Genomic DNA, 55,969 nt, shown 5'->3' with positions numbered 1-55,969 from the left:
CGTGCGGCTTCCAGCACCTCGGCCGGGATGGCCTGCAGGGCCGCGTAGATGATGATCATGTTGTAGCCGGCCCAGCTCCAGGTGACGATGTTGGCCACCGCCCAGAGCACCACGTCCTCGTCGAAGAAGGGGACGGCGACGCCGATCGGTTCGAGCAGCCGGTTGACGGGGCTGGACTGCGCCGAGTACATGAACGACCACACCAGTGCCGCGCTCACGCCGGGGACGGCGTACGGGACGAAGCTGGAGAGCCGGAAGAACCCCTTGCCCCGGGCGGACTTGGAGTCGATCAGCAGGGCCAGGACGAGCGCGAACCCGAGCATGACGGGCACCTGGACCAGGCCGAAGAGCGCGACCCGGCCGAGCGACGACGTGAAGGCGCCGTCCTCGAAGGCCCGCGCGTAGTTGGCGAGCGGGTCGAACACCTTGGTGGGCGGCGTGAGCCCGAGGCCGGAGCGGTGCACGGTGAAGAGGCTGCTGACCGCGGCGTACACGATCGGCGCGACGTACATGGCCGCGAACAGGATGAGGAACGGGGCGCAGAACAGCAGGGGCTTGAGCGCGCGCCGAGGAGTCTTGGGTGATGTTGTTCTCGGTCGGCTACGGGCGGGCGTCGTCGCGTCCGCCGGAGGGCGGGGACGGAGGTCCGCCGGGGCGGTGACGTGGGGCACGAGCTGTTCCTTACTGTGGCTCGGGCGGCCGGGACGGCGGCGCGGCAGCCGGGACGGCGGCGCGGCGGCCGGGCGGGCGGCGCGGCGGCCGGGCGGGCGGTGACTGCCGACGGCGGACGGGCGGTGACTGCCGACGGCGGACGGGTCGGGTAGTGCCCCGGGCCGGGACGGGGACCCCGCCCGGCGCGCTCCTCCTACTCCGCGACCTGGAGCCCCTGCTTCCGCATCTCCGCGACCGTCTTGTCCTGTGCGGTACGCAGCGCGTCGGCGATGGTGGACTTGCCGGCCCACGCCTTGCCGAGGCCGTCGTCGAGGTCGGCGGCCGTCTTGGTCATCAGCGGGCCCCAGGTCCAGTCGGAGTTGACCTGCGGAGACGCCTGGGCGAACACCTCGTAGATGTTCTGGCCGCCGAAGTACGGGTCGGCCTTCAGCTGGGGCAGATCGAGCAGCTTCGTCGCGGCCGGGTAGAGCGCGGCCTTGTCGACGAGGTCTCCGAACGCCTTGCGGTCGGTGCTCATCCAGTGGGCGAACTCCCAGGCGGCCTTGGGGTCTTCGCAGCCCTTGAGTACAGCGGTGGCGGAGCCTCCGGCGTTGCCGACCTTGGTCTCACCGGCGTTCCACTGGGGCATCGGTGCCACCGCCCACTGGCCGGCGCTCTGCTTCGCGCCGCCCTTGATGACGCCGGCCTGCCAGACGGCGCCGACGACCGTGGCGATGTCGCCGTTGCCGAGGCCCGTGTACCACGCCTGGTCGTACATCGGGGCGCTGCTGATCAGACCGTCGTCGGCCAGCCCCTGCCAGTAGTCGGCGACCTTCTTGTTGCTCTCCGAAGCCAGGCTGACCTGCCAGGCGTCGCCCTTGGTGCCGAACCAGCCGGCGTTCGCCTGCCAGGCGAGGCCCGCGTAGTCGTAGTCCAGGTACGGGGAGGAGACGTACCGGTGCGGCGAGGAGGCGTGGATCTTCTCCGCGACGGTCCGGTACTCGGCCCAGGTGGTGGGCGCCTTCAGGCCGAGCGAGTCGAAGACCTTCTTGTTGTAGAACAGGGCCATCGGGCCGCTGTCCACGGGCGCGCCGTAGACGTTCTCGCCCAGCGTGACCGACTTCCAGGCCGATTCCTGGAAGTCGCCCTTGTCGGCGGAGGCGTACTCCGCCACGTTCTCCAGGGCGCCCTGTCCGGCGAAGCTCGGCAGCGTCTCGTAGCCGACCTGGGCCAGGCACGGCGCGTTGCCGGCCTTCACCGCGTTCAGCATCTTCTGGTACCCGCCCTTGGCTCCCGGCTGCACCTCCTGGTAGGTGACCTTGATGTCCGGGTGCGAGGCATTGAACGCGTCGACGGCTGCCGCGTACCCGGGGGCCCAGCCCCAGAATGTGATCGATGCCTTGCCCGACGACGACGACTCCGCGCCGGATCCGGAACACCCGGTGGCGGCGAGCGCGACGGCAACGGCGCCGACGGCGCCCACAACACGGATGGCAGTCCGCTTCACAGCTCCTCCTTAGTACTGCGGCAGGCCGGAGGAGACACCTCCGAAGGGGGCCGCGCGAGTGGCGCGCCATGCCGGTGTCCGAACCGGTTGCGCGTCGATGGCCGGAACTATGACAGAGAATGTTATCGATGCCAATACCTTCCATCAGGGCCCCGCAGGCGCCAAGAACTCCCAGCTGAAGCGCGATGAGGCGCGATATCATCGATGTCAGGCGAGACCGAGGAGGAGTGCATGGCCAAGCAGAAGCTCGGGGACGAGGGGCGTGCGCCGGGCATGGCGGACGTGGCCCGGGTCGCCGGAGTGTCGGCGCAGACGGTGTCGCGGGCGCTCTCGGGGCACCCGAACGTGCAGGACAAGACACGCGCCAAGGTGATGGCGGCGGTGGAGCAGCTCGGCTACCGCCGGAACAACGCGGCCCGCATGCTGTCCTCGGGACGCAGCCGCACCATCGGCGTGGTGACCCTTCAGACCACGTTCTATTCGCGGGCCGCGGTCACCTCGGGCATCGAGAAGGCGGCCCAGGCGGCCGGCTACGCGGTCAGCACGGCCACGGCCATCTCCCTGGACACGTCCGCCATCGAGGCCGCGCTCCTCCGCCTCGCCGACCAGGGCGTCGAAGGAGTCATCCTGTCGCTGCCCCTCATCCACTGCAGCCCGAGGATCGAGCAGCTCACCCGGTCGACGCCCACGATCACGATCGACGGATCACGCACCGACGCGACCGAGGTCGTGGCCGTCGACCAGGCACTCGCGGCCCGCCTGGCGACCCAGCACCTGCTGGACCTCGGCCACGAGACGGTCTGGCACATCTCGGGCCCCGAGCAGTGGCTGGAAGCCGAGAGCCGGCGGGGCGGCTGGCAGGCGACACTGGAGGCGGCCGGCCGCCCCGTACCGCCACCGCTGGAAGGCGACTGGTCTCCGGCGTCGGGCTATCGGAACGGGCTCATCCTGGGCCGGATCCCCGACGTGACGGCCGTCTTCGTGGCCAGCGACGAGATGGCGTTCGGCGTGATCCGGGCGCTGCAGGAGCTGGGCCGACGGGTTCCCGAGGACATCTCCGTGGTCGGCGTCGACGACATCGACCTCGCGGAGTACTGCAGCCCTCCCCTGACCACCATCGCTCAGCCCTTCGAGCAGATGGGAGAGCTGGCGGTCGCCCACCTGCTGCGGCACATCGCCGACCCGGGCGGGGTGACGGTACCGGCACTGGTGGAACCGGAACTCGTCGTACGAGCGAGCACCACCACTCCCGGCCGGGCCGGGCAGCCCGCCACCGCCGCTCCACAAGCGGCGACCGAGACGGCAGGAGCACCCCGGGGGTAACGCTCCACCGCGCCGTTCCACCCGCCGGGAGCGTCAGATCCAGCCGCGGCGCGTGGCCCGGATGCCGAGTTGGAAGCGGGTCCGGGCGCCGAGGACTTCCTGGAGGCGGGTGATCCGGCGGGCCACGGTGCGTTCGCTGACGCCGAGTTCGCGGGCGATCGCCCCGTCGGTGCCGCAGCCGCCCGGGGTATGGGCCGTGCTCGCCGATCGGCAGGTACGGCCCCGATGAACTCCCATTCCGCACCACTCAGTTGCTCTCGCGTCACACACGAACATCTACCGGTCCAGGCCGCGCGTTTGAGGGCTGCGTGGGCGCTCCTCCAGGCGGCGTTCATGCCCAAGATCCCATGGACCGGGTGACGCCAGCGAATTCTCTGAGACGTCATCTCATTTGGGGAGCCTGTGTGACGATTCATCGGCCAGCAGGAAGCCACGAACGGGGGCGAGTATCGATGGAGTACGTCAATCTCGATGCGCAGGTCGGCGACCTGTCAGGGGTCTTGGACCCGGCTCGTTACCTGGACCACCTGCCCTCGATCTCCGGTGACCTACCGCCGGGGGCCCGGGCATTCGCCGCTGACGCGGACCACTACGACTTCCGCAGCAGGCGATGTGTGAAGGACCTGACGCTTCAGGCCGTCCGGGGCGCCGGCGGTGAGGACATGGAAGTCGAGTTGCGGCACAACTGTTGGAAGCACGACCAGGACCTGCTGATCCGCTACGTAGGCGTGTCCGGCTTCATCATCGATCCCGCCGACGAGGGCCGAGGGACGGACCTCGGGGCTGTGATTCTCGACGAGATCCTTCCGCACACGGACGGCTGCAGCCACGAGATCGCCTGCTGGGACGGCAGCCTCACCATTGTCTGCCGTGACCTCCAGGCGAACTGGACTGAGACCACCTGCTCAAGCGAGTCGTAGGCGCTACAGGTCGTGGGGATTGTTGAGCGGCTCGTGCCGGACGAACTGTGGGAGCTGTTCCAGCGGGTGGCGCCGGAGGCGCCGTCGCGGCCTCAGGGCGGTGGTCGGCGTCGGCATGAAAAGGGGGACCTGACGGGTCCGAATCCTGTGGACCGGGGCAAGTACGGCTCGGAGATCCATTTGATCACCGAGCGGACCGGTCTGCCCATTTCAGTCGGAATCTCGCGCGCGAACCCGCACAACAGCCAGGCCCTGATCCCATTGGTCAAGGGCATACCGCCGGTCCGCTCCCGCCGTGGATGCAGGCGGCGCAAGCCGGGCAAGCTCCACGCAGACAACGGCTACGACTATCTCCACCTGCGGCGATGGTTACGTGGACGCGGCATCACCCACCCCATTGCCCGCAGGGGCATCGAGACCCCCCAACGGCTGGGACGCCACCGGTAGACCATCGAACGCACCCTGGCCTGGCTCGCCGGCTGCCGCCGCCTCCACCGACGCTACGAACGCAAAGCCGACAACTTCCTCGCCTTCACCGCTATCGCCTGCACCCTCATCTGCTACCGCAGACTCACCAAATGAGATGACGTCTAAGCGTGTATTGCCGACCAAGACGATGTGAGACTAGGAAAAGGAAGGCTGGACCAGGACGCGGGGTGGAGTACACATGTGAAGAAACATGTGAGCCGACGGCTACAGCGTGACCACCGATAGGGAATCCGCAAAGAAGTTGGTCACGTACAGGCGAGTTCCATCCGGGCTCACCGCCACACCGCGCGGGCCGTCGCCGACCGAGATCGTGGAAACCACCGTTTGGCCAGGTACATCAATCACCGACACGGACCCTGTGCCTGGGAAGTGTGCCACGTAGAGACGAGTTCCATCCGGACTAACCGCCACACCATAAGGTTCGCTAGCGACCGGGATCGCAGCAAAGGCGGCCTTGTCAGAGACGTCGATCACGGACACGGACTTTGAGAAGTAATTCGTCGCATAGATACGGGAGTTGTCCTTGCTCACCACCACACCCACCGGAAAATCGATGTCCGGGATACTCATGGGGTCCTTGAGGAACCTGTCAGTCACTAGCACAGTGTCTGACAGGGCTAGCGTCACGTAGACACGTCCATCCGGGCCCGCTGCCAAGCCGTATGGCCTCTTGCTGTGGTCATCCGCAGTGAGGATGGAGCCATCTTGGACAAGGTCATCGCCAGAGATGCTGCACTGCGTCACAGTGCCTGGGCCCGTGGCGGCCACGTAAAGGTCGGTTCCCTCCGGGCTCACCGCCACACCGTACGGGCCGTCGCCGACCGGGTGAGACGCAACCACCGCCTCGCCGTAGGGGTCAACCACTGACACGGAGCTGTCACCGAAGTTGGTCACGTAGAGGCGGGTTCCATCCGGGCTCACGGCCACGCTGTGTGGGCGAACCCCGACCGGGATCCTCTTCACCTCCGGAGCAGCCTCTTGCACTGCCTCTGCCGGCGCCGAGGAAACCCGCAAGCCCTCCTCCCGTGCCTTCGCGAACAGTCGCTCCAACGACGGGTCGCCAAGAACCTGCTCTGTCTGAACTGACGCCTCTCGCCTTGGATTACCCGACGGTGGTTCTCCCACCCTCTGGGGGCCCTGGCTGCCGCCCTCGGTAGTCATCGCAGCGCCTCCTTGTCGGTAGATTCCGCGGAGCAATGCAAGCTCCCTTCTCTAAGGGTCCCGCAGAAGGCGCACAGCCGCAGCTCCTGGCGTGGCCGGTCGTCATCTGTCGCAAAGCGCCTCAAGCCGGCTTCGCAGGTTCACTCGCACCTTGCTTCGCGGCCTCCACGATCAGGCCCTCCAGCACTGGACCCATTTGTGGGCCGTGGGCATCGATATGCCCATCTCGGCCGCCACATGCGCGACGACCGAACGGCCGGAGCCGGTGTTAACAACGCTCGTGATCAGTACGCCTAGAGTGTGTCGGTAATATCGGTTGGTCGTTGCTGCGTTCGTGGTGCGACGTCATGAACTGACGGATCAGCATTGGTCCGTGATCGAGCCCTGGGGGCCCTGTCGCGGATGGGTCGTCCCGTCCGGAACCGGCGCCAGGTCCTCAACGGCATCGTGTGGAAGTTGTCTACGGGTGCGGCCTGGCGGGACCTGTGCCGGGCCCGATAAGAGGGGCCTGGCCGGGCGAGGCACTCGGCCTGTCCTGCGGCGGGCCGAGCACACAGATCCACCTCGCCTGCGACGGCCGAGGACGTTCCCTCACGTTCGCCGTCACCGGCGGGAACGTCAACGACGTGCACGCAGTTCGAGCCCGTCTTGGCCCGAATCCGCATCAAGCGGTGCGGTCCCGGACGGCCCCGGACCGGCACCATCTCTTCGGCCACCGCCACCCACTTCCAGTCCCGCAACTGCCGTACGTAGAAGTCCCGGCGTCGCCCGTCGAGCCCGTCAACCCGCTCCCAGCCCAGGAAGATGTCGCTGGTGGCCTGCATCAGCCGCTGCCCGGAGACGACCCGCTCGCCCTGCGTCGCGTAGGCGGTGGGCCCGACGTGGGGCGCCAGCACGGACTCGTCGGCCTCCTTGGCCTGGAGAAACAGTGGGTCCTGGCCGTCCCGGCCCAGCAGGAGCACGATCCAGCAGCGGGTGCCCACGCTGCCGACCCCCACGGCCTTGCGTGCCATGTCTGCCACCCGGTACTGCTCCAGCAGGAACCGCCGGTCCGACTGGAGGGTCCTGCCGTAACGCTCGATCAGCCGGGTGATCTGCTGCTCCAGCCGCCCGCGCTGAGCGTCCGGCAGCAGGTCCTCGAGAGGGGTGATGAGCGGCGGATCGGGGGAGATCCGGCGCTTGCCGTCGACGACGCGGGTGAGCTTGTCGAAGACCTGGACTGTGTCGTGCGAACGCGCCTTGGCCACGGCCTGCTCCCAGCGTTCACGGCCTCGCGCGGACAGGTCCGCCCCGAACCGGCCCCGTACCCACGCCTCGTCGAACTGGGCGTACCAGACGGCCAGGTTGCCGATGCCGGCGAAGGCCCGCATGCTCTCGCGGTAGGAGCGCACGGTGGCCCGTACGATCCTGGCCCGCTCCTTGGTGCTGAAGCCGTTCGACCGGCCGGCGATGACGAGGCTGGCGGCCAGGCGCTTGACGTCCCACTCCCAAGGGCCCGGCAGCGTCTCGTCGAAGTCGTTGATGTCGAACATGAGCCGGCGCTCGGGCGAGGCCAGCAGCCGGAAGTTCAGCATGTGGGCGTCGCCGCACAGCTGGGCCCGGAGGCCCGTCCTCGGTGTGTCCGCGAGGTCCGACGCCATGATGGCGGCGGCCCCACGGTAGAACCGGAACGGCGACTCGGACATCCTTCCGTAGCGGATCGGCACGAGCTCGGGCAACCGCGCCGCCGACTGCCGCTCGATGATCTCCAGCGGATCCGGCCGCTTGGGCCCCGGCGAGAACTCGGCGTGGCTGGAGCGGGGTACGGCGGTCCGCGCCTCCTTGCCCAGCGCGGCCCGCTCCCGTGCGGTGTGGTGCCGCAACTCGCGGCCGTCCAGGTGGTTCTCGGTCATGGCAGCGGCTCCAGGGATGGGCACGTGACTCGGCAGGGCACTCGTGACGAGCAGGGTCAGCGGGCGGCGGTACCGGACTGGGGCGAAGCCGCCGGTGCGGAGCCGCGGTCGTCCAGGAATTCGCGGATCCGAAGCCCACCAGGACGATCACCGCGGTCCACACCACGACCGCCGTCGTCGTCGGGTAGCTCCAGGTGAACAGCACGACCGCGGCGACCACCAGGATGGCCACCCCGATCCAGCGCTTGAAACGATGGACGAACCGCCCGACCGCCCCGAGACGAAGCCCTGCCGATGTCGTCACGTCGCGTAGGGCGCCGATGCTTCTGCGGCAGCCGGTGCGGGTGAGCACGGCGATCCGGGACGGGCCTGCGAAGAAGGCGCCGGCGGTGGTGAAGAGGGCGCCGGCGGTGGTGAAGAGGGCGGCCTCGGCGAGCGCCCGCACACCGGCCCGCAGGAACTTAACGAGCGCGTCGTATACGGTTCCCGCCGCGGCCTGGGAGGCCCCGGGAGGCAGATGGTCGAGATAGACGTCGCGGGCGACGGTGAGGCCGATGCCGAGAACCAGCATGGCGACGAAAACGGCCAGCGCGGCCCCGATGAGCGCGTGCCGGCGGTTGAACGCCACGTACACCCCGGCGGCCGCGACCAGCAGCGCGATGACGGGCAGCCAACCACCGAGGATCTCCAGCACTCTCACGTACGTCTTGATCTTGCCGACGTCCTCCGACGCGAACACCACGAAGTTCGTGTGGACGGCCGGGATCTTCACAGCGGGTGCGAAGCCGGCGGCGACCAGCTGATCTTCACCTGGGCGACGATCGGACCGAGGTCGATGACAACCTGGTTGTTCTCGAGCTTGACCGCGCTGTCGGACTGGCCCGTCAGCGCCTTGTCCAGCGCCGTGTGCGCCCTGCGGTTGGCGTCCACCCAGACCGTCTCGAAGGCACTGCTGGTGACCACCCGCTCCACTGTGCTGTGCACCAGTTGCTTGAAACCGTTCGCGATCGGGGTGTCCAGGTCGCCCAGCAGCTTGAACACCCGTGGCGGGGCGCCCTGCTCTGCGGCGGCATCCGTCAGCTGCTTGACCAGGGCGTCCACGTCGACCTGCGCGAGCACCGCGTCGGTGACCGGTTGGTGACCGCCTGCTGCACGTCGGGATCGCTCGCCAGGGGGCCGACGGTGGCGACGTAGCGGTCCGTGTCCTCCACGACGCTGTTCGCCCACACCGCGACGACGGACAGCAGCGACAACAGCGCGGCGAAAAGGATCAGCACGACCGAGCCGAGCGAGCGAAAACGGGTGATGCCGTGGGGGACGTGCCAGCCCGGCACCCTCCAGGGCGTTCACCCGCTGCCGCAAATCGGCCAGCTTGCTGCGCTCCGTGGCCGAGAGCTGCTCGTCACCGTTGTCTCTCATGGTCACCAGCAGATCCGTACGGCGCACGGCGCGCGACCTGGGCGGATCCAGGCGGGTGGACGGCGTACCGAGGCGCGACGGCGGCGGCCCGATGATGCAATTGACGTATCTGACGGGGTTACAGGGGGCATTGGTGATCGCCACAACGCGTCGCCCTGGCCACCCAGCCAACAGGCGGAGTTCCTGGAGACGCTCGGGTGGTTCAGCGCGCTACCTGAGTGGAAGCCGAGCCCTGCAGATCCGTCCGCAACACCTGTAGGTGCTGCGCACGCCTGTCACCGGTACGGCTCCGCGGTGTCTGCACCCCGGGCAGCCAGCCACTGTCGTGTCCGGCGGCGGAGACCTTGACTGACACGCCGTCTCAAGCACCTCGACACGGTCAGGTGTACCAATCGGCCTCCGTCGGCCACGCCTTCCGGGGAACCTCCCGGGCGACCATGGGCCTGCGTTCGCCACCCGCGAGCAGGGTGCTTGTCGGATCGCCACCGAGAGCGCCCGGGAGCGTCACCTCGACCTCGATTCCGCGAGGCGGGTCGGTCGGCAGGATCGTGGTCAGCACCGTCGTCTGGGCGTGGTGGCCATGGGCGCGGGCGGCGGTGACCTGCTTCCCGTCCACGAGGAGCTCCAGCTCCCGCTTTCCGCCCATCCGCAAGCCCACGGTGACCGAGCAGCCGGCGTACTCGCAATGAAAATGATACTCGCGGCCCATCGCCGCCTCCCTGAAGCGCCCGGCAAGGAAGCCCCTTCCCTCCATCGTGGCACCGGATGGTGGCAGCGTCAGCCCTGGATCTCGCTCCGCAGTCGCCACCGCTACGCCCCCTCTCCCATGACCGCACCACCGTCGCCGAACATCGGAGGGCTCCGGCGTCGTTCCTCTCGGACAACGACGGCCGTCGGGACCAGATCGCCGCGCCTCCCTGCTGAGCGACCCACCACACGCTTCGCCCCTGAGCACGGGATCGAGGGCGACTGTCGCCGCGCGAGCAGTACGCACCCCGTCGGCGCGATGGGCGGGCGCGGGCGACCGCAGCCAGTGACGATGAAGGGAGGAAGATCGACATCGCATGCCCGCGGAATGTCGGTGCACATGACATCGAAGTGGGAACCGGCCCTTTAAGGACGAGGTGCTGGCTACTGGCAGGAGCTGATATCAGAACGTGCGCAACGGTGCTATCCGCCCGGGATGTCTGCCCGGACACCGGCCTGGCCCGTCTGTCCTACGGCCAGGCCCGCGCGCTGCTCGACCAGCGCACTGCCCTTACGGGGCCGGGCACCGGCTGGGACCTGCACGAGTACCGCCACTCCGGTCTGACCCACCTCGGGGAGCAGGGCGCGTCCCTGCTGATGCTGATGGCCAAGTCCCGGCACAAGAAGCCCGAGAACCTTCGCCGCTACTTCAAGCCGTCCCCGGAGGCGATCGCCGAGGTGACCAGCCTGCTCGCCCCAGGTGACCGCCGTCGGTGATGGCCCTGGGCCCGACGCGGACGGCCCGGTCTTTACGGCTACCGTTCCTGGAGCCGGGGGAAGAGTTCGGCGAGCACGTGCTGCGTGAGGAGCCATCGCCACCCCCGTCGCCGAAAAGAACCCTTCAGGTGTGGGGATTTCCATGACGACTTGATTCGTTGTCATGTCAAGTATCGTCACCTTATGCGCCCCGGTCACGTAGAGATGACGACCGTCTGGTGTTACCGCTATGTCACCTCCGAGTATCCCGAAGAACGGGTTGCCGATGTCGATTTCGGCGACCACCAATCCATCCGTTGTGTCGATTACAGACACCCGGCCTCTACTGTCTCCGTCACTCGCAGGATCACACGTCGCCACGTACGCTCGACGCCCGTCTGGGCTGAAGGCTATCTGCCACGGCTCCCACTCCATGGGTATCTTGGAGAGCCCGGGGGCGTCTTCTGGAGGCATGATGTCATCTCCGAAGTGCTCTATGCGTGGTGTCCCTGGGGCTTCCCTTCCAGACTGATCCACCGACGAGGGCTCCACAAAACCCGGAGCGGGGCGGGCCACCAGCGGCAGAGCGGTCTCAGTCGCCTCCGCGGTGCACTGACGAGCGCCTCAGCCGAACCCCAGCAGCTCATGGCCGGCGTCGCCGGCATTTCCGCGCCCGGATCAGCCATCGGGGAACGGTTCGCCTTGGCCGGCTTCCTCCGCTGCCTGATCGAACAGCGGGCGCAGCGCGCACGGGACCTGTCGGACTCCACGCCCAGGTGGGCTGCCTGGCACCTGGTGGTGCTGTGACCGTGAACGTTCACCGGCCAACGACTCAGGAGCAGGAGCGAACCGCATCGTCCCAGGCGCGGGGACTGCGGTAGTGGTTCCTGTGCCCCGCGGAAAGTACGTGGCGCAGTTCGGCAAGATGCTGGGTGTTCGTGGGGAGATCCAGCCGGTCGAGGAGGGCCAGTGCGGCAACCGGTTCCAGGTCGCCGTAGACGTCGTGGAAGCTCGCCCGGAGGCCGCGGAAGACGGCTGAGTGCAGGGCGGGAAGCCGCAGGGCGGTGCGGTACGTCGGCTCCTTCACCGTCCAGCGCACCGGGCCCGAACATTCCAGAACACGACGGGCACGGCGGAGCAGGACTTCCGACCGCTCGGCCACCACTCGGTCGATGTCGTTACCGAGGACCTCGGCGAAGGCCCTCGCGGAGGTGGTGTGGTCCTCGAACCAGTCCACCCACAGCGAGTAGGTGACGGCCTCGACGTCCCGGTCCGCCTCCAGCCGCCGACGGTAGCCGTCCCACAGCACGTCGGCCGGCAGGGGACCCTCCGCACCCTCGTTCGCGAACCGGATCTCGCACGTGACCCAGTACTCGTCGAGAAGGTCCAGCAGCCCGAAGGCCAACCGGACCTGGTCAGCTGCATCCAGATCTTCGGAGAACACATCGCCGGCCCAGGAATGTGCCACCTCGTTGGCTGTGAGCAACAACTCCGGCTTCTCGTCGCTCACCCACCCGTCGCGCATCTGGCTGACGCCCTGATCAGCCAGCCAACGCCGCGCCACCTCCACGACTTGCATCTCCATTCGGGAAGTATGGCAAGCCTCGCAAGATCCGAACGAAACGCCTCAGGCCCACAAGTGGACGCGACGCCGGCGGGCCGAGGGCGTCGCGGTCTGCGGGATCGGTCGAGCCGCCCTCGCGCAACGCCGCACCGGAGGTCGCTTGCTGCCACTTGTCAGCACACATCGGCACCGCCGGAGCCCTGAGGCCCCACTGGCGGCCATCGGCTTCGGACGCGGGCCGCAGAACGAAAGTCCGCCTGCCCCTTGCGCTTTCGCGTTCCGGCAGCGAGCCGCCGGCTTCCAGGCCCGGCATGACCGTGTCCTCCCGACGAACGGATGGCCTGGGAGATGACCTCACCGGGCCCGAGGGGTGTCATGGGAGACACCGGGGGGAGATCCTCCTACCAACTCGGTCCGCTGGAACGCCGGACGGCTCGCGGGCGGCGAGCCTGCCTGCCTGCCGTGGATGCGCGAGAACGGCCTCGACGTTCAGCAGGACACGGCATCGAGCGAGGGGGTACGACGATCGTCGCTTACGGCGGGGGCTCTTCCTCGTCAGCGTCCTCTTCGCCATGGTCCACGACCGAACCGCCCACCAAACCCGCATCCCCGAGGCGACGGCTGCATGAAGCGGCCCGCAGGCGGGTCGGCTCGGGTCAGAGCCTGTCAGCGTCTGCCCATGCCGAGATATCTGTGGCGCCCTGGCGGACGGCTTCTTCCGGGTCCCGGGCGAGCTTCCCGCAGACCGCCGCCACGTCCGGCCCGCCGTCCGAGTCCACGAGCGCGTCATGCACTCCGGTCCACAGCCAGTCGGCCTGGTTGTCGTCGGCCTCGGCGACCGCGAGAGCGATGAGCCTTACGGCGGTTACCGTCCCCACCCGAGCCAGGGCCTCTGCCGTCTGTCGGGTCACCGCCGTGTCCTCGGCGTCCAGCAACAGCCCCAGCAGCGCTTCCGCAGCCTCGGGAACCCCGGCGAAGGAAGCAAGGTCACGCCCGGCGCGAGCACGTCGCGTCCACGACGGAGACGACGCCCCGGCCAAGGCCGCCTCCACCCCACTCGTCATCTCCGGCACAACCAGACGATCTCACGCCCCACAAAGAAGATCGAACCCGGACCGAAGCCGTCCCCGCGCTTGACGAAGAACGCAGAGCCTCCAGGTCAGCATCCAGGCCGTCGCGGTCAGGGAAGCTACAGCCTCCCCATTTCGCCGGTCAGAGCGGATGTGCCTGCTGATCACCAGCAGACCCAGAGGTTGTCGAGGTCTGCTGAGTCCTGGTCCAGCCTGCGTCGGTCCTGGGGCCGACTTCGTCGGCAGCCAACGCCATCCGGATCACACCTCCTACCCGCGTTTGCATATATAGCGCGTATGCAATTATTGTTAAGGCACGCAAAGAGCCCACTCAAGCAATTACGGAAGGGCTGAGCCATGCCGCTCGCACTCCTCGCCCTGGCAGTCGGGGCCTTCGGAATCGGCACGACCGAATTCGTGATCATGGGTCTGCTGCCCGAGATCGCCGCCGACTACGGCGTCACCATCCCCACCGCGGGACTGCTGGTCACCGGTTACGCACTCGGCGTCGTCGTCGGCGCACCGCTCCTGACCGTGCTCGGCACGAAGGTGAGCCGGAAGCGGATGCTCATGCTGCTCATGGGCCTGTTCGTGCTCGGCAACCTGCTGTCCGCGCTCGCCCCCAACTTCGGGATGATGCTGACCGGCCGCGTCGTCGCGTCGCTCGCCCACGGATCGTTCTTCGGCATCGGGTCCGTCGTCGCCGCCGAGCTGGTCGCACCGGAGAAGAAGGCCGGCGCCATCGCCACCATGTTCACCGGCCTGACCGTCGCCAACATCGTCGGCGTGCCCCTGGGCACGTTCATCGGGCAGGCGGTGGGCTGGCGCACCACCTTCGCGATCGTCGCCGCGCTCGGCGTGATCGGGCTGCTCGGCATCTCGAAGCTCGTCCCGGCCGTGCCCCGCCCCGAGGGCGCCCGTCTGCGCGGCGAGCTGAAGGCCTTCCGCAACCCGCAGGTGCTGCTCGCGATGGCGATGACCGTGCTCGGCTTCGGCGGTGTCTTCGCGGCCATCACCTACATCGCGCCGATGATGACGCACGCCGCCGGCTACTCCGACGGCGCCGTGACCTGGCTGCTCGTGCTCTTCGGCATCGGCATGTTCCTCGGCAACCTGCTCGGCGGGCGCTTCGCCGACCGGGCGCTGATGCCCCTGCTGTACGTCACTCTGGGCGGCCTCGCGGTCGTACTGGCGCTCTTCACCGTGACCGCGCACAACAAGATCCTCGCCGCGATCACCATCCTCCTCGTCGGTGCGCTCGGCTTCGCCACCGTGCCGCCGCTGCAGAAGCGCGTCCTCGACCAGGCGCACGGTGCGCCGACCCTGGCCTCCGCCGTGAACATCGGTGCCTTCAACCTCGGCAATGCGCTCGCCGCCTGGCTCGGCGGCATGGTCATCGCCGCCGGCTTCGGCTACACGTCCCCGAACTGGGTCGGTGCCGTCCTGGCCGCGGCCGCGCTGCTCCTCGCCTTCTGGTCGGCGGCGCTGGAGCGCCGGGCCCCCGCGAAGGACGCCGACGGTCTTACGGACGAGGCCGGTGCCGTCGAGGCCCGCACCGTCACGGCGCCCGCCGCCCCCGCCCCCGTACACCGCTGATCCCCGATCCGCCACCCCGCACTCCTCCACCCTCTCCACCCGCACCAAGTGAAGGAACACCCGCACACCATGGCACCGTCCACCACCCCCACCGTCCCCACCGTCACGCTGAACAACGGCGTCGAGATCCCGCAGCTCGGCTTCGGCGTCTTCCAGGTCGCCGACGACGCGACCACCGCCGCCGTCACCTCCGCCCTGGAGGCCGGCTACCGCAGCATCGACACCGCCGCCATCTACGGCAACGAGGCCGGCGTCGGCCGTGCCCTCGGCGCCTCCGGGCTCGCCCGCGAGGGGCTGTTCGTCACCACCAAGCTGTGGAACGCCGACCAGGGCTACGACGCCACGCTGCGCGCCTTCGACAACAGCCTGGCCAAGCTCGGCCTGGACTACGTCGACCTGTACCTGATCCACTGGCCCGCCCCGGCCCATGACCTGTACCGCGACTCCTGGCGCGCCCTGGAGCGGCTCGCCGAGGAGGGCCGGATCCGTGCCGCCGGCGTCTCCAACTTCCAGCCCGAGCACCTGCGCCGGCTGATGGACGGCGCCGCGCTGACCCCGGCCGTCAACCAGATCGAGCTGCACCCCGCGCTGCAGCAGTCCGAGCTGCGCGCCTTCCACGGCGAGCACCGGATCACCACCGAGGCGTGGAGCCCGCTGGCGCAGGGCGCGGTCCTCGACGACCCGGCGATCACCGCGATCGCCGCCGCCCACGGCAAGTCGCCCGCGCAGGTCGTCATCCGCTGGCATGTGCAGCTCGGCAACGTGGTCATCCCCAAGTCGGTGACCCCGGCCCGGATCCGCGCCAACTTCGACGTGTTCGACTTCGTCCTCACGGACGAGGAGATGGCGACGATCGCCGGTCTCGACCGCGGCCTGCGCACCGGCCCGCACCCCGACGAGCTGAACTGACCCGCGCGCCCCACCGGTCGCACCGCCTCCCCTCCCCCTCCTCTGCTGGCTCGCGCTCGTGCGCCTCGGCCCCGTTCCGGGCTCGCCGTCCGGAACGGAGCCGGCCGGGGCCCGGGCGCGGGCGTCCGGAAGGACCCACCGTGCCCACCCCCGCCTCCCCCACACCCACTCACCTCCCCGCGCTCGCCCGGCTGGCCCACGCCGCCGGACGCCTCACCATCGGTCTCGAACTGCCCCTCGACAACGACTGGGGCGTCGAGCGCGGGCGCGCCGACCGTGCGGCCGGGCGTCCCTTCGGTGTCCCCGACCTGACCGCCCACACCCGGCTCGCCCGGCTCGCCGACCGGCTCGGCTTCGCCGCGCTGTGGCTGCGCGACGTCCCCCTCTACGACCCGGCCGCCTTCGGCGACGCGGGCAGCGTCTTCGAGACCTTCACCCACCTCGGTCACCTCGCCGCCGTCACCGAGCGCGTCGTCCTCGCGACCGGCGCGATCGTGCTTCCGCTGCGCGAACCCCTCCTCGTCGCCAAGGCCGCGGCCACCGTCGACGTGCTGTCCGGCGGCCGGATGCTGCTCGGCCTCGCGAGCGGTGACCGGCCGGTGGAGTACCCGCTGTTCGGGCGGGGCTTCGACGCGCGCGGCGTGGCATTCCGCGAGGGTGTCGAGACGCTGCGCGCGGCCTGGCGCCCCGGCCCGCTGCGGCTGCCCGCGCTCGGTCTCGACGTGGACCGGCAGCTGGAGGTGCTGCCCCGGCCCGTCGCCCCCGCGGGGATTCCCCTCGCCGTCGCCGGCGGTGCCCAGCAGACTCCCGCGTGGATCGCGGAGCACGCCGACGCCTCGCTGAACTATCCGCGCGACCTGGGCGCGCTGCGACTGCGCGCGCGTGAATGGCACGAGCTGACCGGGGGCGCCAAGCCGTATCTGACCCCGATGGTCCTCAGCCTCCAGGAGGACGCCGACGCGCCGGCGCGGCCCGTCCGCCTCGGTCTGAGCACAGGCCGCGAGGCCCTGATCGAGCACCTGGGGCGGATGGCCGAGCTCGGCGTCTCGCACGTCTCCTTCAACCTGCGGCCCAATGACCGGCCGGTGGACGAACTTCTGGACGAGCTCGCCGAGTACGTGCTGCCGCATTTCCCGGCCCCGGCCCCGGACCCGGCCCTGTAGAGAGTGCGGAAGGAACCCTGGGCGGCCCCTCGTCCTGGCCCGCCTGTGCACGTACGAGATGTTCCGCGTCGTCCTGGACGATCGACCGGGTCACCACGGGACCATGCTCATGCCCTGGCCGACCCAGTCCGCGAAGGACACGGGCCGGCCGCCCAGTTTCAGCGGCAGGATCAGGTCGCACGTGGCACGGCCGTCGAACCACATCTCGCCGCGGTGCGGCCCGCTGACGACAAGGAGGGTGGAGAAGCCGCAGCCCCCTTCCTGAAGGTAGACCGCGCCCGCCGTCTTCCGCTCCTGCAGCACTCCGCACTCGGCGTCCCACATCTCCCACGCCTCCGCGTCCTCCCGCGGGGGCTCACGCTCGTCCAGCTCGTCGTCGTACGCGCTGTACGCATCGGGGTGTGGGAACGGTTCGGCGAGCAGGTCGTAGTTGGTGTCGGTGTCGCCGTACCAGCCCCAGCCCGACGAGCCGCGCCACAGCTGGTGGAATCCCTTGCCGGCGTCGCCGTACCGGAGGAGATGGTCGCGGTACTCGACCGGGAAGGCGATGCCGAGGTCGGCCTCCGCCTCCCGGACGTCCGCCTCGGTCAGCCGCCGCGCCAGTGGGCTCCCGTACTGCCGCACCGCCTCCGGGTCCAGGCGCTCGTGACGGTGGCCGCTCAGGAGGCGGCGGTACTCCGCCGTCCAGTCGATCTTCATGCTGGGAGGATAGGGGGCGTGCGTGAACCACGCTGCGGTGTCAGTCGGCTGGGCTAGTCTTCCCGCCACCGCACGCCGACCGACGGTAGGGACCACAAGAATTGACCGGCCTGTCTGCTTTCCCCTTGCCCTTTCACGCCTCCCGTTCCCTCTCGTTCGCGACACCCCGGACGCTGCGGGAAGTCGAGATGATGCGGTGCAGCGCCCACCTGCGGTCGAAGCCGGGGTGGTTCGACAAGATGGACGATGCCGACATCGTCTCCAGGTGGACGCAGGAAGCGGTCGCCCAGGGCCTCACCGAAGCGCAGATTCGTTACGTGCTCGCCGAACTCGCGCACTACGCCGCGCTGCGGGACGGACGAACCGGCGTCGAGGTGTCCGCCGTCGACGGAGTGTGGCAGTCGGACACGCTGGTCGACGACAAGCTCCGTTCCCGGCTGCGCGAGGCGGTGCGGGTTCTGGAGCAGGTCCCCGAAGCAGGGCGGGACTGGCATCCCGGATCCGACGGGCAGGTACTGGATCTCGTTCATCCCTCCCTGTTCTGTCTGGTGAAGGAGGCGAGCGGCGCGCCCGAGGAAGCTTGGCGGAACCCGACGGACCACTACTCGAAGTACGAGTTCTCGGAGAGGTTCCAGTGGCTGCCGACGGACGTCGACGTCAGTGACGACGGCGACGTCGCCTTCCGCTCGTACGTCAACAACGTCCACCCCGAGACTCATCACGAACTGGCCGCCGTCCTGCCGGACCTGTTCGCACGCTTCCTCCCCCTCCTGGAGAACGTGCTCACCGATCTGCGCCATCCGCGGCCCCTGCGGATCGACGTCGATCCTTATGGGTGGTACGACTCGGAGCCGGAGTATCCGGACAAGTCCTCCTACAGCGATGACGCGGCCTACGCGGAGGCCCGCCGTGTGTGGGAGCGGGCCCAGGACGAGTGGTGGGAGAACCGCCGCCCGGTCGTCCCGGACGCCCCGGACTTCACCCCGCCCGGGTTGCCCGACGCAGCCGCCCGGGTCGACCTGCGCGGCCGTCGTCTCCAGGTCATCGTCAAGCTCGCCACCATTCATCTCACCCCGGACAAGCCCGAGTACTCCGGCGGTTCCTGGCATGTCGAGGGGATGTTGAACGAGCGGATCGTCTCGACCGGCATCTACTACTGGGACAGCGAGAACATCACGGAGAGCCGGCTGAGTTTCCGGGCGGCACTCGACGACCCGGAGTACGAGCAGAGCGACGACAACGGTGTGCGTGAGGTCTACGGACTTGAGGACGAGGACGCGCTGAACCAGCCGCTCGGGTCGGCCTCGACCCCGGCGGGCCGCTGCCTGGCGTTCCCGAACGTCCTGCAGCACCGCGTCGGCTCGTTCCGCCTCGCGGATGCCACCCGCCCGGGACACCGCAAGATCCTCGCGTTCTTCCTCGTCGACCCGTCGGCGACGATCGTCTCGACGTCCGATGTGCCACCGCAGCAGCCGTGGTCCGACACCTCGACCATGACGCTCGAACAGGCCAAGGACTTCCGCGAACAACTCATGCAGGAACGCAAGTTCTTCGTCGACGAACACAACGAGCAGCTCTACGAGCGAGAATTCTCCCTCTGCGAGCACTGACTCCGGGGCCCCGGCACACAGCGATCCCGTTGTGCCGGGGCCTCTCCCGCATCCGGGCCGCGATATCGGTCAGGGGCCCGTGTCCGGCGGCCCGTCCGCCGGGTCCGTGTCGCCTCAGCCCACGTCCAGCGCGTTGCGCAGGCCGAGGCGGTAGCGCAGGCGGTCGTGGCGTTTGAGGCCTTCCAGCTCCGGCGGCCGGAAGAGCGGCTGGACCGTGCAGCGCGGGGCGGTCGAGCCCGTCCGGTCGAGGAGGGCGTTGACGGCCTGGCGGGCGGAGGCGTTGGCGCCCTCCATCGTCGCCAGGTCGATGTCGACGGCCACGTAGTCGCCGGCCAGGAAGAAGTTGGGGATCGCGGTGGCGGCCTTCGGGCGGTTGTGGAAGGTACCGACCGGATGGACGAGGAGCTGGTCCTCGTTGGTCGGGTTCGGGGTGCCGAGGCCGTCGACGCCGGGGTCGAGGAACCAGGAGTGCAGCGCGCTGTCCTTCAGTACCGTACGGCCCGTGTCGTTGAACGCGGCCTTCAGCTGCGCCCACACCTCCCGGGCGACCTCCGTGCGGGTGCACTGCTTGGCCGTCTTGCCGTAGAGGATGCCGGGCCGGTCCCACTCCGAGATGTCCACCGAGAGACAGTCGACGGCGACGCCGTCGCCGTAGTCGGCCGGAAAGTCGCGGGACGGCCAGTGGCGTGCCTGCTGAATCGCCGTCAGAGACCATGGCGAGTCGATGCAGTTGGCGTGGCCGGCCAGGAGTGGTGCGTGTTCGGTGAGGTAGAACTGGATGCCCGTCATCCAGTCCGTCTCCAGCTCGTCGCACCGCGCCAGCTGCGGGTCCGCCGCCCGCAGCGCCGCGTCCCAGGTCCGCCGGGCATGCTCCACCGGCATCGCCGAGATGTAGTGGTCCGCGGTCACCGCGTGGCGGATGCCCTGCGGATCCTCGACGACCGCCGCCCCGATGCGCCCGGATCCCGTGTCGTAGGCCAGGTCCCGTACGGTCCAGCCGATACGGAACTCCACGCCGAGGCTCGTCAGATGGGCCACCCAGGGGTCGATCCAGGCCTCGTTGGTGGGCAGGTTCAGGATCCGGTCGAGGGGTCCGTCGGCGCCGCGGCCCAGGGCGTTGAGGGCGAAGGCCTCCAGGAGCGTGGCGACCGTGCGGGTGCTGGCCTCCTCGGCCTTCGTCGCCACGATGTTCCGGGTCAGCCCGACGGCGAGGATGCGCTGGTAGTCGTAGCTCATCCGCTCGGCCCGCAGGAACTCCCACCAGGGCGTCCGCTCCCATGCCTCGTTCCTTCGCTCGTCGCAGCTGGTCAGGAAGACGAGGAAGCGGTTGACGAAGTACGCGGTCTCGTGGAGCGGGATGGAGCGGGCGGTGTCCAGGAGCGCGGTCAGGGCGCGGCCGATCTCGTCGAGGGTGAGCTCGGCGGGCCGGTGGCCCGGCCAGGGGAGCGGGATGCGCAGGTCTTCGCGGCCGGTGCGGGCGAAGGACATCTCCGCCGGGGCGACGAGGTTGTCCCAGACGCCGTTGGCGTTCCCGGGGAAGGGGATGCGCCGCATCGTGTCGGGGAGGTTGTGGTAGATGCCGGGGATGAACCGGAAGCCGTGCTCGGCGGGGAGCGGGCGCCGGCCGCCGCGCGCGCTGTCCGGTACGTCCATGGAGCGCGCCTTGCCGCCCGGCGCCCGGCGCTCGTAGACGGTGACGCGGTAGCCACGCTCGGCCAGTTCGTGGGCGGCGGTCAGACCCGCGACCCCACCACCGAGCACGGCCACGGACGGCGGTGCGGACGGTTCCGCGGCGACGGCCGGTGCGCCGCCGAGGGCGACCGCCCCGACGGCGGCCGCTCCGGTCGCGGCGGCCGCGCCCGCCATCAACGTGCGTCGTGAGGTGCCCGTACGGTCCATGACCCAACCCCTTTACCGGCGGTAACCCGATGTCCGACGCAGGAGCATAAGGCCGTCTCCCGAGTCCCGGAAGATGCATGCCGGCCCCCTTCACACCGAGGGGGAGCCGTGCCCGGGAGCAGGCGCCGGCGTCGCCGAAAGGATGACCCGCGGTCAGAATCGGTCGGTCGTGAGGTCTCCGCACCGGCCGAGTCGGCGCGCTTCGTCGCGAGCCGCAGCGGCCCGGGAGGCGTCGCCCAGAGCGTCCGCCAGGCGGGCCCTGCTCAGCCAGTTGTACGGGCTGTCCGGCCGCAGCGCGGTCCGCTCGCTGATCAGGACACGCGCCATGTCGTGCCGCCCGGACCGCAGGGCCGCCTCGAGGAGGGTCTTCTGGAGTGCGTCGCGTTGGGCGTGGCTGCCTCCGAACTCGTGGAGTCGCCGCCGCAGCGGCCACAGCAGCTCCAGGACGGTGTCGTCGTCGCCTCCGGCGTGGGCGACCAGGGCCTCGCACACGGGCAGGCCCACGTGCGCGGTCATGGCGTGATTGCTGACCGTTCCCGCGCCCGGCTCCGCGAGCCACCGGCGGCGGTCGGCGATCAGCCTCCGGGCCTCCCCGACCCGGCCGGCGCCGACGTAGGACATGACCGCGTGCACGTCGTTGAAGGCGTAGAACGGCGGATCGGCCCGTGCCGACCAGGCGTCCGCGAGCACCTCCCATCGGCGGGTCTGGTCGGATCCCGCGAGGAGGAAGCGCCACAGCATGGCCGCCGCGTCCAGGAGTTCCATCGCGAGGCCCCGGGATCCCCCGTGGTGCAGTGCGTCGTCGTAGATGCCGAGCGCCTTGTCGGTGTGGCCCGCCTCCAGGGCGTAGAGCGCGTAGTGCCACCAGTTGTGGACGGTCAGGAAGTTGCCCGCGGACCAGTCGCCGGTGCGCGCGTCGAGATAGGCCATGCCCTCGGCGAACCGGCCCTGCATCTCGTAGGTGTGCACGACGGCGTGGATCGCCCACACGTCGTGGCGGTTGCGCGCGACGGCGGCCGATCCGATGTCCCGGGCGTGGTTGTAGTGCCCGGACTCCTCCAGGCCGAAGGCGTACATGCCCAGGACCGGGCCCCGGTGGGGGTCGTCCTCGTCCCAGGCGGACAGGGCGCCGCCGATCCTGTCCCGCAGGCGCAGGGCGTCGCCGGTGAGGAAGTCGAGCTGGTGCCCCACGAAGAGCGCGAGCGCGTCGCGCGGGTAGGCCACGGTCAGCTCCTCCAAGAGGGCGCTCCCCCGCCGCAGGTCGCCCGCGAGCAGGCTTTCGGCGGCGGCCGTGTGCAGGCGCTCCCGTGGGGGCAGGCCGGTCGCGTCGAGACCGGACGCGAAGCCGTGGAACCGCCGCCGCGCCACCGCGGCATCGGCCGGCTCGGTACCCAGCACGCCCAGATAGGCCGCGAACGCGTGCGCCACCGGTGAGGCGGGCGCGGTCGCGAGGAGGTCGTCGACCGCCCCGGTCACCTCGGGGCGGAAGAAGAGCAGGGCCTCCACGGCACGGTCCAGCCGCTCGGCCGCCTCCGATGTGCCGTTGTACAGGTCGTGGCCGTGCCGGTCGGTCGCCAACGCTGATCACCTCGTCAGGGGTCGTCTCATCGGATCGGCGTCCCCGCTGGAGGACGCCTCTTCTCATGGAGCCAGGAACGGGCGCCGGGGCACAGTCCCTGAACAGGTGATCCGGCCGTCGCCGTGCCTCGTCCGGTCGTTCGTCGATCGGCGGTAGCGTGCCGCCCGTGTCCGAGCACCAGCGCGACCTCGTCGGCTACGGCGCCGAGCCGCCGCATGCGGCCTGGCCCGACGGCGCCCGTGTGGCCGTCAGTCTCGTCCTCAACTACGAGGAGGGCGGCGAGCACAACGTTCTCGACGGCGACGCGGCCTCGGAGGGGTTCCTCCACGAGGTCGTGGGTGCGCCGCCCGTGGCCGGCGGCCGGGATCTCAACGCCGAGTCGATGTTCGCGTACGGCGCGCGCGCCGGGTTCTGGCGGATTCACCGCACCCTCCGGGCGCACGGGGTACCGCTCACCGTCCACGCGGTCGGACAGGCCCTCGAGCGGAATCCGGACGCGGCACGCGCGATGGGCGCCGCAGGGTGGGAGGTGGCCGGGCACGGCTGGCGCTGGATCGACTACCGCGAGGTGCCCGAGGACGTCGAGCGCGCCGATGTCGCCCGCACGATCGCGACGATCGAGCGGCTCGTGGGACGCCGGCCCGTCGGCTGGTACACGGGCAGGACGAGCCCCGCGACACGGCGCCTCGTCGCCGAGGAGGGCGGTTTCCTCTACGACTCCGACGACTACGCGGACGATCTGCCCTTCTACGTCGAGGCGGCCGGACGGCCTCATCTCGTGCTGCCGTACAGCCTCGACGCGAACGACTTCAAGTTCCTGCTCGTCCACGGGTTCACGACGGCGGACGACATGCTCGCGTACCTCGTCGACACGTTCGACACCCTGCACTCCGAGGGCGCCGAACACCCCCGCATGATGAGCGTGGGCCTGCATGGCCGGATCATCGGCCGACCCGGCCGCATCCGGGCGCTCGACGGCTTCCTGCGGTACGTCGCGCAGCGGGGCGGGACATGGGTCGCCACGCGCGAGCAGATCGCCCGGCACTGGCTGGCCACCCGGCCTCCGCCGCCGATGTCCTGATGTCGGTCATGTGCGCGAGCGGCGTCAGCCGTGTGAGGGAGCGCGCGCCGTCGCGATCAGGCCGTTCCGGGGGCGCAGGGCATGGACCGGCGGGCCGCGGGGCACCGATGCCCGCGTGCCCATCACGGACGAGACACAGCGCTTCGCCGCCCTGTCGGCGCGGCTGACCGGCTTCGATGCGGGGGACCTGGCGGCCACCGGGCTCGTCGAGGTGTACCGGGCCGTCGCCGCGGAACAGCTCGGCACGGACCGGTACGAGAGGCTGTTACGGGAACCCCCGGACCCGCGCGACGCACAGGCGGCCCGGGCGGTCACCTACCTCTGGTACACCGGTAGTTGGCCGGGTCCGCCCCCCACGCTCGTGTCCCCGCGCGCCTACGCCGAGGCGCTGGTGTGGAAGGCGGCCGGACTCACGGCGCCCGCCGCCGCCCCCGGCGGGTACGGGAGCTGGGCCGAGGGGAACGAGCGGTGACGCGGTACGACGTGATCGTCGTGGGTGCGGGCATCGCCGGCTCCCTGGTCGCGCAGCGTCTCGGGCGGCACGGCCGCCGGGTCCTCGTCCTGGAGGCGGGCGCGAGGGCCACCGGCGAACCGGCCGGCGATCCACTCACCGACTATCTGACGGCCGCCGCCAGGCTGCCGGGCTCCCCCTACCGGTCCCATCCGGCGTCCGCCTCGCCCGAGGTGACGGACCTCGCCGGTACGGAGGGGAGCTCCGGCTTCCGGGCCGCCGGCCATCTGCTGCAGGACGGCCCGCTCCCGTACGCCAGTGGCTATGTGCGCGCCAACGGCGGCACCGGCAACGTCTGGACCGGCCTCACGCCCCGCATGCTGCCCGAGGACTTCGACACCGAGTCCTTCGGGTACGGACGGCGCTGGCCCCTCACGTACGACGAACTGGAGCCGCACTACCGCTCGGCCGAGGAGGAGCTGGGCGTGGCCGCCGACGCCGACGAGCAGCGGGCGCACCTCGGCCTGCGCTTCCCCGACGGCTACGTCTTCCCCATGCGGCCCCTGCCCGCCGCCCGTCTCGACCGTCTTCTCGCGGCCCGGCTCGACGGGCGACGCGTCGAGGACCCCGTCGGCCTGCGCGAGGTGGAGCTGAGAGTGGTCGGCACCCCGCACGCGCGCAACGGTGTCCCCGATCCCCGGTACGACGGCGGCCGCGGCTACGTGCCCCGGGGGCGGGACGGGCGGCCGGACCCGGACAGCCGGTGCGTGGGCAACGCGAGCTGTATCCCGCACTGTCCTTCGTACGCGAAGTACACCCCCCTCAAGACCCAGGGCCGGTGGAGCGGGTCCGTCACGCTCCGGGACCGGTCGGTGGTGAGCCGCGTCCTCGTCGACGGGCGGGGACGCGCCACGGGGGTGGAGTACCGGTCGTACGACGGCGGGGTGAGCGTCGCGCACGCCGATGTCGTCGTGCTGGCCGCACACGCGGTGGAGAACGCCCGGCTGCTGCTCCTGTCGGGGCTCGCCGACCGCAGTGGCCAGGTGGGCCGCAATCTCATGGACCATCCGGTGCTGCTGACCTGGGGGCTGCTGCCCGAGGGCGAGCACGCCGGCGCGTACCGGGGGCCCGGTTCCGTCTCCGGCTTCGAGGGCTTCCGCTCCGGACCGGCGCGGAAGCTGCGGGCGCCGTTCCGCGTCGAGTTCGGGACGTGGGGGTGGATCTGGGCGAAGGGCCCGGTCGACACGGACGTGGAGCACTTCCTCACCGAAGGGGGCCTGTCCGGGCGGGAGTTGCGACAGGCCGTCGGCGACCGGGTACGCCGTCAGTTCACCTTCCAGTTCGAGATGGAGCAGGGCGCCGACCCCGTGAACCGGGTGACGCTCCACCCGACCGAGCGCGACGCGCTGGGCCTGCCCCGCCCCCTCGTCACCTACGACCTCGACGAGCACGTCAAGGAGGGGATGGCCGCGGCCCGGGCCGTCTCGGACCAGCTCTTCGCGCTGCTCGGCGCCGAGGACCACACGGACTACGCGCCCGCGACGGCCTGGCCGGGCCGCTTCGAGCACCGCGGGCGTACGTACGGCTACCGCGGCGCCGGTCATGCCGCCGGCACCCACCTCATGGGCGACTCCCCCGCCACCTCGGTCGTGGACGCCTGGCAGCGCTGCTGGGACCACCCCGGCCTGTACGCGGTCGGCTGCGGCAGCATGCCCTCGGTGGCCACGTCCAACCCGACGCTGACGATGGCCGCGCTCGCGCTGCGCAGTGCCGAGCGCATCGAGGCCGACCTGACGGACCGCGACCGCCCCCTCTCCCTCGAACCGACCGCCCCAGGAGCCCCCGCATGAGCTCGCTTCCGCTGCCGCCCGTGGCCGAACCCTTCCGACTCCCCTTCCACTACGGGGCCCTGCACCAGATCGGCGTCGACTGGCTGGTCGACCCCGGCCCGGTCCGCGACCTGCTGTCCAAGTACCACCCGGATCTGACCGCGGCCACGTTCGACGACGGGCGTGCGCTGGTCTCTCTCAACTACCAGCTGTACTTCGCGCAGTACGCGTTCGGCGGCGGCGTCACCCAGGAGATCGAGTTCAACGTCATCGCCTTTCCGACGGCCGACGCGCACCGCCTGCCGCGCCTGGGCTACACCGAGTACGCGCAGGGCTGGGACCAGACGAAGCTCCTCGGCATCGCCCGGCTGCACGTCGTGTGCGACAACCCGTTCGCGATCAGAGCCGGGCGCGAGCTCTACGCGGAGCCCAAGTACCCGGGCTGGTTCGAGGTCGGCCTGCCGTCCCTCAACGGGCCGGCCGGCGAGACGTGGACCGTGCGGTGCAAGGCGGGCACGGTCGGCCCCGACGACACCCTGGAGAAGGATCCGGCCCCGCTGCTCGACCTCACGGCGAAACTGGACGGCCTCACCGGCGTCGCCGCCTGCTCCGCGCCGATCACCGGATACGGGACCGACCGCGAGGGGCGGCTGCTCGCCGGCCCGATGAACGTCTACCGGCCGTACAATTTGTACGACCTGAGCGGCCCCGAGCACTCCGGACGCACGCGCCTCGCGGTCCATACACCCGACAGCGACCTGGGCCGCGACATCCGCGCCCTCCTCCCGGACGGCACGCCGGCCGCCGGCGCCTGGACGTACCAGTCGCCGCCGGTGGCCGCCCACCACCGCCCGTACTACCCGATGCGCTGACCGGGCAACCTCCGGGGCCGGCGGTGCGTCCTCCTCCACACGACGCCGGCCGCACGCGCGGCCGGCCCCACCGGACAGGACATGTGATGAGTGACAAGGCCCGCATCCTCTTCGATGCGCTCGATCTCGACCAGGACGGCACGCTGACCCGTACCGAGGTCATCCGGGCGCTGCGGGAGAAGGGGCCCACCCTGGCGGCGCAGGGTGTGATCCCCTTCTGGGGGGTCGGGGACGTCGACGACTCGGCGGCGCTCTTCGACGCTGCCGACCAGAACGGCGACCGTGTCCTGAGCTTCGAGGAGTTCGCCGCGGTCGTCGACCGCCGCTTCGGCTGGTGACGACCGCGGCGGCGGGTGGCTTCGCTTCTCAGCGTTTCCGCACGTGGAGGACGTGGGCGTCGAGGGGCAGCGGGCGGTGCCCGAGGAGTGCGAGGCCCGCCGCTTCGAAGAGCCGGGTGTACGCGTCGGCACGGCGCTCGCGGCCCCCGGTGTTGCACAGCATGTGCAGGTCCCAGGCGGTCGCCAGTGACGGCGTGGCGTCCGCGGGCAGCAGCCGTTCGACGACGAGCAGGTCGGCGTGGGACGGCATGGCTCCCGCCAGGTGCCGCAGGATCTGCCGGCACTTCTCGTCGTCCCAGTCGTGCAGGACCCGGGAGAGCAGATACACGTCCCCGGTCGCCGGTACGTCGGCGAAGTCTCCGACCCGGTAGTCGCACCGCTCGCCGACCCCGGCGGCGGTGAGCCGGTCCCGCGCGGCCGCGACGACGTGCGGCCGCTCCAGGAGGATCCCGCGCAGCGGCGGGTGGGCGGCGAGGATCCTTCCGAGGAGCTCTCCGGTGCCGCCGGCGACGTCGACCACCGTGCGGGTGCCGGGTCCGGCGGCGGCCGCCGTGAGGACGGGGTGGTCCGGCAGGGGGTCGAACATCCGGGCACTGGCGGCCATGGACCGGTCGAACGTCACGGCGAGTCCGGGGTCGTGGGCGAAGTGGTCGAAGTGGTTCTCGCCGTAGAGGCGCTCGAAGCCGGGCTCGCCGGTCCGCACGGCGTGCGCCAGGTGCGCGAAGGACTGGTAGAACGGTCCGCCGTACATCGCCGCCAGGGGCCGCATCGAGCCGGCGGCGTCCTCGCGCAGCAGCAGCCCGCACGCGGTGAGGCGGAAGCCGTCCTGGTCCTCGGTCACCACGCCCAGCATGGCGAGGTACCGCAGCAGGGTCTTCAGGGGCTCCGGTCGCGCCCCGACCTCGCGCGCCAGCCGCCGGACGCCGAGGGGCTCGTGCGGGCTCAGGGCCTCCGGCAGTCGCAGCTCGGCGCAGGTGGCGAGGGCCTGGGTGGTCCAGGCGCCGGTCAGCAGCCGCAGGAGTGTCTCCGCCGCGTGGGTGTCCGGGTCGCCGGCCGTGCTCTCCCGGATACCGGGCCGGGGCTCCTCGGCCAGGTGCTCCGCGAGCAGGTCCCGGTGGTCGCCGTGCGCGTACAGCTCCATGCGCCGGTAATCGGTCTTGGTGCCGGCGGGCGTCGCGAAGTAGAACACCGTCCCGTCCTCGTGCGGGTTGTACCCGCCGCCGTCGGCCGCCGCCCCGTGCCGTACGAGCGTCGCCCTCAGCCCGCGCAGCACCAGCGGATCCGGCCGGTCCACGTCGAAGGCCAGATGCGCCTCGTGGTCGTACTCGCGCTCCGTCTCGGCCAGTGCGGACAGCTCGGAGCCGGGAGGCACGGCGAGGGCGAACACCTCGACCGCCCGGCACTCCCCGCCGGGCCCCCGTACGGTGGGCCGGAGAATCCTTACGTCAAGATCGGCGGCGGCGCGTCCGTGGCGCGCGGCCAGCCGGTCGCGCACCACGACGCTCGGCCGGGATCCGGCGTCGTCGGGGAGCCCGCACGCGGCGAGCCCGGCCCGCAGCCCCGGCCGGTTGGCGGGGAAGACGAGGAGCGCGGCGTGGGCGAACCGGCAGCGGTCCGCCACCGCCCGCAGCTCGGGACCGTCGAGGCCGGGCAGCACCCGGGACAGCAGGACCGGCGTCTCCTGTTCCCGGACGAAGTCGGCGGTCGCGCGCAGGCGCCGGACGTCGTCGGGCGCGAGGCCGGTCGCCAGGGCAGGGGTACGCATCAGGAGGCATCCTCGGTGAGCAGTGCGGAAGGGGACGGGCCCCGGCCGACGGGCCGGGACCTGGGCCACGGGGGGCAGGGGAGGTCAGATGCCGACGTACTGCTCGGCGAACCAGTCCTGGTGGGTGCGGGACGTCCGCAGCGACTCCATGCGGGACCGGCGCATGCGCTCCTGGAACGGCGGTGCGCCGTGGAGGAGGCCGATCATCCAATGGGAGAATTCCTGCGCCCGCCAGATGTGCGTCAGGCAGCGGTCCGAGTAGCGGGCGAGCGGGCCGGGGTCGCCGTGGTGGAGGTCGTCGGCGAGGGCCTCGGCGAGGAGTTCGGCCTCCAGGACGGCGAGGTTGGCGCCCTTCGCGGCGGAGGGGCTGATGAGGCCGGCGGCGTCGCCGGCCAGGAAGAGGGAGCCGTACCGGAGCGTGTCGAGCACGTCCGACTCCAGGTCGACGACGGTGCGCTGAAGGATCCGGCCGCGCCGCAGCGGACCGTGGTCGGCGCTCCGCATCCGCAGCTCCAGCTCCGCCCAGATCCGCTCCTCGCTCCACTCCTCGGCGGGGGTGCCGCGCTCGCACTGGAGGTAGTAGCGGGTGATGTCGGCGGACCGGGCCATGTGCCCGGCGAAGCCCCGGGGGTGTGTCGCGTACCCGACGGCGTCGAGGCTGGGCGGTGCCTCGGCGAGGAGCCCCAGCCAGGAGACGCCGTGGTCACGGACGTGGCGCACGGCCCCGTCCGGCAGTGAGCGCCGTCCGGCGCCGTGGCGGCCGTCGCAGGCGGCGACGTACCGGGCCCGCCAGCGGACGGCCCGGCCGTCCGGTTCCCGTGCCGCCACCCATGGCCGGGCGGTGTCGGGGTCGCCCACCTCCACCGCCTCGGTGTCGAAGCGGATCCGGCCCCCGGCGCCGAGGTACGCGGCCAGCAGGTCGGCCACCAGCTCGTGCTGGGGGTAGACGGTGTGGGGTTCGCCGGTGCCGAGCCGGCGGTAGTCGAGGCGGAAGTGCCCGTCCTCGGTGCGGAACTCGCACACGCCGTGTTCCTGTCCCCGCCGGCGCAGGCCCTCGTCCAGGCCGTGCCGCCGCAGGACGCGCGCGGTGTGCGGGGCGAGGAACCCGGCGCGGGCCCGGTTCAGGACGTGCTCGCGGCCCGCGCGTTCGAGGACGGCGCAGTCGATCCCGCTCTGCAGCAGGAGGTTGGCGAGGACGAGCCCGGCGGGGCCGGCCCCGAGGATGACGACGTCGGCCGACTCCCGTTGATTCCCAGCGTGTTGACTTTCTGTCACGAAAGTGGATCTTAGGCACGGGACAGTCCGTCACCGGCCGAATGTCACCCGAATGCCACATTCCATGAGAAAAGGATTCTCCGCAGCACTCAGGCCCCGCCGGTACGGCGGGGCCTGAGTGAGCGGATCAGGTGGTGCGGCGCGGCGTCAGAGGACGTTGACCCCGGTCCAGGCCGCCGCCACGGTGGCGTACTCGGTGCTGGTGGCGCCGTACAGGTCCTTCGCCGCGTTCAGGGTCGCGACGCGGGCGCCCTTGTAGTCCGTGGTGGAGGTCATGTAGACGGTCAGCGCCCGGTACCAGATGGCGGAGGCCTTCTGGTTGCCGATGCCGGTGACGGTGGAGCCGTTGTACGTCGGGCTGTTGTAGGTGACACCGTTGATCGTCTTGGTGCCGCTGCCCTCGCTGGCGAGGTAGAACCAGTGGTTGCCGACGCCCGAGGAGTTGTGCACGTCGAGCCGGCCGACGGACTTCGACCAGTAGTCGGCGGAACGGCCGTCCAGGGAGGGCTTGTCGAAGCGGCGCAGCCACGGCGGGGTGGACTGGTCGCTGAAGAGGTAGTCGGGGGTGTCGATCGGGTTGTTGGCGTACCACTCGACCATCGTGCCGAGGATGTCGCTGGTGGCCTCGTTCAGACCGCCGGACTCACCGCTGTAGCGGAGGTTGGCGGTGGCCGAGGTGACGCCGTGGGTCATCTCGTGGCCCATGGTGTCGAGGTCGACCTGCTCCGGGTCGACCGTGCCGTTGCCGTCGCCGGTCATCATGCAGAAGCAGGAGTCCGACCACTGGGCGTTGTCCCAGTTGGTGCCGACGTGGACGAACACGGTGGCGCCGCGGCCGTCGTTCTTGATGCCGTTCCGGCCGAAGGTGCTCTTGTAGTAGTCGTACGTCTTCGCGGTGTTGGCGTGCGCGTCGACGGCGGCGGTGGCGCGGTCGGTGGAGAACTTGCGACCGTCGCCCCAGATGTTGTCGGCGTCGGTGAACAGGGTTCCGGAGGAGCTGTTCAGGGACGAGGACGAGACGTTGTGGGCGTCCTTGGTGATGTGACCGCGGATCGGGTCGATCAGGGCGAAGGTGCCGTTCGCCTGCAGGGTCGTGTCGAGGGTGATGTCACCGGTGTACTCGGAGTGGCCGGTGCCGGTCGCCTCGCGCTCGGTGTCGTAGTTCTCGATCGCGGCGCCCGTGGTGGCGTCGGTGACGAAGACCTCGCCGTGCGGCTGGCCCTTGTCGCCCAGGCCCTGCACGGTGGTGCGCCAGGCCAGGCGCGGGGTGCCGTCGGCGGCCCACACGATCAGCTCGGGGGTGGACTTGGCGTCACTGACCAGACCCTGCGAGCGCTTCAGGGCACCGGCGGCGGTGCCCTTGGCATCCACGGAGGGGGTGACGGACGCGAGGGCCACCTTGTGGGCCTTGGCGTGGGTGGACCCCTTCAGCGAGCCGTCGGCCTTCTGGTGGACGACGAAGTCGCCACCGACGACGGGCAGGCCCTTGTAGGTCCGCTCGAAGCGGACGTGCTGGGTGCCGTCGGCGTCGAGCACGACGTCCTTGACCTGGAGCGCTTGGCCCGCCCCGAAACCGAAAGTGTCGGCGTGCCGGGCCACGTTCGCGCGGGCCTGGGATATCGCCGTGTCACGGGCGGAGGTTCCGTGCTGCACCGCGTCGGGCTGCGAGTACGCCGGGACGGCCAGCGCGCCCGTGGTGATGACGGCGGCGGCGACAGCCGTGGAGAGGGCAAGGAGGGGACGGGGCATGACGGGGTGTTCCTTCGCTCGTCGTGGGGGGTGACGACGTCCTTGGACGTTGACGCGAAGTGTTCACCAGGTGACATGTTCCTGACGTGATCCCATGTGGGATACAACTGTGGAGTTATAGAGGGGGGCAGGCCTTTGGCCCGACTAGCCGCCCCCACCGCCCCCGCGGCCCCCGCGGCCTCACAGCCCCTCAGCCCCCGCGGCCCCCGCTGCCCCACAGCCCCTCAGCCCCCGCTGCCCCACAGCCCCTCAGCCCCCGCGGCCCCCGTCGCCGCCGCCGGGCACGCCGACGGCCGTCAGCCTTCCGCGCCGAGCGCGAACTCCTTGCCGCCGCCCTCCCACCAGGCCAGGTACTGCGGACGCTCTCGCACCAGCGACAGATACGCCGCCGACAGGCGCTCGCCCACCGCGTCGGCCAGCTCGGGCGGCACCGACTCCGGATTCCAGGCCAGTTGGAGCCGACGGTAGAACGGGACGTCCACGAGCGGGCGCTGCACGGTGCCCTGGGCGGGGACGTCGGCGCTCGGCCACACACCGCAGACGGCCCGCCGGCCGGCCACCAGGATCTGCGCCACGGACAGGTCCGGCGTCACATGCGCGACGCGCGGAGTGAATCCCGCCGACTGGCAGGTGAGATGCAGGTACGCGTGGACGCCACTCTCGTCGGCCTCCGGCATGACCCACTCCTCGCCGCCGAGTTCGCTCAGGCTGACCGTCTCCTGGCGGGCCAGCGGATGGTCCTCGGCGAGCAGGACGAAGACCGGCTCGCGCAGCAGCGTGCGCGTCACCACCGACTCGCCGACGGGGAGGGGGAACCCCGGGAACTCACCGAAGACCGCGATGTCGCATTTCGACTGACTCAGGGCTTTCACCAGGGTGTGCACGGAACGCCGGGCGTCGATCGTGAGCCGGCTCTCCGGGACGAGCTCGAAAAGGGCGGATATGAGCAGTGAGGTCAGCGGGCCGGCGGTGCCGCCCGCCCGCAGGGGCGCGGCCGTTCCCGTGTCGGCCTCGGCGGCCGACCGGGCGTGCTCGCGCAGCCGGTCGAAGCCGACCACGAGGTCGCGTGCGCAGCGCAGCACGTACTGACCGTTCTCGTTCGGTTTCACGCCCTCGGCGCTGCGGACGAAGAGCGGGCCGCCCAGCTCGTGTTCGATCCGTTTCAACTGCGCGCTCGTGGCGGGCTGGGAGAGCTGCAGGCGTGCGGCGGCCTTGCGGATGCTGCCGGCCTCGGCGACGGTGAGCAGGACACGGAGGTGCCGGAACTCGAGGTGCATGAACAATCCCCGCTCAGGGCGGAGGGCCCCTTGCACCCCCCGTGACCAGCAGAACCAGCTGCCCGAGGGCATGGTGACCAAGATCTGTCGGAGCGGTCGGGGCGGCAACCACGGGAGGGCAAAATCTCCGCGCGCGGGTCCTGCTCGGAGTCTCGGCTCCTGGACCGGCCCGAGGCCGGTCCGGAATGGCTCGTTACAGTGGGTGGCATGCCTCGCACCTCTCCCTCGGTCGCTCTCGACGCCATGCTCGCCGGCAACCGGCGCTTCGTGGCCGGGACCCCCGACCACCCCAATCAGGACGCCGCGCGCCGTGCACAGCTCGCACCCGGGCAGGAGCCGTTCGCGGTCGTCCTCGGCTGCTCCGACTCGCGCCTCGCGGCGGAGATCATCTTCGACCAGGGGCTCGGTGACCTGTTCGTCGTACGGACCGCCGGTCATGTGCTGGGGTCCGAGGTGCTGGGCAGCGTCGAGTACGCCACGAGCGTGCTCGGCTGCCGGCTGGTCGTCGTCCTGGGACACGACTCGTGCGGGGCCGTCGCCGCGGCCCGCGCCGCCGTCGAGGACGGGCTGCCCGCGGCCGGCTTCGTGCGGGACGTGGTGGAGCGTGTGACGCCGAGCGTGCTCGCGGCCCGCGCCGCCGGTCTGACGGAGGACGGCGACATCATCGACGAGCACATAAGGCACACGGTGCAGCTGCTCATGGACCGCTCCCGTGTCCTGTCGGAGCAGGTGCGGACGGGCGAGGTGGCGGTCGTGGGACTGGCCTACCAGCTCGCCGAGGGCAGCGCCCGGACGGTGACCTCGCACGGCGTCGACAGCGGGAAGTGAACGAGCTCATGGCACAGCGTTTCGATTGCTCGGACCCCTCGGCCCGCGCGGCCGGCGTCGACGCGGCGGTGGCCGCCCTGGGGCGGGGGCAGCTCGTCGTCCTGCCCACCGACACCGTCTACGGCGTCGGCGCCGACGCCTTCGATCCGCGGGCCGTCGCCGGTCTGCTGGCCGCGAAGGGGCGGGGGCGGCACAAGCCCTCCCCCGTGCTCGTGGGCTCCGAGGACGCGCTCGACGACCTGGTGGCGGAGCTGCCGAAGACGGCCGAGGCCCTGATCGAGGCGTTCTGGCCGGGCGGCCTGACGCTGGTGCTGCGCCACCGGCCCTCGCTCGCCTGGGACCTGGGCGAGACCGGCGGGACGGTGGCCGTGCGGATGCCCGACCACCCCCTCGCGCTCGACCTCCTGGCCGCGGCCGGCCCGATGGCCGTCTCCAGCGCGAACCTCACCGACCGGCCCTCGCCGGAGGACTGCGACGCGGCCTTCGGGATGCTCGGCGACTCCGTGGCGGTGTACCTGGACGGCGGCCGGACCGCCGGACCGGTGTCGTCGTCGATCGTCGACCTGACGGGCGACGCCCCGGTCCTCGTCCGGGAGGGGGTCCTGTCCGCCGGCGAGCTGGCGACGGTCGTCCCCGGTCTGATCGTGCGCTGACCACCTCCTGCCGCTTCTCCGGAAGAAGTCCCGCCACCTTCCCGGTGAGCGGGAACCGGCCCCTGCGCCGGGACACCCCTCCCTGACAGGCTCCCCTCCGCTGTGGTTCCACCGCCCGCGCCCCGCCCGGGGGGACGGGGCAGCAGGGAGGACGTGACAGATCATGAGGGGCGCGCAGACCATCGCGAGGCTCGCGGACTGGGCCGCGGAGCGGTACGGCGATGAGGAGGCCCTCGTCTACGGCGAGGAGCGCTGGACGTTCGCGGAGCTGCGCGACCGGGTCGACCGGGTGGCGCGCGCGGTGATCGCGCAAGGGGTCCGCCCGGGTGACTCGGTCGCCGTGTGGGCGCCGAACAGCGCGCGCTGGGTGGTGGCCGCGCTCGGCGCGGTCGCGGCCGGCGCGGTGCTGGTCCCGGTGAACACCCGCTACAAGGCGGCCGAGGCCGCCGACATCCTGCGCCGCTCGCGGACCCGGCTCCTGTTCACCGAGCACGACTTCCTGGGGACGGACTACCGGGCGCTGCTCGCGGACTCGGGGGAGGAACTCCCGCTCCTGGAGCGGACGGTGACCCTGCACTCCGCGGACTGGCCGGGTTTCCTGTCGGGCGCCGACCGGGTGAGCGGTGAGCAGCGGCTCGCCCGGACCGCCGCCGTGCGCCCCGCCGACACCGCCGACATCCTCTTCACCTCAGGCACCACCGGCCGCCCCAAGGGCGTGCCCACCACCCACGGCCAGAACCTGCGCGTGTACGACGCCTGGGCCCGCACGGTCACCCTCCGGCGCGGCGACCGCTACCTCCTGGTCAACCCGTTCTTCCACACCTTCGGCTACAAGGCGGGCGTCCTCGCCTGTCTCCTCCACGGGGCCACGATCGTCCCGGAGCGGGTCTTCGACGCCGACGCCGTCCTCGGCCGGATGCAGGACGAGCGCGTCTCCGTCCTGACCGGCGCGCCGACGGTCTTCACCTCGCTCATCCGCCACCCCGAGCGCGCGGCGTACGACCTGAGCGCGATGCGGATGGCGGTCACGGGCGCGGCCAACATCCCCACCGCGCTCATCGAGGAGATCAGGACGTCCCTCGGCGCGCGGAGCGTCAACACCGCGTACGGACTGACCGAGTCGACGGGCGTGGTCGCGATCTGCCCGCCGCACGAGTCCCCGGAGACCCTGGCCCGCACCTCCGGAACGGCCCTGGAGGGCACGGAGCTGCGCATCGACGCCCCGCCCGGGGAGCCCGGCGAGATCCTCACGCGCGGCTACCACGTGATGCACGGCTACCTCGACGACCCCGAGGCCACCGCCCGGGCCGTCGACGCGGACGGCTGGCTGCACACGGGGGACGTCGGGGTGCTCGACGAGCGCGGGTTCCTGCGGATCACCGACCGGCTCAAGGACATGTTCGTCGTGGGCGGGTTCAACGTGTACCCGGCGGAGGTGGAGCAGGTGCTGCGCGGGCATCCGGCCGTCCTGGACGCGGCGGTCGTCGGCGCGCCCGACGCACGGCTCGGCGAGGTCGGCGTCGCCTACTGCGTACCGGCGGGCGGTGCTCGGCTCGACGCGGCCGAGCTGACCTCGTACACGCGGGAGCGGCTGGCCAACTTCAAGGTCCCGCGCGCCTTCCACGCCCTCCCGGCGCTGCCGCACAACGCGGCGGGAAAGGTCGACAAGAAGGCGCTGCGCCGGTCGGCGGCGAACACCACCCCCACCCGATGAGGAGAGTACGAACGTGAACGACAGCAACACCGAGTCCGTCGACGCCGTCGACGTGGTCGTCGTCGGAGCGGGTGTCACCGGTCTGTACGCCGTGCACAAGCTGCGCGGTCTCGGCCACCGCGTGCGGGGCTTCGAGCGCGGGGACGACGTGGGCGGCGTCTGGTACTGGAACCGCTACCCCGGCGCCCGCTGCGACGTGGAGTCCGTGGACTACTCGTACTCCTTCGACGAGGAGCTCCAGCAGGAGTGGGACTGGAGCGAGAAGTACGCCACGCAGCCGGAGATCATCCGCTATCTGCGTCATGTCGCCGACCGCTTCGACCTGCGCCGCAGCTACGCCTTCGGCACCTCGGTGACCTCGGCCGAGCTGGACGAGGAGACCCTGCGCTGGACGGTCCGCACGGACGGCGGTGAGGTGGTGTCGGCCCGGTTCTGCGTGTTCGCGGTCGGCTGCCTCTCCAGCACCCACATACCGGACATCCCCGGCGTCGCGGAGTTCGCCGGCGCCACGTACCACACCGGCGCCTGGCCGCACGAGGGCGTGGACTTCACGGGGCGGCGCGTCGGCGTCATCGGCACCGGTTCCTCCGGCATCCAGGCCATCCCGCTGATCGCGGAGCAGGCGGCGCACCTCACCGTCTTCCAGCGCAGCGCCAACTTCAGCATCCCGGCGGGCAACAAGCCCCTGGACGACGAGACCCGCCGCCTGCAGAAGGCCGGCTACGCCGAGCGACGCCGGCTCTCGCGGCTCAGCGGCGGCGGCTCGCCCCACGCGGCACACCCGTCGGCGACGTTCGCGGTCTCGCCCGAGGAGCGCCGGGCGGCGTTCGAGGAGCGCTGGGAACTGGGGGGCGTCCTGTACTCGAAGACGTTCCCCGACCAGCTCACCGACCTCGCGGCGAACGAGGAGGCGCGCGCGTTCTGGGAGGAGAAGGTCCGGGCGCTCATCGACGACGCGGCGGCGGCCGATCTGCTGGTCCCCACGGACCATCCGATCGGCACCAAGCGGATCGTCACCGACTCGCACTACTACGAGACGTTCAACCGCGCGGACGTGAGCCTGGTGAGCCTGCGGGAGAACCCGATCGAACGGATCGAGAGCGCAGGGGTCGTGCTGGCCGACGGAAGCCGGGTGGAGCTCGACGCGATCGTGTTCGCGACCGGTTTCGACGCCATGACCGGCGCGATCGACCGGGTGGACATCCGGGGGCGGGGCGGCCGGAGCCTGAAGGACGTCTGGAGCGGGGGTCCCCGGACCTATCTGGGCCTGGGCGTCGACGGTTTCCCGAACCTGTTCAACCTCACGGGTGCGGGCAGCCCGTCCGTCATGGCCAACGTCGTGCTCTGCGCCGAGCAGCACGGCGACTGGCTCGGCGACTGCCTGCGCCATCTGGACGAGCACGGCTACCGCGCGATCGAGGCGAGCGAGGAGGCCGTCGAGCAGTGGGTCGCGCAGTGCCGCGACCGGGCGGCGGCCACGCTGTTCCCGGCGGCGAACTCCTGGTACCTGGGCGCCAACATCCCGGGGAAACCACGGGTGTTCATGCCGTTCATCGGTGGCTTCGGGGTGTACGGGGAGATCATCGCGGACGTCGCGGCCTCGGGCTACAAGGGGTTCGCGCTGATACGGGGCTGATGCGAGCCGACAGGTGAAAGCGCCCCGCCCCCACCGGATCAGGTGGGGGCGGGGCGCGGGCGTGTCCGGCGGTCAGCGTGGGGCGAGGGCCTCGCGCAGCGCCGCGAAGGCGGTCTCGCGGGCCTGGGCCGCCGCGGGCAGGGCGCCCGCCATGGAGAGGAAACCGTGGAACATCCCGGCGTGGTGGTGGGCCTCCACGGGGACGCCCGCGGCGGTGAGGGCCTCCGCGTACGCCAGGCCGTCGTCCCGCAGCGGGTCGAAACCGGCGGTGACGACCTGGGCCGGCGGGAGCCCGGACAGGTCGGCGCCCGCGAGGGGGGCCGCGTAGGGGCTGGTGCGGTGTGCGGGGGACGGCAGATAGCCGTCCCAGTACCAGCGCAGGTGGTCGGCGGTGAGGAAGTAGCCCTGGGCGTTCTCGCGGTGCGAGGGGCGGGAGCGGGTGGGGTCGAGCATCGGGTAGTAGAGCGCCTGGCAGGTGATCTCGGGGCCGCCGCGGTCGCGGGAGAGCAGGGTGAGGACGGTGGCGAGGTTGGCTCCCGCGCTGTCCCCCGCGACGGCGATCCGGCGGCCGGGGAACGTCGCCGCCGCCCAGAGGAGGGCCGTGTAGGCGTCCTCGGGGGCGGCGGGGAAGGGGTGCTCGGGGGCGCGCCGGTAGTCGACGGAGACGACGATCGCCCCCGTGGCGAGGGCGAGGGAGCGGCAGAAGGGGTCGTGGCTGTCGAGGTCGCAGAGGACGAAGCCGCCCCCGTGACAGAACACGATCACGGGGGCGGTCTCCTGGACGGCCGGGTCGTAGACGCGGACGGGAACGCCGTCGGCGTCCTCGTCCGTGACGCGGGCGACGGGGGGCGGGGGGACGGCCGGCCTGGGGCGGGCGGCGAAGAAGGCGCGCACCTCGGCGATCTCCGTCATCTCGGTCGCCAGCGGGGGGAATCCGGCGGTGGCCAGGTCGATGACCGCCTGGACCTCGGGGTCGGGCCGGTTCACGCGTCGGCTCCCTTCGGGGTGAGGGCCGGCATGCGACCGGCCGACGCGCCGCCGTCGACGGCGAGTTCGGCGCCGGAGAGGTACGAGGAGTCGTCGGAGGCGAGGAAGGCGACGAGGCGGGCGACCTCCTCGGGCTCCCCCACCCGGCCGAGCGGCGCGGCGGGGTGTTCCTTGGTGCCCAGGTGGGCGGTCATCGCCGTGGCGATGGCCCCGGGGTGGACGGAGTTGACCCGGATGCCGTCCGGGCCGAGTTCGAGCGCGGCCGTTCTGGTCAGGCCGCGCAGCCCCCATTTCGCGGCGCCGTACGCGCCGTGGCCCCAGATGCCCTGGAGGCCGGCCTGCGAGGAGATGTTGACGACGGACCCGCCGCCGTTCGCCTTCATCGCCCCGGCGACGGCGCGGATGCCGAGGAACGGGCCGATCAGGTTGACGCGGAGGATCGCCTCCAGGCGGGCCGGGTCCTCCTCGGTGATGGGCGAGGTGGAGTAGACGGCGGCGTTGTTGACGAGGACGTCGAGCCGGCCGAAGGCGTCCAGGGCGGCGGCCACGGCGACCTCCCAGGACTGCTCGTCGGTCACGTCGTGACGTACGAAACGGGCGGCGGCCCCGAGGGAGGCGGCCTTCGCCTCTCCCTCCGCCTCCAGGACGTCGGTGAGGACGACCTTCGCGCCGAGGGCGGCGAACAGGCGGGCCTCGGCCTCGCCCATGCCGCGTGCCGCGCCGGTGACCAGCGCGACCTTTCCTGTCAGATCGACGGGCATCAGGGGTTCTCCTCGGTCGGTCGCAGGGTCGGGCCGGTCGTCCAGCCGCCGTCGACGGCCAGTTCGGCACCGGTGATGTACGCGGCGGCGTCCGAGAGCAGGAAGGCGACCGCCCGCGCGATCTCCTGGGGCTCGCCGATCCGGCCCATCGGTGTGTTCGGGTACTTTCCCTCGCCGCGCTCGATGTCCAGGTGGGCGGTCATCGGGGTGTGGATCATGCCGGGGTGGACGGAGTTGACGCGGATCCGGTCGGCTCCGAGTTCCACCGCGCCGAGCTTGGTGAGCCCGCGCACGCCCCATTTGGCGGCGCCGTAGCCGGCGGTCCTGGCCAGTCCCATCAGACCGGCGGCGGACGAGATGTTGACGATGGAGCCGCCGCCGTTCTCCCGCATCGCCGGGATCACGGCCCGCATGCCGAGGAAGACGCCGGTGAGGTCGATGTCCAGGACCCGCCGGAACGCCTCGGCCGTCTGCTCCTCCAGGAGGTGCGAACCGCCGGAGATTCCGGCGTTGTTGACGAGACCGTCCACCCGTCCGAACGTGGCCAAGGCGTGGGCGACGACCTCGCGCCAGTCGTCCTCGGAGGTGACGTCGTGGCGGAGGAAGCGGGCGTGGCCGCCGAGCTTCTCGGCCGCGGCCCGCCCCTCCTCCTCCCTTACGTCGGTGAGGACGACGCGGGCGCCGGACTCGACGGCCAGCCGTCCGGCCTCCGCGCCGATCCCCCGCGCCCCACCGGTGATGATCACCGTCCTGCCCCGGAGATCCGTCGTCCCGGGGCTCACCGCGCCTCGGCGGAGCGCGTACGGGCGATGTGGTCGGCGGCGAGCCAGCTGAAGGTCATGGCGGGGCCGATGGTCGCGCCGGGGCCGGGGTAGGTCTCCCCCATGACGGCGGACGAGACGTTGCCGGAGGCGTACAGGCCGTCGATGACGCTGCCGTCCTCCCGCAGCACGCGGGCCGTCGCATCGGTGACCAGGCCGCCCTTGGTGCCGATGTCGCCCGGGTGGACGGGGATCGCGTAGTACGGGCCCTTGTCCAGCGGCGCCAGGTTGGGGTTGGGAAGCGTCGGGTCGCCGTAGTAGCGGTCGTAGACGCTCTCGCCGCGGTGGAAGTCCTCGTCGCGGCCGGCGCGGGCGAAGCCGTTGAAGCGGTCCAGGGTGCCGCGCAGCCGCTCCGGGGCGACGTCGATGCGGGCGGCCAGCTCCTCGACGGTCGCGGCCTTCTTCACGAAGCCGCTCTCCAGCCACGGCTTGGGAAAGGCCTGGCCCGGGAAGAGGCCCATGAAGATGTAGCGGGCCTTGGCCGTGGCGTCGAGGATCAGCCAGGACGGCACCGTGCTCGCCCCGGGCTTGTCGTTCGCGTACATGGCGTCGACGAACTCGTGGTACGGGGCTGCCTCGTTGGCGTAGCGCTGCCCCGCCTGGTCGACGATCACCATGCCGGGGATGCCGCGGTCGGCGACGAGGAAGAACGGCTTCCCCTCGGGCGGCACCACCGAAGGAGCACCCCAGACCCGGTCCATCAGATCGGTCGCGGCGCCGAGGGCGACGGCCGGCTCCAGGGCGTCGCCGGTCTGCCCCTCGGCCGCCGCGCTCCACGCGGTGGAGGTGGGGGCCGGCAGGTGCTTCTCGCGGAGCCGCTGGTCGTGGGAGAAGCCTCCGGAGGCGAGGACGACGCCGCCGTCGGCCCGGACGGTCAGTTCGCGGCCGTTCCGGGTGATCCGGACGCCGGTGACCCGGCCGTCCTCCTCGACGAGGCCGGTCAGCGGGGCGGAGAGCCACAGGTCGGCGCCGAGCGCGTCGAGGGAGTGCCGCATGCGGGCGATCAGCGCCTCGCCGAGGGAGAGCAGCTCCTGGCCGGAGAGCCGGGCCTTGACCGCCTGGGCGCCGACCTTGACGGCGGTGCGGCGGCCGGCCCAGGTCCGTCCCACCATGTTCAGCTGCCGGAAGTCCTTGGAGGTGATGGTGAGGCCGTACGTGGGGAGCCCGGCGCGGCGCATGGTGGCGCGCTGCTCGGGGCAAAGCTTCTTGAAGTCGAAGATTTGCGGTTCGATCGAACGGCCCTGCGGGTAGCCGCCGAGCCGCTCGGGGTAGTAGTCGGAGTAGCCGGGGGTGTAGACGAACCTCACGTCCGTGCGGTCGTGGAACTCCCGCACCATGTGCGGTCCGTGGGTGACGTAGGCGTCCTTGCGCTCGGCGGTGACCCGGTCGCCGACCGTGGCGTCCAGGTAGGCGCGGGCCTTCTCGGGGGTGTCGCCGAGCCCGGCGGCGTCCAGGTGGAAGTTGTCCGGGACCCAGATCGCGCCGCCGGACAGGGCGGTCGAGCCGCCGTAGACGTCGGTCTTCTCCACCACCAGGGCGGTCAGGCCGCGCAGCCGGGCGGTGATGGCCGCGGCCATGCCGGCGGCGCCGGAGCCGACGACCACCACGTCGTACGTGTGGTCCCACTGGTCGTTCATGCGGTTCTCCCTGGTCGTGACAGGGCCTGTCCGACAGGCCCTGGGTGGGTCGGCGGCCGGGGCGGGCCGTCCTCCGCCCCGACCGCCGGGTCGTCGCGCGGTGATCCGCGCCTCGGTTCAGCGGGCGGTGATTCGCGCGTCGGTTTCAGCGACGGTGATCCGCGCCTCGGTTCAGCGGGCGGTGATTCGCGCGTCGGTGAGGACCGGCGCGTCCCCGCGGTCCGCGGCGGTGGCCGTGAGCCGGTAGCCGTCGGGGGTGTCCCAGACGCGCAGCCGCAGGGTCTCGCCGGGGAAGAAGACCCCGGCGAAGCGGGTGCGGCAGGCGGCGACCGCGCCGGCGTCCCCGCCGAGCAGCCGGTCGGTGACCGCCTTGACCGCCATCCCGAAGGAGCAGAGCCCGTGCAGGATGGGCCGGTCGTGGCCTGCGCGTCGGGCGGTGGCGGGGTCGGCGTGCAGCGGGTTCCAGTCCCCGGTGAGCCGGTAGAGCAGGGCCTGCTGACGGAGCGTCGGGATCTCGGCCACCAGATCGGGTGCGCGGTCGGGCGCGGGAAGGCGCTCGGAGGGTCCGCGGTCGCCGCCGAAGCCGCCCTCCCCGTGGACGAAGATCTGGTTCCGCTGGGTGATCAGCGGCTCGCCGTCCTCGCCGAGGAGGGTGGACTCCTGGACGATGACGGCGGCCCTGCCCTTGTCGTGCACGGCCGCGGCCCGGGTGACGGCGGTCGCCCGGGCGGCGACGGGCAGCGGGCGGTGCACGGTGATCTCCTGGCCGCCGTGCAGCACCTTCGCCAGGTCGATGTCGACGCCCGGCAGGTCGAAGACCTGGAAGCCGACGCCGCCGGTGCCGCCCGCGACGACGCCGAAGGTGGGCAGGACCTGGAGGCCCCGCTCGTGTCCTTCGTACGCGTAGCGCAGTTCGCGCGGGTCGGTCTCGGGGACGCCCGCGCCGAGCGCCAGGTGGTAGAGCCGCACGTCACGCTCGTCCCAGGTGACCTCGGTGCGCACCGGCGGCGCGGAGAGCGCCTTCTCGACGTCGAGGGGCATCAGAACGCGCCCACGGCGTAGCGGCTGCGGAAGAAGAGCAGCGGCCGGCCGTCCTCGCCGGCGTCGAGCGCCACCACCTGTGCGGTGACGAGGTGGTGGTCCCCCGCCTCGTACACGGCGTCAAGTGCGCACTCCACATGGGCGAGGGCTCCGTCGATGCGTACGGTGCCGTGCTCGCCGCTGCTCCAGGGCACCGCGGCGAACTTGTCGGGGCCGCTGCGGCCGAGGGCGGCGCAGGTGGCCTGCTGGTCCTCGGCGAGGATGTTGACGCAGAAGCGGCCCGACCGCTCGATCCTCGGCCAGCTGGTGGAGTTCTTGCCGACGGCCAGCATGACCAGCGGAGGGTCGAGGGAGAGCGAGGCGAAGGACTGGCAGGCGAATCCGACCGGTTCCATGGTGTCGGCGTCGAGGGTCGCCACGACCGTGATGCCGCTCGCGAAGCGGCCGAGGACGTCCCGGAACTCGGAGGGCGGGATCAGCCGTTCCACTGGTGGCCCCAGAAGCTGTCGGCGGTGATCTCCTTCGCGACCCACGTGGCGGGGTCGACGACGAGGCCGTCCCAGCCGTACTCGACCTGGAAGCCGCCGGGGGCCTGGGCGTAGAAGGACACCATGCGGTCGTTGGTGTGGCGGCCGAGGCTGGACGCGATGGGGATGCCGGCGGCGTGCATGCGGTCGAGACCCCGGCCCACGTCGTCGAGGGTCTCCAGCTCCACCATGAAGTGCACGATGCCGGGGGGCAGGGCGCCGGGGTAGAGGCCGAGGCTGTGGTGGCGGCGGTTCGGGCTGAGGAAGTGCATCCAGTGGAAGTCCCGCTGCTCGGTGGCGGTCGGGACGGCCTGCGGGGGCAGCTTCATCGAGTCGCGCAGCTGGAAGCCGAGCAGGTTCTCGTAGAAGTCGAGCGCGGCCTCGATGTCCGGCACCGGGAGGACGACGTGGCCGAGGCCCAGGTCTCCGGTGACGAAGCGGTTGCCGTACGGGGTGCCGAGGGCGCTGTGGTCCTGGGCCTGGCCCCAGTAGATCTCCAGCGGGTTGCCGCCGGGGTCCGTGACGTGGATCAGGCCCTGGACGCGGCGCTCGGCGAGTTCGGCGGGGTCGGCGGCCTTGACGGCGACGCCGGCCTCCTCCAGGTCCTCGGCGACGCGGGCGAGGGCGGCGGCGTTCGCCACCTCCCAGCCGGCCGCGAGGAGCCGGTCGCTCTCGCCGGCCTGGATGACGAGGCGGTAGGCGCGGTCGTCCAGGCGGAGGCAGAGGGTGTCCTCGGTGGTGCCGGATGCCTCCACCATGCCGAGGACGTCGAGCGCGTAGCGGCGCCACTCGTCCAGGGTGGTGGTCTCCAGGCGGAGGTAGCCGAGAGCACGGATGTCCATGGTGTGCACCTCTTCGGTGGAAGGTTCGGAAGGTCAGTGGGTTCAGCGGGCTCAGTGGGTTCAGCGGGTTCAGCGGGTTCAGCGGGTTCAGCGGGTTCAGCGGGTTCAGTGGGAGAAGAAGTCGACGGCGAGGCGGTTGAACTCGTCGGCCTGCTCGGTCTGCGCCCAGTGGCCGCAGCGCGGGAAGACGTGCAGGCGGGCGTCGGGGATGGTCTTGAGGGCGACGAGGGCGCCGTCGAGGGGGTTGACGCGGTCCTCGCGGCCCCAGGTGAGCAGCACCGGCTGGGTGATCCGGTGGGCCTCGCGCCAGAGCATCGTGTCCTCGGCCCAGGCCGGGTTGGCGAAGGAGGCGCCCATCCGGGCGTTGCCGAGCCGGGTGTCGGGGTCGGTGGCCGAGGCCCAGCGTTCCTCGACGAGCTCGTCGGTGACGATCGACCGGTCGTACGCCATGACCCCGAGGAAGGCGCGCAGTTGCTCCTTGTTCGGCTCGGGCGCGGTGTTGAACTCGAAGAGCCGCTTGATGCCCTCGGTCGGGTCGGGCGCGAAGAGGTTGACGGAGACCCCGCCGGGGCCCATCAGGAGGAGCTTGCCGACCTTGTCCGGGTGGTTGAGGGCCATCCGGACGGCGGTGCCTCCGCCGAGGGAGTTGCCGATGAAGTGCGCCCGCTCGATGCCCAGTTCGTCCATGAGCGCGGCGACGGCGTCGGCGCTGAAGCTGAAGTAGTCCTTGTCGAGCTCGGGCTTGTCCGAGCGGCCGAAGCAGGGCTGGTCGACGAGGAGCGTGCGGAAGTGCTCGGCGAACACGGGGAGGTTGCGGCCGAAGTTGCTCCAGGCGGAGGCGCCGGGCCCGCCGCCGTGAAGCATGATCACGACGGGGCCCGCGGCGCCGGCCGCCGATGTCTCCGTGGCCGCCCGGCCGGCGGGGGCTGCCTCGTGGTAGTGGAGGGTGAGCCCGGCCGCCTTGACGGTGCGGGAGGTCGAGTCGTGGGTGAGCTCTGCCATCGTCAACGCCTCTCAGGCCATGGTGTCTTGGATGTCGATGCCGAGCGCGCTCTGCCCGTACATGACCAGGGCCCGCTCGGGGTCGTTGGCGGCGTGGCCGCGGCCGGTGTGGGCGTCGCGCCAGGCGCGCTGGACGAGCCCGGGGCCGGTGCGCATGGCGCTGCCGCCGGAGTTCTCCATCAGCAGGTCGACGGCCGCGACGGAGCGTTCGGTGGCGAGGACCTGGTCGCGGCGGGTGCGGGTGCGCAGCTCCATCGGGATCTCCTCGCCGCGCTCGGCGAGGGCGTACATCTCGCCCATGTTGCGGGTCAGTTGCAGCCAGCTGGCGTCGATGTCGCTGGCGGCGCGGGCGATGCGTACCTGCGCGAAGGGGTCCTCGGCGACCTTCTGCCCGTACGAGACGCGGAACCGCTGCCGGGTGGCCTCGGCGTACGACTCGAAGGCGCCCTCGGCGATGCCGACGATCGGGGTGGAGATGGTGGTGGTGAACACCCCGGCGTACGGCAGCCGGTACAGCGGCTCGGGGTTGACCTCGTGGCCGGGCACGCTCAGGGCGGTGACGGGGCCGAAGCTCAGGGCGCGGTGGTCGGGGACGAAGACGTCCTCGACGACGACGTCGTTGCTGCCGGTGCCGCGCAGTCCGACGGTGTCCCAGACGTCGTCGACGCGGTACTCGGACCGGGGGATCAGGAAGGTCCGCATGTCGACCGGGTTGCCCTCGCGGTCCGTGACGAGGCAGCCGAGGAGCGCCCAGCGGGCGTGGTCGCAGCCGGAGGAGAAGTGCCACCGGCCGGAGAGCCGGAAGCCGCCGTCGACGGCGGTGGCCTTGCCGGTGGGGGCGTACGAGGAGGCGATCCGGGTCTTGGGGTCCTGGCCCCACACCTCCTGCTGGGCGCGGGGGTCGAACAGGGCGACGTGCCAGGGGTGGACGCCGACCACGGAGGCGACCCAGCCGGTCGAGCCGCACGCCTTGGCGATCTCCTTGACCGCCGAGTAGAAGACCACCGGGTCGGCCGCGCGCCCGCCGAAGGCCTTGGGCTGCAGCAGCTGGAAGAAGCCGGTGTCCTCCAGTTCCTTGACGGAGGTGTCGGGCACGCGGCGCAGCGTCTCGGCCTCGGCCGCGCGGTCGCGCAGGGCGGGGGCGAGGTCACGGATCGCTGCCAGGACGTCATCGGCCATGGGGCATCCCCTTTCGGGTCGTGGTGGGGGAATGCCAGGACCGTACGGCGTGGTGTACGGCAGCGAAATGCGCTGCTCCCACTGAGCGGGAACCCCCGCCGGGGAAGCTTCCGCGGGGTCAGAGCATGGGGTCGTGGACGTCCATGCCGAGGGCGTCCTGGGCGTAGAGGACCAGGGCGCGCTCGATGTCGTTGGCGGCCTGGCCCCGGCCGGTGTGCAGGTCGCGCCAGGCCCGCTGGAGGACGTCGTCGCCCACACGCAGCGGGCCGCGGCCGGCGTTCTCCATGAGCAGGTCCACGGCGGTGATGGCGCGTTCGGTGGCGAGCGCCTGGTCGCGGCGGGTGCGGGCGCGCAGTTCCCTGGGGATCGGGGTGCCGCCGCGCGCGAGCGCGTACAGCTCGGCCATGTTGCGGTGGAGCTGGAGCCGGGCGGCGTCGATCTCGCCGGCGGCGCGGGCGATGCGTACCTGCGCGAAGGGGTCCTCGGTGGCCCGTCGGCCCTGCGGGGCCTTCAGGCGCTCCCGGGCCGCGGCGACCTGGTCCTCATGGGCGCCCTCGGCGATGCCGACCATCGCGGTGGAGATGGCGGTGGTGAAGACGGCGGCGTACGGCAGCCGGTACAGCGGCTCCGGGTGGATCTCCTGCCCGGGGCAGCTCAGCGTGGTCACCGGGCCGTAGCCGAGCGTCCGGTGGGCGGGGACGAAGGCGTCCTCGACGACGACGTCGTTGCTGCCGCTGCCGCGCAGGCCGATCGTGTCCCACACGTCGTCGACGCGGTAGTCGGACCGGGGGACGAGGAAGGTCAGCATGTCGACCGGCCGGCCCTCGTCGTCGGCGACGACGCCGCCGAGCAGTGCCCAGCGGGCGTGGTCGCAGCCGGCGGAGAAGTGCCAGCGGCCGGAGAGCCGGAAGCCGCCGTCGACGGGGGTGACCTCCCCTGTGGGGGCGTGGGAGGAGCAGATCCGGGTGGCTCCGTCCGCGCCCCACACCTCCTCCTGGGCGCGTGGGTCGAACTGGGCCACGTACCAGGGGTGGACGCCGAGGACCGCCGCCGCCCAGCCGGTCGAGCCGCACGCCTTGGCGATCTCGTGCACGGCGGCGTAGAAGACGGCCGGGTCGGCGGCGAGCCCGCCGTACGCCCCGGGCCGCAGCAGCCGGAAGAAGCCGGCTGCCTCAAGGTCCTCCACGGAGGCGTCGGGCACCCGGCGCAGCTCCTCGGCCTCGGCGGCGCGCTCGCGCAGGGCGGGGGCGAGGGCGCGGACCGCCGCGAGGACGTCGTCTTCGCGCATGGGCGCACCTCTTGCATTCGGTCTCGTCGTGCCGTGACGACAGGGAACCTACGCGTTACTGTTCCGAGACGGAACTCCCTCTTCACAGCACCGTCATCCTCTGGCAATCTCCACGCAATACCGGAGATTACGGACCCGGCCAGGGGTCGATCGGCTGTGCTGTCCGTGTGGGAGGTGGCGATGACGACCAGTGCTGTCGAGGCTGTCGAGGCCGGGATGCCGCCTCTGTCCCTGCTGGAGAAGGCGGCGAAGGTGCTGAGCGCCTTCGAGAGCGCCGGGCCTCGGCTGACCCTCACCGAGGTCGTGCAGCGTTCGGGCATCCGCCGCTCCTCTGCGCACCGCATCCTCGATCAGCTGGTGCAGCTGCGCTGGCTGGAGCGCGAGGGCCGCGACTACCGGCTGGGCATGGGCATGCTGGAGCTCGGGGCGATGGCCTCGCACCACAACCGGCTCCGCCGGGCGGCGCTCCCCCATCTGCACGCGCTGCACGAGTCCACCGGCCATCTGGTGCACCTCACCGTGCTCGACGGCTCCGAGGTGGTCTATCTGGAGCGGATCGGCGGCTCGGACGACTCCGTGGTGCCCTCACGCATGGGCGGACGGCAGCCGGCGTACTGCACGGCCTCGGGGAAGGCGATCCTGGCCTTCAGCGACAGCGGGCCGGTGGAGCAGGTGATACGGGACGGGCTGCGGCCGCGTACCCCGCGCACGCTCACCCGCCCCGAGTCCTTCCGCCGCGAGCTGGCGATGACGCGGGAGCGCGGTGTGGCCTTCGACCACGAGGAGGGGTACCGCGGCGTGTTCTGCGTGGCCGCTCCGCTGCGCGGTGCGGGCCGGGCCGTCGCCGCAATCTCGGTGAGCGGCCACGGCGTCCACCGGGAGATGGAACGGCTCTCGCCGGCCGTGCGCGCCTGCGCGCGGTCGGTGTGGCAGTCGATGTTCGGGCCGGGGCGGCAGTCGGAGAAGCGGGATCGGCCGGCCGGTGCGGAGTCCGCCGAGGGGCTTCCGCAGCCCTCGATGGACAACATGATGGCCTGGCTGCGCTTCAGCGAGTGGATGTGACGACGCCGTCCCCGGAGTCCGTACGGGCTCCGGGGACGGCGGGCTTCGCGTGACTACGTGACTACCAGACGCCGTCGCCGCGCAGGACCGCGTCGGCGCCGCCGTCGGCGAAGACCACCTGCCCGGTCACGAGGGTGTTCTCGGGCGAGGCCAGCCATGCGATCAGCGGGGCGACCTGCTCGGGACGGGCATGGCCGTGCAGGGGCATCGGCACGCTCCGCTCGACGAGCCCCCGCATCTCCGGGTCGTCGAGCAGCGGCCGGGTCAGGGGCGTGACGACCACGCCCGGGGCCACGGCGTTGAGCGTGACGCCCGCGCCGGCCCACCCGTCGGTGGGGGCGGCGCGGCGGACCCAGCGGGAGACCGCCGCCTTCGACGAGGAGTAGACGAGGTGCCCCTCGCCGCGGTCGACGGCGGCCCGTGAGGCGGCCACCGCGGCCGCCTCGTCCCCGGCGAGCGCGGCGTCCACGATCGCGGGGTCGGTCGGGTGGACGGAGTCGATGGATCCGACGACCACGGCCCGCGGATCGGTGCCGGCCACGAGCAGCGGTCGCAGACCGTCGAGCGTGGCCACGGCACCGAAGTGGTTGACCCTGATCGTGAGCGGGTCGAAGTGGGCGACGCCCGCGCAGGAGACGACGGCGTCGAGACGGCCGCCGGTCAGCTCGCGGGCCCGGGCGACGAGTTCGGCCCGGCCTTCGGCCGTGGCCAGGTCGGCGCGGATCTCGCCGTCGGTGAGGTCGGCGCCGATGACGGTGTGACCCCGCTCCCGCAGGAGGGCCGCGGTGGCCGCGCCGATGCCGGAGGCCGCTCCGGTGACCAGACAGGTTCGGGACATGGCGGTCTCCTCCTCAGGAGTAGGTGATCTCGACCCGGTCGGTGAGGGGCAGGGCCTGGCAGGCCAGGACGTACCCCTCGGCGATGTCCTGGTCGTCCAGGACGTCGTTGCGGAGCATCTTGACCTCGCCCGCCACGACACGGCAGGTGCAGGCGCTGCAGGCGCCCTCCCGGCAGGAGTACGGGGCGTCCACGCCCGCGGCCAGGAGGACGTCGAGCAGGGGTGCCACCGCCGGCCAGGCGACGGTGTGGCTCTCGCCGTCGAGCTCGACCTCGGCCGTGCCGCCCCCCTCGGCCGCCGTGCCGCTCGGCACCGCCGGGACGTCGAAGACGTCCGCGCCGAGGGAGAAGAACCGCTCCCGGTGGATGCGGTCGCCGGGCGCGCCGAGCGTGCGCAGGGCCTGCTCGACGGCGTCCATGAGCGGCTGCGGGCCGCAGACGAAGGCCTCGCGGCCGGCGTACGGCGCGAGCGCGGCCGCAAGCCGGTCCACGGAGGGCAGGCCCTGGAGGGACTCCAGCCAGTGGACCACGAGCAGCCGGTGCGGGTGGTCCTGGGTCAGCGCGCGCAGTTCGTCGCGGAAGACGACGGAGGACTCGTCGCGGTTGGCGTACAGCAGCACCACCCGGCCCCGGCCCTCGGCCAGGGCCGACTTGGCGATCGACAGGACGGGGGTGATGCCGCTGCCCCCGGCGACGAGCAGCAGGTCGCCGTCGAGGGAGTCCGGGGTGAAGGTGCCGGCCGGGGGCAGCACCTCCAGCTCGTCGCCCGCCGCGAGCCGGTCGCAGACCCAGTTGGAGCCGTACCCGCCGGCGACCCGTTTGACGGTGATCTTCAGGGGCTCGCCGGTGTGGGGAGAGCTGGCGAGGGAGTAGCAGCGGCCGGCCGGCCTCCCGTCCGCGCCGGGCAGTTTCAGGGTGAGGAACTGCCCGGGGCGGTACGTGAAGCGGTCGGCGCTCTCCGGTGGTGCCTGGAGCACCAGGGAGTGCGCGTCGGCCGTCTCGGCGATGACCTCGACGACGCGCAGCCGGTGGGTACGGGCCCCGGTTCTGGGCTCAGACATCGACGGCCTCCGGGGTTACGGTGCCTGCCGTACCGGACTCCGGGCCGCCCGGCTCCAGAGTGCTCACCGTCAGGGTTCCGTTCTCGACCGCGCGGGCGATGCTCGCCCGCAGGGACCGGCAGGTCCGCATCCGGGCGGTGGTCCCGCCGGGGCCGACCCGGTCGCGGAACTCCGCGCAGGCGACGGCCGCGTCGGCCGTCCACTGCACGGAGGTGTGGGCGACGCTGAACTTCTCGCACAGGACCTGGTTGCCGCAGGCCGCGCACTCCACCGCTCGCATGTCAGGCTCCGGTTCCGGTCTCCGCCGCGCGGCGCGCCAGGTTCTCCTCGACCTCGGCGCGCCAGGCCGCGTTGGCGCGCTGGGTGTCGATCTCGAACTCGAAGCGGCGGGTCATCTCGTCCTTGACGTCGGCGACGTCCACGTAGAACTGCTCGTACCAGCGGCGCAGTTGGTAGACGGGACCGTCCTCCTCGGTGAGCAGGGGGTTGTCGATCCGGGTCTTGTTCTGCCAGATCTCCACGTCCTGCTCGAAGCCGACGGTGGCTCCCTCGGCGGTCAGCCGCGCGGCCTCGGCGGCCTGTTCGTCGGTCATCCCGGGGAGCCGCTTCACTATCGCCCCGTACTGGAGCAGGAAGCTGTTCTCGTCGATCGGGTAGTGGCAGTTGATCAGGACGATCTCCATCTCCGCGCCGCCGCCGACGTCGCTGTAGAGGTGGTCGATCATGTAGGAGGGGCCGAAGTAGGAGGCGTCGGAGCGCAGGCGGCCGGAGCTGAGGGTGCCCAGTTCCATGTCCCCGCGGGGGCTGCTCTCCATGTACTGGGTGGCGACGTGGCCGTCGAAGACGTTCTTGAAGTACTCGGGGAACGCGTAGTGGACGTAGTAGAAGTGCGCCATGTCCACGACGTTGTCGACGATCTCGCGGCAGTTGGCGCCCTCGACCCGGAGGGTCTTCCAGGTCCAGTCGCTCCACTGGTCGGCGTCGGGGCCGTGGATGCCCGCGATCTCGGGGACGGTCACCTCGGGGGGCGGCGGGTTGCCCTCGGGGTCGTTCCAGACGAAGAGCTGCCTGTTGCGCTCCAGGGAGAGCCAGGCGCGGGTCCTGGCGCGCGGCGGGACGCGGCGGGCGTACGGGATGCCGGCGCAGCGGCCGTTGCCCGACCAGCGCCAGTCGTGGAAGGGGCAGGCGGCGGCGTCGCCCTTGACGGTGCCCTGGGCGAGGTTGCCGCCCATGTGCGGGCAGTAGGCGTTCAGGACGTGCAGCTGCCCGTCGTCCTCGCCCTGGAAGACCACCAGCTTGGTGCCGAAGGCCTCGATCTCGTGCGGCTTTCCGTCCTTGAAGGTCTCGGCGAGGCCGAGGCAGTGCCAGCCCCGGGCGAAGCGCGTCGGCGGCCTGCCCGTCTCGATGACCCGGACCTCGTCGTGGAGAGCAGTCATCTCGTCCCTCTTTCTGTCTCTGTTCGGTTCAGTTCTGTGCGGCGAGTTCGACGGCGATGTCGATGAGCTGGTCCTCCTGGCCGCCGACGAGGCGGCGCTCGCCCGCGCGCAGGAGGATCTCGGCGCCGGAGACGCCGTAGCGCTCGGCCTGCCGGTAGGCGTGCTTGAGGAAGCTGGAGTAGACGCCGGCGTGGCCCATCAGCAGGGCGAGCCGGTCGAGTCGGCATTCTTCGTCCATGACGGGGCGGACCACGTCCTCGGCCGCGTCGATGATCTTCAGTACGTCGATGCCGGTACGGATGCCCATCTTGGCGCAGACGGCGACGAGGGCCTCGACGGCGGTGTTGCCCGCGCCGGCGCCGAGCCGGCGTGTGGAGCCGTCGATCTGGAGGGCTCCTGCCTTGACGGCGGCGATGGAGTTGCCGGTGCCGAGGGCCAGGTTCTCGTGGCCGTGGAAGCCGACCTGGGCGTCGCCGCCGAGCTCGGAGACCAGGGCCTCGACGCGGGCGGTGACGTCGTCCATGACCATGGCGCCGGCGGAGTCGACCACGTACACGCACTGGCAGCCGGCGTCGGCCATGATGCGGCCCTGGCGTGCCAGGTTCTCGGGGGTCGTGGAGTGGGCCATCATCAGGAAGCCGACGGTCTCCAGGCCCATCTCGCGGGCGAGTCCGAAGTGCTGGTCGGCGATGTCGGCCTCGGTGCAGTGGGTGGCGATGCGGCAGATGCTCGCGCCGTTGCCGTGGGCGGCCCGGATGTCGTCCTTGACGCCGAGTCCGGGGAGCATGAGGAAGGCGATCCTGGCCTTCTGCGCGGTCTCCACCGCGGCCTTGATCAGCTCCTGTTCGGGGGTCTTGGAGAACCCGTAGTTGAACGAGGATCCGCCGAGTCCGTCGCCGTGCGTCACCTCGATCACGGGGACGCCGGCGTCGTCGAGGGCGGCGACGATCGACCGTACGTCCTCGGCGGTGAACTGGTGGCGCTTGGCGTGCGAACCGTCGCGCAGCGAGGAGTCGGTGACGCGGATGTCGAGGGTGTCCGAGTAGGGCATGGGGGTGCTCCTTACGCGCCGGGGGCGAGGATCGCCTTGGCGAACTCCTCGCCGACCTTGGTGGCGGCGGCGGTCATGATGTCGAGGTTTCCGGCGTAGGGCGGCAGGTAGTCGCCGGCGCCCTCCACCTCCAGGAAGATCGCGACGCGGGCCATCCCGCCGTTCTCCGGGCTGGGGTCGTCGAACTGCGGTTCGGCGCGCAGGCGGTAGCCGGGGACGTACGAGGCGACCTGCTCGGCGATCTCCTTGACGGAGAGGGTGATGGCGGCCCGGTCGGCGTCCTCGGGGACGGCGCAGAAGACGGTGTCGCGCATGATGACGGGGGGCTCGGCCGGGTTGAGGATGATGATGGCCTTGCCGCGTTCGGCGCCGCCGATGGTCTCGATGCCGCGCGAGGTGGTGCGGGTGAACTCGTCGATGTTCGCGCGGGTTCCGGGGCCGGCCGAGACGGAGGCCACCGAGGCGACGATCTCCGCGTACGAGACGGGGACGACGCGGGAGACCGCGTACACCATGGGGATGGTGGCCTGTCCGCCGCAGGTGATCATGTTGACGTTGGGCCGGTCGAGGTGCTCGCGGAGATTGGCGGGCGGTACGACGGCGGGGCCGACGGCCGCCGGTGTCAGGTCGACGGCCTTGATGCCGAGCTCCGCGTAGCGCGGGGCGTTTGCCCGGTGGACGTAGGCGCTGGTGGCCTCGAAGACGATGTCGGGCTTCTCGTCCTGGGCGAGCAGCCAGTCGACGCCTTCGTGGCTGGCCTCCAGGCCGGCGCGGGCGGCGCGGGCGAGGCCCTCGCTGTCGGGGTCGACGCCGATCATCCAGCGGGGTTCGACGTACGCGGAGCGCTGGAGCTTGTAGAGCAGGTCGGTGCCGATGTTGCCGGATCCGACGATGGCGGCGGTCGCCTTTGTCTTGATGGTCATGATCACCTCAGATGAACGAGAGGGAGACGGAGCCAAGGCCGGTGAACTCGGCGGTGAAGGTCGCCCCGGCCGTCACGTCGACGGCCCGGGTGCAGGAACCGGGCAGGACGACGTGCCCCTTCTTCAGGGGCACGCCGAAGCGGGCGACGGTCCGGGCGAGCCAGGCGACGGAGAGGGTCGGGTCACCCAGCACGGCGTCGCTGCGGCCCTCGGCGAGGAGCTCGCCACCGCTGGTCAGCCGGGCGTCGATCGCCTTCAGATCGAGTTCGCGGGGGTCGCGGCCCTCGCCGATGACGTATCCGGCGGAGGAGGCGTTGTCCGCGATGGTGTCGGCGATGGTGATCCGCCAGTCGCGGATCCTGCTGTCGATCAGCTCCAAGGCGGGCACGACACGTTCGGTGGCGGCGAGGACGTCCACCGGGGTGCAGGTCTCGCCCGGCAGGTCGTCGCCGAGGACGAAACCGACCTCGACCTCGACGCGCGGCTGACAGTAACGGGCGGCGGGAACGGGGGTCTCCGGCCGGAGCTCCATGTCGTGGAGCAGATGGCCGTAGTCCGGTTCGTCGACGCCCATCATCCGCTGCATGACCGGGGAGGAAAGGCCGACCTTGTGACCGCGCACCTCCGCGCCGGCCGCGAGGCGGTGGCGGATGTTGACGAGCTGGATCTCGTACGCGTCCTCGGTGCCGATGCCCGGGAACGCCTCGGTCAGCGGGGCGATCGGCGAGACGTGCTGTTCGGCGGAGCGGAGCAGCTCGGCCGCCTCGTGTCTCTGGCGGTCCGTGAGCATGGCGGGTCCCTCCTGCGGGCGGTTGGGGCTGTCCGGGGAGGCTAGGCCCGGGCGGTTGGCGCCGGGGAGCGCCAGTTCCCGGTGAGCGGGAAAGGGCCACCACGGGGGCGGCGCGGGGGTCTCCGCCCGTGCGCTTCGGACCCGCGCGGCCACGGGACAGCGCCCGCCGCGTCGCCCTGAACCCCGCCAGGCCCGGGGCCCGGCCCACCCCGCGCGCCACGGGGCGGGTCCCCGCGCTCACCCCCGTGGACCCGCACCCACGGGACGGCGCCCGCCGCGTCGCCCTGAACCCCGCCAGGCCCGGGGCCCGGCCCACCCCGCGCGCCACGGGGCGGGTCCCCGCGCTCACCCCCGTGGACCCG

General features: G+C 71.5%; 50 protein-coding genes and 3 pseudogenes (1 of these 53 only partly in view). 19 read left to right on the top strand and 34 right to left on the bottom strand.

Going from position 1 to position 55,969, the window contains the following annotated elements:
- Together AC07AW_RS13605 and AC07AW_RS13600 are read right to left on the bottom strand one after the other, a co-directional pair.
- On the bottom strand, positions 1-671 hold the 5' portion of the coding sequence (locus AC07AW_RS13605; RefSeq protein WP_478815616.1) for a carbohydrate ABC transporter permease. The gene continues 307 nt to the left of window position 1, outside the view; 671 of the gene's 978 nt are visible here — the first part of the coding sequence; the start codon lies at positions 669-671; its stop codon lies beyond the left edge, outside the window.
- Between the two features lie 194 nt (positions 672-865).
- On the bottom strand, positions 866-2,158 hold the full coding sequence (locus AC07AW_RS13600) for an ABC transporter substrate-binding protein (RefSeq protein ID WP_478815615.1): 1,293 nt from the start codon (positions 2,156-2,158) through the stop codon (positions 866-868).
- A 231-nt stretch (positions 2,159-2,389) separates the two neighbouring features.
- On the opposite strand from AC07AW_RS13600, the gene AC07AW_RS13595 reads away from it, so the two are divergent.
- Positions 2,390-3,481: a LacI family DNA-binding transcriptional regulator gene (locus AC07AW_RS13595; RefSeq protein ID WP_478815614.1), complete on the top strand. Its 1,092-nt coding sequence runs from the start codon at positions 2,390-2,392 to the stop codon at positions 3,479-3,481.
- A 33-nt stretch (positions 3,482-3,514) separates the two neighbouring features.
- Here AC07AW_RS13595 and AC07AW_RS13590 read toward each other — a convergent pair whose 3' ends face one another.
- Positions 3,515-3,718 carry a hypothetical protein gene (locus AC07AW_RS13590; protein ID WP_478815613.1) on the bottom strand — a complete coding sequence of 68 codons (204 nt, stop codon included), beginning with the start codon at positions 3,716-3,718 and terminating at the stop codon, positions 3,515-3,517.
- A 215-nt stretch (positions 3,719-3,933) separates the two neighbouring features.
- Here AC07AW_RS13590 and AC07AW_RS13585 point away from each other — a divergent pair, with 215 nt between their 5' ends.
- Both AC07AW_RS13585 and AC07AW_RS13580 read left to right on the top strand, forming a co-directional pair.
- Positions 3,934-4,401: a hypothetical protein gene (locus tag AC07AW_RS13585; RefSeq protein WP_478815612.1), complete on the top strand. Its 468-nt coding sequence runs from the start codon at positions 3,934-3,936 to the stop codon at positions 4,399-4,401.
- Positions 4,402-4,413: 12 nt separating this feature from the next.
- A pseudogene (locus AC07AW_RS13580) lies at positions 4,414-4,983 on the top strand (IS5 family transposase).
- Positions 4,984-5,094: 111 nt separating this feature from the next.
- On the opposite strand, the gene AC07AW_RS13575 reads toward AC07AW_RS13580, so the two are convergent.
- The 5 genes from AC07AW_RS13575 to AC07AW_RS13555 form a co-directional block, all read right to left on the bottom strand.
- The gene (locus tag AC07AW_RS13575; protein WP_478815611.1) at positions 5,095-6,051 is read right to left on the bottom strand and encodes a YncE family protein; all 957 of its coding nucleotides are present in this window, start codon (positions 6,049-6,051) and stop codon (positions 5,095-5,097) included.
- A 293-nt stretch (positions 6,052-6,344) separates the two neighbouring features.
- Entirely contained in the window at positions 6,345-7,943 is a 1,599-nt protein-coding gene (locus AC07AW_RS13570) for a DUF2252 domain-containing protein (protein WP_478815610.1), read from the bottom strand.
- Positions 7,944-8,711: 768 nt separating this feature from the next.
- Entirely contained in the window at positions 8,712-9,044 is a 333-nt protein-coding gene (locus AC07AW_RS13565) for a hypothetical protein (RefSeq protein ID WP_478815609.1), read from the bottom strand.
- On the bottom strand, positions 9,020-9,277 hold the full coding sequence (locus AC07AW_RS13560) for a hypothetical protein (RefSeq protein WP_478815608.1): 258 nt from the start codon (positions 9,275-9,277) through the stop codon (positions 9,020-9,022). Before AC07AW_RS13560 ends, AC07AW_RS13565 begins: the two co-directional genes overlap by 25 nt.
- Before the next feature lie 464 nt (positions 9,278-9,741).
- A complete protein-coding gene (locus AC07AW_RS13555) occupies positions 9,742-10,071 on the bottom strand; it encodes a hypothetical protein (RefSeq protein ID WP_478815607.1) in 330 nt (109 codons plus the stop codon).
- Positions 10,072-10,529: 458 nt separating this feature from the next.
- Between AC07AW_RS13555 and AC07AW_RS13550 the strand changes: the two are divergent.
- Positions 10,530-10,826, top strand: a pseudogene (locus tag AC07AW_RS13550) (site-specific integrase); the annotation flags it as partial.
- 811 nt (positions 10,827-11,637) lie between these two features.
- On the opposite strand, the gene AC07AW_RS13545 reads toward AC07AW_RS13550, so the two are convergent.
- Together AC07AW_RS13545 and AC07AW_RS13540 are read right to left on the bottom strand one after the other, a co-directional pair.
- Positions 11,638-12,384, bottom strand: coding sequence for a hypothetical protein (locus AC07AW_RS13545; protein WP_478816231.1), 747 nt, complete (start codon positions 12,382-12,384; stop codon positions 11,638-11,640).
- A gap of 641 nt (positions 12,385-13,025) precedes the next feature.
- Positions 13,026-13,433: a HEAT repeat domain-containing protein gene (locus tag AC07AW_RS13540; protein ID WP_478816230.1), complete on the bottom strand. Its 408-nt coding sequence runs from the start codon at positions 13,431-13,433 to the stop codon at positions 13,026-13,028.
- A gap of 363 nt (positions 13,434-13,796) precedes the next feature.
- Between AC07AW_RS13540 and AC07AW_RS13535 the strand changes: the two genes are divergently transcribed.
- The 3 genes from AC07AW_RS13535 (at position 13,797) to AC07AW_RS13525 (ending at position 17,107) form a co-directional block, all read left to right on the top strand.
- Positions 13,797-15,035: an MFS transporter gene (locus AC07AW_RS13535; RefSeq protein ID WP_478815606.1), complete on the top strand. Its 1,239-nt coding sequence runs from the start codon at positions 13,797-13,799 to the stop codon at positions 15,033-15,035.
- A gap of 69 nt (positions 15,036-15,104) precedes the next feature.
- The gene (locus AC07AW_RS13530; protein ID WP_478815605.1) at positions 15,105-15,944 is read left to right on the top strand and encodes an aldo/keto reductase; all 840 of its coding nucleotides are present in this window, start codon (positions 15,105-15,107) and stop codon (positions 15,942-15,944) included.
- Positions 15,945-16,084: 140 nt separating this feature from the next.
- Complete coding sequence (locus AC07AW_RS13525; protein ID WP_478815604.1) at positions 16,085-17,107, top strand: TIGR03571 family LLM class oxidoreductase; 1,023 nt, start codon at positions 16,085-16,087, stop codon at positions 17,105-17,107.
- Positions 17,108-17,197: 90 nt separating this feature from the next.
- Here the strand turns inward: AC07AW_RS13525 and AC07AW_RS13520 are convergent, their stop codons facing one another.
- Positions 17,198-17,806, bottom strand: coding sequence for an SMI1/KNR4 family protein (locus tag AC07AW_RS13520; protein WP_478815603.1), 609 nt, complete (start codon positions 17,804-17,806; stop codon positions 17,198-17,200).
- A 101-nt stretch (positions 17,807-17,907) separates the two neighbouring features.
- On the opposite strand from AC07AW_RS13520, the gene AC07AW_RS13515 reads away from it, so the two are divergent.
- Entirely contained in the window at positions 17,908-19,416 is a 1,509-nt protein-coding gene (locus AC07AW_RS13515; RefSeq protein WP_478815602.1) for a DUF4246 domain-containing protein, read from the top strand.
- A 114-nt stretch (positions 19,417-19,530) separates the two neighbouring features.
- On the opposite strand, the gene AC07AW_RS13510 is transcribed toward AC07AW_RS13515, so the two are convergent.
- Both AC07AW_RS13510 and AC07AW_RS13505 read right to left on the bottom strand, forming a co-directional pair.
- Positions 19,531-21,315, bottom strand: a complete 1,785-nt coding sequence (locus AC07AW_RS13510) for a hydroxysqualene dehydroxylase (protein ID WP_478815601.1) — start codon at positions 21,313-21,315, stop codon at positions 19,531-19,533.
- Positions 21,316-21,468: 153 nt separating this feature from the next.
- Entirely contained in the window at positions 21,469-22,893 is a 1,425-nt protein-coding gene (locus AC07AW_RS13505; RefSeq protein ID WP_478815600.1) for a tetratricopeptide repeat protein, read from the bottom strand.
- Between the two features lie 167 nt (positions 22,894-23,060).
- On the opposite strand from AC07AW_RS13505, the gene puuE reads away from it, so the two are divergent.
- The 5 genes from puuE to AC07AW_RS13480 all read left to right on the top strand — a co-directional run bounded on the left by puuE (position 23,061) and on the right by AC07AW_RS13480 (position 27,465).
- Positions 23,061-23,975 carry an allantoinase PuuE gene (gene puuE / locus AC07AW_RS13500; RefSeq protein WP_478815599.1) on the top strand — a complete coding sequence of 305 codons (915 nt, stop codon included), beginning with the start codon at positions 23,061-23,063 and terminating at the stop codon, positions 23,973-23,975.
- Positions 23,976-24,090: 115 nt separating this feature from the next.
- Positions 24,091-24,447: a hypothetical protein gene (locus tag AC07AW_RS13495; protein ID WP_478815598.1), complete on the top strand. Its 357-nt coding sequence runs from the start codon at positions 24,091-24,093 to the stop codon at positions 24,445-24,447.
- A complete protein-coding gene (locus AC07AW_RS13490; protein ID WP_478815597.1) occupies positions 24,444-26,276 on the top strand; it encodes a GMC family oxidoreductase in 1,833 nt (610 codons plus the stop codon). The genes AC07AW_RS13495 and AC07AW_RS13490 overlap by 4 nt, the downstream gene beginning before the upstream one ends.
- Complete coding sequence (locus AC07AW_RS13485; RefSeq protein ID WP_478815596.1) at positions 26,273-27,127, top strand: hypothetical protein; 855 nt, start codon at positions 26,273-26,275, stop codon at positions 27,125-27,127. The genes AC07AW_RS13490 and AC07AW_RS13485 overlap by 4 nt, the downstream gene beginning before the upstream one ends.
- 86 nt (positions 27,128-27,213) lie before the next feature.
- The gene (locus AC07AW_RS13480) at positions 27,214-27,465 is read left to right on the top strand and encodes an EF-hand domain-containing protein (RefSeq protein ID WP_086824672.1); all 252 of its coding nucleotides are present in this window, start codon (positions 27,214-27,216) and stop codon (positions 27,463-27,465) included.
- Positions 27,466-27,493: 28 nt separating this feature from the next.
- Here AC07AW_RS13480 and AC07AW_RS13475 read toward each other — a convergent pair whose 3' ends face one another.
- The 4 genes from AC07AW_RS13475 to AC07AW_RS13460 form a co-directional block, all read right to left on the bottom strand.
- A complete protein-coding gene (locus AC07AW_RS13475; protein WP_478815595.1) occupies positions 27,494-29,230 on the bottom strand; it encodes a methyltransferase in 1,737 nt (578 codons plus the stop codon).
- Between the two features lie 84 nt (positions 29,231-29,314).
- Positions 29,315-30,505, bottom strand: coding sequence for a 4-hydroxybenzoate 3-monooxygenase (locus AC07AW_RS13470; RefSeq protein ID WP_478815594.1), 1,191 nt, complete (start codon positions 30,503-30,505; stop codon positions 29,315-29,317).
- A gap of 147 nt (positions 30,506-30,652) precedes the next feature.
- The gene (locus AC07AW_RS13465; RefSeq protein WP_478815593.1) at positions 30,653-32,254 is read right to left on the bottom strand and encodes a M4 family metallopeptidase; all 1,602 of its coding nucleotides are present in this window, start codon (positions 32,252-32,254) and stop codon (positions 30,653-30,655) included.
- A 296-nt stretch (positions 32,255-32,550) separates the two neighbouring features.
- Positions 32,551-33,531: a LysR family transcriptional regulator gene (locus AC07AW_RS13460; RefSeq protein WP_478815592.1), complete on the bottom strand. Its 981-nt coding sequence runs from the start codon at positions 33,529-33,531 to the stop codon at positions 32,551-32,553.
- A 207-nt stretch (positions 33,532-33,738) separates the two neighbouring features.
- Here AC07AW_RS13460 and AC07AW_RS13455 point away from each other — a divergent pair, with 207 nt between their 5' ends.
- From AC07AW_RS13455 to AC07AW_RS13440, 4 genes are all read left to right on the top strand, one after another.
- The gene (locus AC07AW_RS13455; protein WP_478815591.1) at positions 33,739-34,359 is read left to right on the top strand and encodes a carbonic anhydrase; all 621 of its coding nucleotides are present in this window, start codon (positions 33,739-33,741) and stop codon (positions 34,357-34,359) included.
- 8 nt (positions 34,360-34,367) lie between these two features.
- On the top strand, positions 34,368-35,012 hold the full coding sequence (locus AC07AW_RS13450; protein ID WP_478815590.1) for an L-threonylcarbamoyladenylate synthase: 645 nt from the start codon (positions 34,368-34,370) through the stop codon (positions 35,010-35,012).
- A 163-nt stretch (positions 35,013-35,175) separates the two neighbouring features.
- A complete protein-coding gene (locus AC07AW_RS13445; RefSeq protein WP_478815589.1) occupies positions 35,176-36,726 on the top strand; it encodes a FadD3 family acyl-CoA ligase in 1,551 nt (516 codons plus the stop codon).
- 13 nt (positions 36,727-36,739) lie between these two features.
- Positions 36,740-38,362 carry a flavin-containing monooxygenase gene (locus AC07AW_RS13440; protein WP_478815588.1) on the top strand — a complete coding sequence of 541 codons (1,623 nt, stop codon included), beginning with the start codon at positions 36,740-36,742 and terminating at the stop codon, positions 38,360-38,362.
- Between the two features lie 72 nt (positions 38,363-38,434).
- Here AC07AW_RS13440 and AC07AW_RS13435 read toward each other — a convergent pair whose 3' ends face one another.
- The 10 genes from AC07AW_RS13435 to hsaA (AC07AW_RS13390) form a co-directional block, all read right to left on the bottom strand.
- A complete protein-coding gene (locus AC07AW_RS13435; protein ID WP_478815587.1) occupies positions 38,435-39,349 on the bottom strand; it encodes an alpha/beta hydrolase in 915 nt (304 codons plus the stop codon).
- Complete coding sequence (locus tag AC07AW_RS13430) at positions 39,346-40,110, bottom strand: glucose 1-dehydrogenase (RefSeq protein ID WP_478815586.1); 765 nt, start codon at positions 40,108-40,110, stop codon at positions 39,346-39,348. Before AC07AW_RS13430 ends, AC07AW_RS13435 begins: the two co-directional genes overlap by 4 nt.
- Positions 40,110-40,892, bottom strand: coding sequence for a glucose 1-dehydrogenase (locus AC07AW_RS13425; protein WP_478815585.1), 783 nt, complete (start codon positions 40,890-40,892; stop codon positions 40,110-40,112). The genes AC07AW_RS13430 and AC07AW_RS13425 overlap by 1 nt, the downstream gene beginning before the upstream one ends.
- The gene (locus AC07AW_RS13420) at positions 40,889-42,568 is read right to left on the bottom strand and encodes an FAD-dependent oxidoreductase (protein WP_478815584.1); all 1,680 of its coding nucleotides are present in this window, start codon (positions 42,566-42,568) and stop codon (positions 40,889-40,891) included. The genes AC07AW_RS13425 and AC07AW_RS13420 overlap by 4 nt, the downstream gene beginning before the upstream one ends.
- A 171-nt stretch (positions 42,569-42,739) precedes the next feature.
- Positions 42,740-43,609: a MaoC/PaaZ C-terminal domain-containing protein gene (locus AC07AW_RS13415; RefSeq protein ID WP_478815583.1), complete on the bottom strand. Its 870-nt coding sequence runs from the start codon at positions 43,607-43,609 to the stop codon at positions 42,740-42,742.
- A complete protein-coding gene (locus AC07AW_RS13410) occupies positions 43,609-44,097 on the bottom strand; it encodes a flavin reductase family protein (protein ID WP_478815582.1) in 489 nt (162 codons plus the stop codon). The genes AC07AW_RS13415 and AC07AW_RS13410 overlap by 1 nt, the downstream gene beginning before the upstream one ends.
- Positions 44,085-44,978 (bottom strand): VOC family protein, encoded by an 894-nt coding sequence (locus AC07AW_RS13405; RefSeq protein ID WP_478815581.1) that lies wholly within the window; start codon positions 44,976-44,978, stop codon positions 44,085-44,087. The genes AC07AW_RS13410 and AC07AW_RS13405 overlap by 13 nt, the downstream gene beginning before the upstream one ends.
- Positions 44,979-45,083: 105 nt before the next feature.
- Positions 45,084-45,980: a 4,5:9,10-diseco-3-hydroxy-5,9,17-trioxoandrosta-1(10),2-diene-4-oate hydrolase gene (gene hsaD / locus AC07AW_RS13400; protein ID WP_478815580.1), complete on the bottom strand. Its 897-nt coding sequence runs from the start codon at positions 45,978-45,980 to the stop codon at positions 45,084-45,086.
- Positions 45,981-45,992: 12 nt separating this feature from the next.
- Entirely contained in the window at positions 45,993-47,159 is a 1,167-nt protein-coding gene (gene hsaA, locus AC07AW_RS13395; RefSeq protein ID WP_478815579.1) for a 3-hydroxy-9,10-secoandrosta-1,3,5(10)-triene-9,17-dione monooxygenase oxygenase subunit, read from the bottom strand.
- A 118-nt stretch (positions 47,160-47,277) separates the two neighbouring features.
- Positions 47,278-48,447 carry a 3-hydroxy-9,10-secoandrosta-1,3,5(10)-triene-9,17-dione monooxygenase oxygenase subunit gene (gene hsaA, locus AC07AW_RS13390; protein WP_478815578.1) on the bottom strand — a complete coding sequence of 390 codons (1,170 nt, stop codon included), beginning with the start codon at positions 48,445-48,447 and terminating at the stop codon, positions 47,278-47,280.
- 180 nt (positions 48,448-48,627) lie between these two features.
- On the opposite strand from hsaA (AC07AW_RS13390), the gene AC07AW_RS13385 reads away from it, so the two are divergent.
- Complete coding sequence (locus AC07AW_RS13385; RefSeq protein ID WP_478815577.1) at positions 48,628-49,509, top strand: IclR family transcriptional regulator; 882 nt, start codon at positions 48,628-48,630, stop codon at positions 49,507-49,509.
- Positions 49,510-49,570: 61 nt separating this feature from the next.
- Here the strand turns inward: AC07AW_RS13385 and AC07AW_RS13380 are convergent, their stop codons facing one another.
- The 7 genes from AC07AW_RS13380 to AC07AW_RS13350 are packed head-to-tail and all read right to left on the bottom strand — an operon-like array spanning position 49,571 to position 55,607.
- Positions 49,571-50,347 (bottom strand): SDR family oxidoreductase, encoded by a 777-nt coding sequence (locus AC07AW_RS13380; RefSeq protein WP_478815576.1) that lies wholly within the window; start codon positions 50,345-50,347, stop codon positions 49,571-49,573.
- A 13-nt stretch (positions 50,348-50,360) separates the two neighbouring features.
- Positions 50,361-51,407 (bottom strand): 2Fe-2S iron-sulfur cluster-binding protein, encoded by a 1,047-nt coding sequence (locus AC07AW_RS13375; protein ID WP_478815575.1) that lies wholly within the window; start codon positions 51,405-51,407, stop codon positions 50,361-50,363.
- Positions 51,400-51,687: a ferredoxin gene (locus AC07AW_RS13370; RefSeq protein WP_478815574.1), complete on the bottom strand. Its 288-nt coding sequence runs from the start codon at positions 51,685-51,687 to the stop codon at positions 51,400-51,402. The genes AC07AW_RS13375 and AC07AW_RS13370 overlap by 8 nt, the downstream gene beginning before the upstream one ends.
- Position 51,688: 1 nt before the next feature.
- The gene (locus AC07AW_RS13365; RefSeq protein WP_478815573.1) at positions 51,689-52,843 is read right to left on the bottom strand and encodes a 3-ketosteroid-9-alpha-monooxygenase, oxygenase component; all 1,155 of its coding nucleotides are present in this window, start codon (positions 52,841-52,843) and stop codon (positions 51,689-51,691) included.
- 28 nt (positions 52,844-52,871) lie between these two features.
- Positions 52,872-53,894 carry a 4-hydroxy-2-oxovalerate aldolase gene (gene dmpG, locus AC07AW_RS13360; RefSeq protein WP_478815572.1) on the bottom strand — a complete coding sequence of 341 codons (1,023 nt, stop codon included), beginning with the start codon at positions 53,892-53,894 and terminating at the stop codon, positions 52,872-52,874.
- 11 nt (positions 53,895-53,905) lie between these two features.
- Positions 53,906-54,817 carry an acetaldehyde dehydrogenase (acetylating) gene (locus AC07AW_RS13355; RefSeq protein WP_478815571.1) on the bottom strand — a complete coding sequence of 304 codons (912 nt, stop codon included), beginning with the start codon at positions 54,815-54,817 and terminating at the stop codon, positions 53,906-53,908.
- 7 nt (positions 54,818-54,824) lie between these two features.
- A complete protein-coding gene (locus tag AC07AW_RS13350; RefSeq protein WP_478815570.1) occupies positions 54,825-55,607 on the bottom strand; it encodes a 2-keto-4-pentenoate hydratase in 783 nt (260 codons plus the stop codon).
- A gap of 128 nt (positions 55,608-55,735) precedes the next feature.
- On the opposite strand from AC07AW_RS13350, the pseudogene AC07AW_RS13345 reads away from it, so the two are divergent.
- Positions 55,736-55,969: pseudogene (locus AC07AW_RS13345) on the top strand (hypothetical protein); the annotation flags it as partial.

This window comes from Streptomyces sp. NPDC044003, from assembly GCF_056435185.1.
The sequence above is the reverse complement of the archived record's forward strand: the minus strand, read 5'-3'. Positions and strand labels throughout refer to the sequence as shown.

What these genes read in the sequence shown, in the direction of transcription:
- AC07AW_RS13595 (WP_478815614.1), top strand. Translation starts at nt 2,390, where the DNA reads ATGGCCAAGCAGAAGCTCGGGGACGAGGGGCGTGCGCCGGGCATGGCG.
- AC07AW_RS13590 (WP_478815613.1), bottom strand. Translation starts at nt 3,718, where the DNA reads ATGGGAGTTCATCGGGGCCGTACCTGCCGATCGGCGAGCACGGCCCAT.
- AC07AW_RS13585 (WP_478815612.1), top strand. Translation starts at nt 3,934, where the DNA reads ATGGAGTACGTCAATCTCGATGCGCAGGTCGGCGACCTGTCAGGGGTC.
- AC07AW_RS13575 (WP_478815611.1), bottom strand. Translation starts at nt 6,051, where the DNA reads ATGACTACCGAGGGCGGCAGCCAGGGCCCCCAGAGGGTGGGAGAACCA.
- AC07AW_RS13570 (WP_478815610.1), bottom strand. Translation starts at nt 7,943, where the DNA reads ATGACCGAGAACCACCTGGACGGCCGCGAGTTGCGGCACCACACCGCA.
- AC07AW_RS13555 (WP_478815607.1), bottom strand. Translation starts at nt 10,071, where the DNA reads ATGGGCCGCGAGTATCATTTTCATTGCGAGTACGCCGGCTGCTCGGTC.
- AC07AW_RS13545 (WP_478816231.1), bottom strand. Translation starts at nt 12,384, where the DNA reads ATGCAAGTCGTGGAGGTGGCGCGGCGTTGGCTGGCTGATCAGGGCGTC.
- AC07AW_RS13540 (WP_478816230.1), bottom strand. Translation starts at nt 13,433, where the DNA reads ATGACGAGTGGGGTGGAGGCGGCCTTGGCCGGGGCGTCGTCTCCGTCG.
- AC07AW_RS13535 (WP_478815606.1), top strand. Translation starts at nt 13,797, where the DNA reads ATGCCGCTCGCACTCCTCGCCCTGGCAGTCGGGGCCTTCGGAATCGGC.
- AC07AW_RS13530 (WP_478815605.1), top strand. Translation starts at nt 15,105, where the DNA reads ATGGCACCGTCCACCACCCCCACCGTCCCCACCGTCACGCTGAACAAC.
- AC07AW_RS13520 (WP_478815603.1), bottom strand. Translation starts at nt 17,806, where the DNA reads ATGAAGATCGACTGGACGGCGGAGTACCGCCGCCTCCTGAGCGGCCAC.
- AC07AW_RS13510 (WP_478815601.1), bottom strand. Translation starts at nt 21,315, where the DNA reads ATGGACCGTACGGGCACCTCACGACGCACGTTGATGGCGGGCGCGGCC.
- AC07AW_RS13485 (WP_478815596.1), top strand. Translation starts at nt 26,273, where the DNA reads ATGAGCTCGCTTCCGCTGCCGCCCGTGGCCGAACCCTTCCGACTCCCC.
- AC07AW_RS13480 (WP_086824672.1), top strand. Translation starts at nt 27,214, where the DNA reads ATGAGTGACAAGGCCCGCATCCTCTTCGATGCGCTCGATCTCGACCAG.
- AC07AW_RS13475 (WP_478815595.1), bottom strand. Translation starts at nt 29,230, where the DNA reads ATGCGTACCCCTGCCCTGGCGACCGGCCTCGCGCCCGACGACGTCCGG.
- AC07AW_RS13465 (WP_478815593.1), bottom strand. Translation starts at nt 32,254, where the DNA reads ATGCCCCGTCCCCTCCTTGCCCTCTCCACGGCTGTCGCCGCCGCCGTC.
- AC07AW_RS13460 (WP_478815592.1), bottom strand. Translation starts at nt 33,531, where the DNA reads ATGCACCTCGAGTTCCGGCACCTCCGTGTCCTGCTCACCGTCGCCGAG.
- AC07AW_RS13455 (WP_478815591.1), top strand. Translation starts at nt 33,739, where the DNA reads ATGCCTCGCACCTCTCCCTCGGTCGCTCTCGACGCCATGCTCGCCGGC.
- AC07AW_RS13450 (WP_478815590.1), top strand. Translation starts at nt 34,368, where the DNA reads ATGGCACAGCGTTTCGATTGCTCGGACCCCTCGGCCCGCGCGGCCGGC.
- AC07AW_RS13445 (WP_478815589.1), top strand. Translation starts at nt 35,176, where the DNA reads ATGAGGGGCGCGCAGACCATCGCGAGGCTCGCGGACTGGGCCGCGGAG.
- AC07AW_RS13430 (WP_478815586.1), bottom strand. Translation starts at nt 40,110, where the DNA reads ATGCCCGTCGATCTGACAGGAAAGGTCGCGCTGGTCACCGGCGCGGCA.
- AC07AW_RS13420 (WP_478815584.1), bottom strand. Translation starts at nt 42,568, where the DNA reads ATGAACGACCAGTGGGACCACACGTACGACGTGGTGGTCGTCGGCTCC.
- AC07AW_RS13415 (WP_478815583.1), bottom strand. Translation starts at nt 43,609, where the DNA reads ATGCCCCTCGACGTCGAGAAGGCGCTCTCCGCGCCGCCGGTGCGCACC.
- AC07AW_RS13405 (WP_478815581.1), bottom strand. Translation starts at nt 44,978, where the DNA reads ATGGACATCCGTGCTCTCGGCTACCTCCGCCTGGAGACCACCACCCTG.
- hsaD (WP_478815580.1), bottom strand. Translation starts at nt 45,980, where the DNA reads ATGGCAGAGCTCACCCACGACTCGACCTCCCGCACCGTCAAGGCGGCC.
- hsaA (WP_478815579.1), bottom strand. Translation starts at nt 47,159, where the DNA reads ATGGCCGATGACGTCCTGGCAGCGATCCGTGACCTCGCCCCCGCCCTG.
- hsaA (WP_478815578.1), bottom strand. Translation starts at nt 48,447, where the DNA reads ATGCGCGAAGACGACGTCCTCGCGGCGGTCCGCGCCCTCGCCCCCGCC.
- AC07AW_RS13385 (WP_478815577.1), top strand. Translation starts at nt 48,628, where the DNA reads ATGACGACCAGTGCTGTCGAGGCTGTCGAGGCCGGGATGCCGCCTCTG.
- AC07AW_RS13380 (WP_478815576.1), bottom strand. Translation starts at nt 50,347, where the DNA reads ATGTCCCGAACCTGTCTGGTCACCGGAGCGGCCTCCGGCATCGGCGCG.
- AC07AW_RS13375 (WP_478815575.1), bottom strand. Translation starts at nt 51,407, where the DNA reads ATGTCTGAGCCCAGAACCGGGGCCCGTACCCACCGGCTGCGCGTCGTC.
- AC07AW_RS13370 (WP_478815574.1), bottom strand. Translation starts at nt 51,687, where the DNA reads ATGCGAGCGGTGGAGTGCGCGGCCTGCGGCAACCAGGTCCTGTGCGAG.
- AC07AW_RS13365 (WP_478815573.1), bottom strand. Translation starts at nt 52,843, where the DNA reads ATGACTGCTCTCCACGACGAGGTCCGGGTCATCGAGACGGGCAGGCCG.
- dmpG (WP_478815572.1), bottom strand. Translation starts at nt 53,894, where the DNA reads ATGCCCTACTCGGACACCCTCGACATCCGCGTCACCGACTCCTCGCTG.
- AC07AW_RS13355 (WP_478815571.1), bottom strand. Translation starts at nt 54,817, where the DNA reads ATGACCATCAAGACAAAGGCGACCGCCGCCATCGTCGGATCCGGCAAC.
- AC07AW_RS13350 (WP_478815570.1), bottom strand. Translation starts at nt 55,607, where the DNA reads ATGCTCACGGACCGCCAGAGACACGAGGCGGCCGAGCTGCTCCGCTCC.